Origin of the sequence: Brenneria alni, from assembly GCF_003666245.1 — a bacterium.
Taxonomy (GTDB): domain Bacteria; phylum Pseudomonadota; class Gammaproteobacteria; order Enterobacterales; family Enterobacteriaceae; genus Brenneria; species Brenneria alni.
In genome coordinates this window covers 173014-230684 of the sequence record NZ_MJLZ01000001.1, presented here as the reverse complement: position 1 = coordinate 230684, position 57671 = coordinate 173014, and the positions used below count along the sequence as shown (strand labels likewise).

The 57671-nt window shown below is 51.9% G+C and carries 47 protein-coding genes (2 of these 47 only partly in view); 28 read left to right on the top strand and 19 right to left on the bottom strand.

Going from position 1 to position 57671, the window contains the following annotated elements; all coding sequences use genetic code 11:
• Together BIY29_RS00960 and BIY29_RS00955 are read right to left on the bottom strand one after the other, a co-directional pair.
• Positions 1–1838 carry the 5' portion of a TonB-dependent siderophore receptor gene (locus BIY29_RS00960; RefSeq protein WP_121572909.1) on the bottom strand. 388 nt of this gene lie to the left of the window's left edge, so 1838 of the gene's 2226 nt are visible here — the first part of the coding sequence; it begins with the start codon at positions 1836–1838; the stop codon falls past the left edge of the window.
• A gap of 134 nt (positions 1839–1972) precedes the next feature.
• Positions 1973–2422 carry a hypothetical protein gene (locus tag BIY29_RS00955; protein ID WP_121572907.1) on the bottom strand — a complete coding sequence of 150 codons (450 nt, stop codon included), beginning with the start codon at positions 2420–2422 and terminating at the stop codon, positions 1973–1975.
• A gap of 119 nt (positions 2423–2541) precedes the next feature.
• On the opposite strand from BIY29_RS00955, the gene BIY29_RS00950 reads away from it, so the two are divergent.
• Positions 2542–3348 carry an AraC family transcriptional regulator gene (locus tag BIY29_RS00950; protein ID WP_121572905.1) on the top strand — a complete coding sequence of 269 codons (807 nt, stop codon included), beginning with the start codon at positions 2542–2544 and terminating at the stop codon, positions 3346–3348.
• A 136-nt stretch (positions 3349–3484) separates the two neighbouring features.
• Here BIY29_RS00950 and BIY29_RS00945 read toward each other — a convergent pair whose 3' ends face one another.
• Both BIY29_RS00945 and BIY29_RS20145 read right to left on the bottom strand, forming a co-directional pair.
• Positions 3485–3670 (bottom strand): hypothetical protein, encoded by a 186-nt coding sequence (locus tag BIY29_RS00945; RefSeq protein WP_276310273.1) that lies wholly within the window; start codon positions 3668–3670, stop codon positions 3485–3487.
• A 275-nt stretch (positions 3671–3945) separates the two neighbouring features.
• Positions 3946–4122, bottom strand: a complete 177-nt coding sequence (locus BIY29_RS20145; protein ID WP_170158868.1) for a hypothetical protein — start codon at positions 4120–4122, stop codon at positions 3946–3948.
• 95 nt (positions 4123–4217) lie between these two features.
• Between BIY29_RS20145 and xopAD the strand changes: the two genes are divergently transcribed.
• The 3 genes from xopAD to ahpF all read left to right on the top strand — a co-directional run bounded on the left by xopAD (position 4218) and on the right by ahpF (position 14630).
• A complete protein-coding gene (xopAD, locus tag BIY29_RS00940) occupies positions 4218–12185 on the top strand; it encodes a XopAD/skwp family type III secretion system effector (RefSeq protein WP_121572904.1) in 7968 nt (2655 codons plus the stop codon).
• Between the two features lie 240 nt (positions 12186–12425).
• Positions 12426–12989: an alkyl hydroperoxide reductase subunit C gene (gene ahpC / locus BIY29_RS00935; protein ID WP_121572902.1), complete on the top strand. Its 564-nt coding sequence runs from the start codon at positions 12426–12428 to the stop codon at positions 12987–12989.
• A 72-nt stretch (positions 12990–13061) separates the two neighbouring features.
• Positions 13062–14630, top strand: a complete 1569-nt coding sequence (ahpF, locus tag BIY29_RS00930) for an alkyl hydroperoxide reductase subunit F (RefSeq protein WP_121572900.1) — start codon at positions 13062–13064, stop codon at positions 14628–14630.
• A gap of 503 nt (positions 14631–15133) precedes the next feature.
• Here the strand turns inward: ahpF and queG are convergent.
• A complete protein-coding gene (queG, locus tag BIY29_RS00925; RefSeq protein ID WP_121572898.1) occupies positions 15134–16273 on the bottom strand; it encodes a tRNA epoxyqueuosine(34) reductase QueG in 1140 nt (379 codons plus the stop codon).
• Between the two features lie 144 nt (positions 16274–16417).
• Between queG and nnr the strand changes: the two genes are divergently transcribed.
• From nnr to BIY29_RS00870, 11 genes are all read left to right on the top strand, one after another.
• Positions 16418–17944 (top strand): bifunctional ADP-dependent NAD(P)H-hydrate dehydratase/NAD(P)H-hydrate epimerase, encoded by a 1527-nt coding sequence (nnr, locus tag BIY29_RS00920; protein WP_121572896.1) that lies wholly within the window; start codon positions 16418–16420, stop codon positions 17942–17944.
• A complete protein-coding gene (gene tsaE, locus BIY29_RS00915) occupies positions 17941–18423 on the top strand; it encodes a tRNA (adenosine(37)-N6)-threonylcarbamoyltransferase complex ATPase subunit type 1 TsaE (protein WP_121572894.1) in 483 nt (160 codons plus the stop codon). Before nnr ends, tsaE begins: the two co-directional genes overlap by 4 nt.
• Positions 18420–20084, top strand: coding sequence for an N-acetylmuramoyl-L-alanine amidase AmiB (gene amiB / locus BIY29_RS00910; protein WP_121572893.1), 1665 nt, complete (start codon positions 18420–18422; stop codon positions 20082–20084). Before tsaE ends, amiB begins: the two co-directional genes overlap by 4 nt.
• A gap of 42 nt (positions 20085–20126) precedes the next feature.
• Positions 20127–22088, top strand: coding sequence for a DNA mismatch repair endonuclease MutL (gene mutL, locus BIY29_RS00905; protein ID WP_121572891.1), 1962 nt, complete (start codon positions 20127–20129; stop codon positions 22086–22088).
• Positions 22081–23031 carry a tRNA (adenosine(37)-N6)-dimethylallyltransferase MiaA gene (gene miaA, locus BIY29_RS00900; protein ID WP_121572889.1) on the top strand — a complete coding sequence of 317 codons (951 nt, stop codon included), beginning with the start codon at positions 22081–22083 and terminating at the stop codon, positions 23029–23031. The genes mutL and miaA overlap by 8 nt, the downstream gene beginning before the upstream one ends.
• Positions 23032–23134: 103 nt before the next feature.
• Positions 23135–23431: an RNA chaperone Hfq gene (gene hfq / locus BIY29_RS00895; RefSeq protein WP_048637380.1), complete on the top strand. Its 297-nt coding sequence runs from the start codon at positions 23135–23137 to the stop codon at positions 23429–23431.
• 92 nt (positions 23432–23523) lie between these two features.
• A complete protein-coding gene (hflX, locus tag BIY29_RS00890) occupies positions 23524–24804 on the top strand; it encodes a ribosome rescue GTPase HflX (RefSeq protein ID WP_121572887.1) in 1281 nt (426 codons plus the stop codon).
• 91 nt (positions 24805–24895) lie between these two features.
• Positions 24896–26155, top strand: coding sequence for an FtsH protease activity modulator HflK (hflK, locus tag BIY29_RS00885; protein WP_121572885.1), 1260 nt, complete (start codon positions 24896–24898; stop codon positions 26153–26155).
• Between the two features lie 3 nt (positions 26156–26158).
• Entirely contained in the window at positions 26159–27148 is a 990-nt protein-coding gene (gene hflC / locus BIY29_RS00880) for a protease modulator HflC (RefSeq protein WP_121572883.1), read from the top strand.
• Positions 27149–27432: 284 nt separating this feature from the next.
• Positions 27433–27633, top strand: a complete 201-nt coding sequence (locus tag BIY29_RS00875; RefSeq protein WP_121572882.1) for a DUF2065 domain-containing protein — start codon at positions 27433–27435, stop codon at positions 27631–27633.
• A gap of 99 nt (positions 27634–27732) precedes the next feature.
• Positions 27733–29031, top strand: coding sequence for an adenylosuccinate synthase (locus tag BIY29_RS00870; protein ID WP_121572880.1), 1299 nt, complete (start codon positions 27733–27735; stop codon positions 29029–29031).
• A 59-nt stretch (positions 29032–29090) separates the two neighbouring features.
• On the opposite strand, the gene mpl is transcribed toward BIY29_RS00870, so the two are convergent.
• Positions 29091–30476 carry a UDP-N-acetylmuramate:L-alanyl-gamma-D-glutamyl-meso-diaminopimelate ligase gene (mpl, locus tag BIY29_RS00865; protein ID WP_121572878.1) on the bottom strand — a complete coding sequence of 462 codons (1386 nt, stop codon included), beginning with the start codon at positions 30474–30476 and terminating at the stop codon, positions 29091–29093.
• A 169-nt stretch (positions 30477–30645) separates the two neighbouring features.
• Between mpl and fbp the strand changes: the two genes are divergently transcribed.
• Positions 30646–31650, top strand: coding sequence for a class 1 fructose-bisphosphatase (gene fbp, locus BIY29_RS00860; protein WP_121572876.1), 1005 nt, complete (start codon positions 30646–30648; stop codon positions 31648–31650).
• Between the two features lie 103 nt (positions 31651–31753).
• On the opposite strand, the gene ruvX is transcribed toward fbp, so the two are convergent.
• The 7 genes from ruvX to metK all read right to left on the bottom strand — a co-directional run bounded on the left by ruvX (position 31754) and on the right by metK (position 37250).
• Positions 31754–32176, bottom strand: coding sequence for a Holliday junction resolvase RuvX (gene ruvX / locus BIY29_RS00855; RefSeq protein WP_121572874.1), 423 nt, complete (start codon positions 32174–32176; stop codon positions 31754–31756).
• Positions 32176–32739 (bottom strand): YqgE/AlgH family protein, encoded by a 564-nt coding sequence (locus BIY29_RS00850; RefSeq protein WP_121572872.1) that lies wholly within the window; start codon positions 32737–32739, stop codon positions 32176–32178. Before BIY29_RS00850 ends, ruvX begins: the two co-directional genes overlap by 1 nt.
• 104 nt (positions 32740–32843) lie before the next feature.
• On the bottom strand, positions 32844–33803 hold the full coding sequence (gene gshB, locus BIY29_RS00845) for a glutathione synthase (protein ID WP_121572870.1): 960 nt from the start codon (positions 33801–33803) through the stop codon (positions 32844–32846).
• Positions 33804–33814: 11 nt separating this feature from the next.
• Complete coding sequence (gene rsmE, locus BIY29_RS00840) at positions 33815–34549, bottom strand: 16S rRNA (uracil(1498)-N(3))-methyltransferase (protein WP_121572868.1); 735 nt, start codon at positions 34547–34549, stop codon at positions 33815–33817.
• A 121-nt stretch (positions 34550–34670) separates the two neighbouring features.
• The gene (gene endA / locus BIY29_RS00835) at positions 34671–35369 is read right to left on the bottom strand and encodes a deoxyribonuclease I (protein WP_121572866.1); all 699 of its coding nucleotides are present in this window, start codon (positions 35367–35369) and stop codon (positions 34671–34673) included.
• A gap of 98 nt (positions 35370–35467) precedes the next feature.
• Positions 35468–35980, bottom strand: a complete 513-nt coding sequence (locus BIY29_RS00830) for a SprT family zinc-dependent metalloprotease (protein ID WP_121572864.1) — start codon at positions 35978–35980, stop codon at positions 35468–35470.
• A 118-nt stretch (positions 35981–36098) separates the two neighbouring features.
• The gene (gene metK, locus BIY29_RS00825) at positions 36099–37250 is read right to left on the bottom strand and encodes a methionine adenosyltransferase (RefSeq protein WP_121572986.1); all 1152 of its coding nucleotides are present in this window, start codon (positions 37248–37250) and stop codon (positions 36099–36101) included.
• 591 nt (positions 37251–37841) lie between these two features.
• Between metK and BIY29_RS20140 the strand changes: the two genes are divergently transcribed.
• Together BIY29_RS20140 and speA are read left to right on the top strand one after the other, a co-directional pair.
• Positions 37842–38012, top strand: a complete 171-nt coding sequence (locus tag BIY29_RS20140) for a hypothetical protein (protein WP_170158867.1) — start codon at positions 37842–37844, stop codon at positions 38010–38012.
• Positions 38005–39984 (top strand): biosynthetic arginine decarboxylase, encoded by a 1980-nt coding sequence (gene speA / locus BIY29_RS00815; RefSeq protein WP_121572860.1) that lies wholly within the window; start codon positions 38005–38007, stop codon positions 39982–39984. The genes BIY29_RS20140 and speA overlap by 8 nt, the downstream gene beginning before the upstream one ends.
• Positions 39985–40041: 57 nt before the next feature.
• Here the strand turns inward: speA and BIY29_RS00810 are convergent, their stop codons facing one another.
• Positions 40042–40587 (bottom strand): helix-turn-helix transcriptional regulator, encoded by a 546-nt coding sequence (locus BIY29_RS00810; RefSeq protein WP_121572858.1) that lies wholly within the window; start codon positions 40585–40587, stop codon positions 40042–40044.
• 604 nt (positions 40588–41191) lie between these two features.
• Complete coding sequence (loiP, locus tag BIY29_RS00800; protein WP_121572854.1) at positions 41192–41944, bottom strand: metalloprotease LoiP; 753 nt, start codon at positions 41942–41944, stop codon at positions 41192–41194.
• 356 nt (positions 41945–42300) lie between these two features.
• Here loiP and tkt point away from each other — a divergent pair, with 356 nt between their 5' ends.
• On the top strand, positions 42301–44295 hold the full coding sequence (gene tkt / locus BIY29_RS00790; RefSeq protein WP_121572850.1) for a transketolase: 1995 nt from the start codon (positions 42301–42303) through the stop codon (positions 44293–44295).
• A 59-nt stretch (positions 44296–44354) separates the two neighbouring features.
• On the opposite strand, the gene BIY29_RS20135 is transcribed toward tkt, so the two are convergent.
• Entirely contained in the window at positions 44355–44495 is a 141-nt protein-coding gene (locus BIY29_RS20135) for a hypothetical protein (RefSeq protein WP_170158866.1), read from the bottom strand.
• Between the two features lie 291 nt (positions 44496–44786).
• On the opposite strand from BIY29_RS20135, the gene epd reads away from it, so the two are divergent.
• The 7 genes from epd (at position 44787) to BIY29_RS00755 (ending at position 51680) form a co-directional block, all read left to right on the top strand.
• Positions 44787–45803 (top strand): erythrose-4-phosphate dehydrogenase, encoded by a 1017-nt coding sequence (gene epd, locus BIY29_RS00785; RefSeq protein ID WP_121572847.1) that lies wholly within the window; start codon positions 44787–44789, stop codon positions 45801–45803.
• 72 nt (positions 45804–45875) lie between these two features.
• Positions 45876–47039 (top strand): phosphoglycerate kinase, encoded by a 1164-nt coding sequence (pgk, locus tag BIY29_RS00780; protein ID WP_121572845.1) that lies wholly within the window; start codon positions 45876–45878, stop codon positions 47037–47039.
• Positions 47040–47161: 122 nt separating this feature from the next.
• Positions 47162–48238 carry a class II fructose-bisphosphate aldolase gene (gene fbaA, locus BIY29_RS00775; RefSeq protein ID WP_121572843.1) on the top strand — a complete coding sequence of 359 codons (1077 nt, stop codon included), beginning with the start codon at positions 47162–47164 and terminating at the stop codon, positions 48236–48238.
• A 131-nt stretch (positions 48239–48369) separates the two neighbouring features.
• Entirely contained in the window at positions 48370–49224 is an 855-nt protein-coding gene (mscS, locus tag BIY29_RS00770; protein WP_121572841.1) for a small-conductance mechanosensitive channel MscS, read from the top strand.
• 180 nt (positions 49225–49404) lie between these two features.
• Positions 49405–50058: a hypothetical protein gene (locus tag BIY29_RS00765; RefSeq protein ID WP_147437130.1), complete on the top strand. Its 654-nt coding sequence runs from the start codon at positions 49405–49407 to the stop codon at positions 50056–50058.
• Between the two features lie 116 nt (positions 50059–50174).
• Positions 50175–50789, top strand: a complete 615-nt coding sequence (gene argO, locus BIY29_RS00760) for an arginine exporter ArgO (RefSeq protein ID WP_121572837.1) — start codon at positions 50175–50177, stop codon at positions 50787–50789.
• A 165-nt stretch (positions 50790–50954) separates the two neighbouring features.
• Positions 50955–51680 carry an oxidative stress defense protein gene (locus BIY29_RS00755; protein ID WP_121572835.1) on the top strand — a complete coding sequence of 242 codons (726 nt, stop codon included), beginning with the start codon at positions 50955–50957 and terminating at the stop codon, positions 51678–51680.
• Between the two features lie 11 nt (positions 51681–51691).
• On the opposite strand, the gene BIY29_RS00750 is transcribed toward BIY29_RS00755, so the two are convergent.
• Entirely contained in the window at positions 51692–52585 is an 894-nt protein-coding gene (locus BIY29_RS00750; RefSeq protein ID WP_121572833.1) for a LysR family transcriptional regulator ArgP, read from the bottom strand.
• A 221-nt stretch (positions 52586–52806) separates the two neighbouring features.
• Between BIY29_RS00750 and rpiA the strand changes: the two genes are divergently transcribed.
• Positions 52807–53463, top strand: coding sequence for a ribose-5-phosphate isomerase RpiA (gene rpiA / locus BIY29_RS00745; RefSeq protein ID WP_121572831.1), 657 nt, complete (start codon positions 52807–52809; stop codon positions 53461–53463).
• 297 nt (positions 53464–53760) lie between these two features.
• On the top strand, positions 53761–54993 hold the full coding sequence (gene serA / locus BIY29_RS00740; protein ID WP_121572830.1) for a phosphoglycerate dehydrogenase: 1233 nt from the start codon (positions 53761–53763) through the stop codon (positions 54991–54993).
• Between the two features lie 42 nt (positions 54994–55035).
• On the opposite strand, the gene BIY29_RS00735 is transcribed toward serA, so the two are convergent.
• Positions 55036–56037 (bottom strand): zinc-binding alcohol dehydrogenase family protein, encoded by a 1002-nt coding sequence (locus BIY29_RS00735; protein ID WP_121572828.1) that lies wholly within the window; start codon positions 56035–56037, stop codon positions 55036–55038.
• A gap of 147 nt (positions 56038–56184) precedes the next feature.
• Positions 56185–57671 carry the 3' portion of an energy-dependent translational throttle protein EttA gene (gene ettA, locus BIY29_RS00730; RefSeq protein ID WP_121572826.1) on the bottom strand. Its footprint extends 181 nt past the window's final position, so the window shows 1487 of its 1668 coding nt (coding positions 182–1668); its start codon lies off the right edge, out of view; its stop codon occupies positions 56185–56187.

The following is a 57671-nucleotide window of genomic DNA, read 5'->3' as shown; positions in this document are numbered from 1 at the left end:
CTGATCAGGTTCAGGCCGGTAATCGGATTAAGTTGAGCTTCCAGTTCAATCCCTTTCGATTGAATTTCCCCAACCTGAACCTGCCGGGTCGGCGGGGCGCCAGGTGAGGTGTCACGCGCCAGCACGTTCTGCTGGGTGAGGTCAAACACCGATAGTGTAGCCATGCCGGGGAAGTTGGTCGGTTGGTATTTCAGACCCGCCTCCCACTGTTTTCCTGTTGTCGGCTTAAACGGGGGGCCATAAGCATTGGCGGTGGTGGTCGGGTCAAACGAGGTCGCATAGCTGATATAAGGTGCAAAACCGCTGTCAAAGTTGTAGATGACGGCGGAACGCCAGGTAAATTTCCCTAAATCCTGTTTGGTATCAACTGCGGTTATCTTATTTCGGTTGTTGATATCGGCCCAGTCATACCGGCCACTCAGCAAAATACCCAGTTTATCGATTTTCAAATGGTCCTGAGCGTACAGGCCCAGAATATTCTGGGTTCTTTCCGCCAGTGTGGATGCGTCCGGCCTGACGATGGATAAAGAGTAGTCAGGATTCACCAGATCAAGCGAGGGGGCGGCGGTCGCGGGCGGCAGCAGGCTCAGTCCCATATCTTGCTGCCATTTGTCCCATTGGTAGTCAAAGCCGACCATAACGTCATGTGAGATGATGCCGGTATTAAGCTGACCTTGCAGATTGGTGTCCAGGTTGGCTGCGTTCAGCTTCTGATCTGACCAAAGCGCATTACGGAATAGGGTGCGATCGTCAGGCAGCAGGCTCCAGGTGTGGACGTAGCTTTCGTTCATCTTCATATAGAGATAACGAAAATTCTGGTTGATTTTCCAGCTATCAGATAACCAGTGTTCCAGATTGTAGCCCAGCGTTGCCTGGGTGCGGTCATATTCGTCGAATAAGGGAGAACCATCGTAGAAATCGCTGGGTATTGCGCCATAAGTATTCGGTTTAATCGTTCCGCGAGCCGGGAGGTTACCAAAAAATCCTCCGTCGGGAAGACGTTCATACGATGCCAGAAACGTCAATGAGGTACTTTCATTTGGCGCCCATGTCAGAGACGGCGCAATGGAAAAACGTTTTTCTTTGGTGTACTTGACCGAGGTGTCGGAATCGAGCGCAAGGCCGTGCAACCGGTACAGCAGCGTACCGTCATCCGATATTGGCCCGCCGACGTCGAAAGCATATTGCTGTCGATTATGGGAGCCGAACAGGGCTTCCACTTCGGCAAAACGTGTGGCCGTCGGTCGCTTACTGGTGGCGTTCACAATCCCTGAAAGCGGCGCCTGGCCGTATAAAGCCGATGCGGGGCCTTTAAGTACCTCGACGCGTTCAAGACTGTGGGGATTAATTTGGTAAGCAAGATATGATGTTCCTCGCGGCAGGCGCAGGCCATCCAGAAACTGGTTGGCATTGTTCAGTGAACCGATGCCGCGAATATAAATGGCATCGGCCCGCGAGATATCCCCGCGTACATCCCCCTGGATACCGGCAGAATAGCGAAATGCCTGCCAGAGTTGCTGGACTCCCTGCGCTTCCATCTGATCCGCAGTCACCACACTGATAGCCTGAGGCGTTTCAATCAATGGCGTATCCGTCTTCGTTCCGGCGGCGCTCCGTGTCACGATGTATCCGTCCACTGGCATCGTCGCCGTTTCCGCCTTGCCGACGACGGTGATAGTGTCAGATCCCGATTTTTTGGCGCTGTCAGCATTCGCGGGATTGCCCTGGGAGGCGTTGATCGCGGCGGATGGCTGCTGCGCCTGTACAGTGTGAACGGCACAGGCTGCGTAAATCGTGGTCGATGTCCACAGCGCCAAACCTATACTGCTAATTCTCATAACAGACTCCTTACTCCGGTTGCACCGGGATGGTTGAAAATGTGACGTTTACGGGGGCTGTTGCACAATCCATGAGCGTATTGCTACGGAAACGGCTACTGTCGCGCTGTCCCGAATTTATAATCAGTCTGGTGTTAGTCATTACGGGAACGACCCATAGCCGGTTTTTCATCTTTCCGGGCGACATTGGCCAGCAAACTCATGGCCAATATGCGTGCATCGTCAACCGTTGCGGTAAACAGAAGCGGATAACCCCAGAACTTGCCAAAAAGCGCAGCTATGGCCTGGCCTGCGTAACGTTTCATCGGGCTGGGTTCGATGATGATCAGCGCGAGGATGTGTTTTAACTCTTGTTTGTGTTGCTTCATCCAACGCGATGCTGGTTTAAGGTTCGCCTTGTCGTGCCTACGAGCCTCCAGATCTTTCCTGGGGGCATGTGAAAGCATGACAAACGGCTCGTCACGTGAAATCAGGCGCTCAAGTCGTTGGAAGTAGTCGTCAAGGGATTGCATATCTCCAGATTGACCACTTGCGTCAAAATCAACCCATACCAGCGGAAAGGTTGTGGCGTCGAGTATCGGCATGGCATTCCCTACGTGAAGTAAATGAAAATGAGTCTCATTCTATGGGTGCCTGGTATTGACCGCATTAATCCATTCAGACAGAATATTGTTCATTTCGGACAATTCCGGGTAGAAAACTGATGAAAGCCCTGGGCTTTAATTTTGATGGCGAGAGGCCAACCGACCTTGATGACATTCCCCGAACCGTGGTTACCAGTCGCTTTGTTTGGGGAGGGCAGCGTTGGGAAGCGCCAAAAAGTCAGCATCGTAAATCCGTGCTTATCTATGTTGCGCAGGGTGTGTTGCATTGCGAGGTTGGCAGGGATGTTTGGATTGTGCCCCCTCAACGCGCCCTGTGGCTTCCGCGAGGCGTTATGCATAGCGCCTATGCTTTCGGCAAACTGGAAAGTTATGTCGTGTGGGTGGATGGGGATGGGCAGACCCATCTTCCGGCGACGAGTTGTATCACCTCGGTATCGCACTTGTTACGTGAACTGTTGCTGAAAGCGGCGACATTTCCGGTACTCTATGCCGCAGGCGGGCCGGAAGAACGGCTTTTATCGGTCATCATCGATGAACTCGTTATACCACCCTGGGAGAACTTGTGTCTGCCGATACCGAAAGATCCCCGCTTGCGGCGTCTTGTCGATAGGATCATTACCAATCCATCCGATAAAAGATCAGCCGCAGAATGGTCGGCCTGTATTGGTCTGGGAGAGCGAACGATGAGCCGCCTCTTCTTACAGGATATCGGCATGAGCTTTGGCCGCTGGAAACGGCAACTGCACATCACCCTGGCGCTGCAACGTCTGGCCAGCGGGGATTCTGTTCAAACCGTCGCGTTCGACCTCGGATATGAAAGTTCAAGCAGTTTTATCACCATGTTCAGAAAGACCTTTGGCAAGTCGCCGGGTCGATATTTGTCTGAATGGAAATCCAGAGGCTAACAGCGCCGCCATCCTGCAACTCGAATTATTTAGCAACTGTCTTGAACGACATTTGTCATGAGGCAACCCGGTGATAAGCCTCATCCCATGTTTTTCCCGTTCTGAGCAAGGCGCTATCTTTGCTGATATGCGTGGGTTAAGGTTTGTAAGACATGATGACATCCGGGTTGAGTTTATTGCCATAATTTTTCACGTTGGTGTGAACCTCGGGGCGAGATTTTTTACCATTGTCGTCGATTATTAACGATCGCACGCCGTGGAGTTCCGCAAGCCCTGGAATGCCTTCATAGGTTGTCGCATGTGCGGAACCGACGAAGGCCACCTTGAAAATGCCATTAACGATATATGAGATCGCACTGTGTAGTGCGTCTTTCTGAATAAATCGCCGTCAAATCACAGGTTTTTGTTCAAATGTTTCTGCTGGGAACTATTCCCGCTGATAATTCCACACACAATGGCATAGTACGCGCCATATGCAACCACCGATGCGGGCATTATTCCTGAACGAAGCAGCCTGGGGGGGCAACAAATCGATGTATGGCTGAATGATGATATTCTGAAACAACGCCACTACAGTCGAGGCCAGTTTCTCATTCTTTAGCTCACCATAATGCCCATACAAAGATAGTTAAACAGATCCACTGAGAGGTTGCCTGTCAGACAGGCCTTCCCCGCCGCTTTGTTGACGAAGATACCGACTGCACGAAGTGGTTCTTGACGACGTTCTACCATCTGTTTCCCGACGCCCCTTACCAAAACGTGGAGTATTTTCATGGCTGCCGCCATTTTGACCTGTATGAGATTGAAAGCGCTATGCGAAATCTATTGGGCAGTATCGTCAATGTATAAAACACTATCTTTTAAACCTTATGAAAATTAATTCAGTACCTGTCATTAATCCGATCGTCGATGTCGAGAAGCCGCGTGACGGCGAACCAGAACCGCACCGTTCCGTGAGAGCGACCGCAGATGAGGGAAGTCATGCCCGGTCTCGGATATCCGGACGGGAACGCATTACTGAGCATCGCAGAGCGTCCCGGGCAAAACCTTATACCACAGCAAGTCATCGCGCTGGGGCGCTTTACCGCCCTACTTTACGTGAGGAAAACATTCAGCGTTCGCGAGGCCGACATTTCAGCACGTCGCAAACCTACGGCAAACGTGATCGGATGCACAGCGAACGGGATGCCGAACCCGGCCCGTCAAAACGCACGCGCCACGATGCACGCGATGATGTTTCTTCGGTAAGACGCCGCGACCACGATGAATACGCAGACGTACAGCCGTGCGTCGGACAATCTCGCGGCGAAACGTCCCGGCATCAAGGGGAACAGGCGGAGGAGCGGACTACACTGCCCGGCGCGGAAGAACGGGCGGCTTTTCGCCGGGAATTCGCCGCCGCACGCGAACTGAGAAGAGATGAGGTTGCCCTGTTACAGCGGATAAAGAAATTCATTCGCTACAACGACCTGGGAGGCGCTATCGCGCTTCTTGATCGTTCGGCAGCGGATTTTCTACGTAATTCAAATATGTTTACGTGCTATGTCGATGCTTTGTCGAACCTTTTAAAGGATCACCGGCCATTTCTGGAAGACAACGGCAAGTCAACGCTGGTGCTGCAACGTTGGCGGGAGTCGGCGATGGCATTTTCTTCGATGCATGAAAGCATTGACGATATCAGCGACAGCGATAATTATGTCGCCCGGATAAGCCACCTGTGCAATCGCTGGGGGCAGACGCAACCGATACAGGCAGCTGGCTGTGCGACGATCGCAGGCGCCATCGCCGACCTCCGCGCATCGGACGGAACAGCGGCGTTGCAGAGATGGATCGGCAAGGGCACCTTGAGTTTAGAACGCGATCTCGGCCTGCTGATCAACGCGTTCAGCAAATGGCCTGATGACCGCCTCTGCATGAGCGGGCTGCGAGCGCTGGCGGATATGATCGTCCTGAACAAGGACCAGCTTTACGTTTATACCACGAAAACCCTGGCCATCATCGCCAACGGCCTGAGCAAGACGCCCGATGGCGACGCCAACCTACAGGCGATGGAGCAGGTGTCCGCTGCGCTGCATCGCCGCAAAAATCAGTTGGACGATCACCGCCAGCTCAAGCCCCAGGATCTGTCGAATATTATCGGCGGCATGAGCAAATTTCCTGATAGCGAGGCGTGTCGACAGGCCGTTTTCGACATCGCCGCCGCGCTGCCAGCGTGGAAAAAGGAATTAGGCAACCCCAGGCAATTCAACCTTCAGGCGATATCTAATATCGTCAGCGCCCTGGGCAAGTTCCCTGATAAAGAACGCTGCCGTAATGCGGCAGCCTGTGTGGCGTCTGCGCTATCTATGCGGCGACAGGAGTTTACCGTCGGCGTTTTCGTACATCAGGATCTGATGTGCATTATCAACGGCCTGAGCAAATTTTCCGACGACAGGTCCTGCCGCCAGGCTGTTATTCTTATGGCGGATATTCTGCAGGAGAGCCGACATGGGCGGAATAGCCTCGTCGAAAAAGGCCAGGTCAATGAATTGGCAAGCATCATCAACGGGTTGAGCAAATTTCCCGACAGCAACACCTGCCAGCGGGCGATAGTGCTTATAGCGGACGCACTGACGGCGCGCCGACGGGAACTAGGCGATTCGTCACGGGTCTTTCCGCAACATCTGGCGAATATCGTCAACGGTTTGGGGCACTTTCCCGACAATGAGCCTTGCCGGGAAGCGATAACCGTTTTGGTTGACGCGCTGTCGAGTCGCAGACGGGAATTGAACGATCCGCAGCAGTTTATCCCGCAACATCTGTCGAGTATTGCCAACGGTCTGGGAAAATTCGCTGATTGTGATGCCGTCCGGCGGGGAATTGACGTCCTGGCCGACGCGTTGTTGCAGCGGAGACTGGAACTGTACCACCCGCGCCAGTTTACCCCGCGCGCCCTGGCGAATACCCTCAACGGCTTGAGTAAGTTCTCCGATAATCAGGCGTGCCGACGTGTTGCTGCCGATATAGCCGACGCACTGATCAAACGGCGGCGCGAGCTCGATAACCCCGAACAATTTAAATTGAATGAGTTGTGCGCAACCATCAACAGTCTGAGTAAGTTCCCTGAAATAGACGTCTGCCAGACGGCGGCGACCGACATGGCTGCCATACTGCTGGCGCGTCGGAAGGCGTCGAATGACCTGGAGCAACTTGACTCCTGCGGTCTGGCGAATATCGTCAACGGTCTGGGCCATTTTCCCGACAATGACGTCTGCCGGGAGGCGGTCAGCCATATCGCTGGCGAGCTGTTGCAGCGCAAACGGGAATTGGGCGATCCACAGCGGTTCATCCCGCAACATCTGGCGAATATCGTCCACGGTCTGAGCCGGTTCCCTGACGACAAATCCTGCCGGACGGCGATCGGCGATGTGGCCGACGCGCTGTCGCAACGGAAACGGGAATTGCGCGATCTGCGGCAATTCGCCCCGCAGGAACTGGCGAATATCGTCAACGGACTGAGCCGGTTTCCCGACGACAAGTCCTGTCAGCGGGCGATCGTCCATATCGCTGCTGCGTTGTCCGAAAACAGCCGTTCTTTCGGCAGATTCGGATACCAGCATTTGTCGATGCTGATCAACGGGTTGAGCAAGTTTTCTGACTACGACGCCTGCCATGAGGCGGTTGCCGGCATGGCCGACGCGCTGGCGGAAAAAAAAGAAGAACTGAGCGATCCGCGGCGACTCGATCCGTTGAGCCTGTCGACAATCGTCAACGGGTTGAGTAAATTTCCTCTGGACGAGAGCTGCCGCCGGACGGTGAGCCTGATGGCCGAAGCGTTGCTGGCGCGAAAGGAGGAACTGGGGGATCCGCAGCAGTTCAACGCCCGGCACTTGTCGAATGTGACTAAAGGTCTAAACCAGTTCCTTGACGACGTCACCTGCCAGCAGGCGATTGGCGAAGTGGCCAGCGCGCTCACCTTGAGACGCCAGGAACTCGCTGACCCCGGCAAATTCAAGGCCCATGAACTGGCTAATATCGTCAACGCACTCAGCAGAAATAATACCGATAAAGCGTGTCAGGAGGCGGCCATCGACATCATCAGGCTGCTGGGCAGCGGCGGACGTCCGTTCAGGGATTTTACCATGATCGGGTTGGCTGCGGTAGCGAACGGCATGGCGCGGTTTGCGTTGGCGTTGAACGATATACTGAGCAAGGAAGAGAGCCAGCAGTATCCGCAGATACAGCTTATCCATGCGCGCCTGCGGGAACTGACGGCGCATCTGGACTCGTGCCGCGACCGCCTCGCACAGGCCGAAACACGGCAGATAGCCATGTTGTTTAAGGCCCTGGCCAGCCTTCAGCTCAAGGATTGTCTACGTCTCATCGCCCGCCAGGGGCTGGAGCGGATAAAGGTCATCCACTCACAAACCCGGTTTAGGGAAAATGATTTGGAATCTCTGGGCAACCTGATGGCCGGGCTGCGGCCGCTGTTATGCTCCTCCGATCTGAAAAAATTCAGCAAAGAAACCCTGCGTCTGCTCGAACGGATACAGCCGGATATCGCACGCAAGATGCAGTGCTATATCGATGCCAACCTGACTAAGTCTGCGGCGGGTGCGTCTGCACCGGAAAGCGAACCGTCTGACGAGACGTTCGATACGCGCCGTCCGGGGCTGACCTTTTTCCTGTTGCTCAAGACCTACCATGTGGTGGCGGGGATGTGGAAGCATCGCAACGTGTTAGACGCCAACGAATGGAGATCCGACTATGTGAGCGGCGAGGGGCTGTGGGCGCGGCACAAGGAGTTGAAGGCCTGGCTCGGACAGACGATGGAGCAGGTGAAGGGGGTTATCGAAAGCGACCTTGATGAAAGCTCCTGGAATCTGATCGCGCAGATTGAAGCGGGTGAGCGGATCAACGATACCCTCGACCTGAAACTGCGCAAGGATTATGCCATGATAACGCTGGCCCACCAGCCCACGCCGCTCGACGTACTGGCCGTGCGCCGGGAATTGCGCGGCCTGACGGCTGTACGCGATGTTCTCGGCAGCCAGGTCGGCGCAGCGAAACTGCAGGTCATCGATCTGAATGGTCGACAAATCAAGGCCGACAGCTCTGCCGGAGGCGATGACGTGGCCGCGATGAATTACAGCTTCTTCACGCGGTTGACGGACGGCAAGTTGCCGCTGTTGGAAGTGCAACTGCCCGGAAAACTTAGCGCGTTCATGTTGTCGCGTATCATCAGGCACGACGGCGATCTGTTGCGTATGGATATGTTCGGGGGTAGCCATATCAAGCCGAGCAGAAAGGGCGTGCATGACCTGCTGTCCGCCAGCGACAACGGGGTGAGGCGTTACGGGCGGCTCCCCGCTCTGCGAGTGTCAGATACGTTTACGGAAGCGCCGCTGATGCGCGATGTTATCCGCAAGCTCAACCCGCAGCGGGAGGACTGGTTCCGTATGCAGCGGGCGCTGGTGGAAGTGGTGCCGCGCAACTCTGTGGTTGAAGGGCCAATCCGGCTGTCGCTGTTGCCGGACCGGTCGTCTGGGGCGCCGCTGGTATTTCCGCTGCGGACGCCCGACAACCAGCCGATCATGCTCGAACCCAACGACGGATGCGGCTTCATTCGCGCTTCGCTGGCCTGCAAGATCCCGGTTATCCGCGAGGCCTTCGAAGCCTGGCACGCCGCGCCGGAGACGCGCACCCGGCAGCAACAGGTGCTGACGGCTACGCCGCGTATGTCGGTGCTGCCGCCCCAGGCGACGCATCACTTCCCGCGTGACGCCGAGGCTATCGAAGAGGCCCGGCTCCATCTGTTGCGGTCATTGCGGGAAGATCCGACACTGTGTCCAGACCCCGTATCCGGCGCTCTGCCCGAGATCAAGCCGCAAAAACTTTATGATTTACTGGTCAGCGCCAATATCTCCGGCATCCAGGGTATAGCTGTCCCCTCCGCCGACAATAGGCTCCATTTACCGAATGAAAGCAGCCAGCAGCTCCCCATCGGCGACGGCCCGCTGTTGCTGGGAAAACCGCCTTATGACAAGGCTAACCTGATGGAGATAGGGGCCGGGCGCGTCGGCACTGTGGATAACGGCGATGCGACGGCCCGCTTTCTGCGCAACACTTTCGCATTTCAATACAGCTATACCGCCTGGGACGAAAGCGGCACGTCCGCCGATGGCGATGACGCGCCGATGCTGCACGGTAAAGGCGTGACCATCATCGTGCCGGATGAACTCTGGCCGCGTGACAACCAAGGAGAATGGGTATGGTCCACCGAAGACATGAAGGTGCATTCGAGCTGGACGGAAGGACGCCGCCGTGACCGGCTTCCGCCGCTGATGGATACGGTGGGCAGTCTGCGCGTCAAGGATGTTTTTCCGCCGGGTTCGCTTATCGCCGTACCGATTAACGAGCTCAGGAAGCGTGACGCCGACTGCGACGGCGATAAGGTCTATGTCTTTACCGGCCTGCCGAAGATGGCGCAGGTGATAACGCAACATTTGACGAAGGTCGAGCAGCGCATCGGCAAACTCGGCTCTTTTAAGCCGCCCAAAACAGCCAACAGCGCGTCTGACGCCGTTCATGGCTACAATGCTGGACGCGCTGCGGAAATATTATCTGCGGTGCGGGGAAACGATCTGCTCGGACGAATGAGCGTTATGCAATTTCAGTTTTACGCCCAACCTCCGGCGCTGCACGAACAACTGGCTACGCGTGCGCTCTTCGGTACATACGAAGGCACCGAGAGGGAATTGCGGCGCGGTTTACAGCAATGGCTGAACGGACAAAAAAAAACCGTAGCGCAGGAAGAAGATCAACGCTATATGCGTCTGTCACTGGGGCAGCAGGCGGCGCAGCGTGACGACGGCAGTAAAACCCTGCGGCAGACGCAGGATGACTTGCTTCATCGCGCTCGTGCGGGGGTGAAATACGCTCGTCACCCCCTGGCGCGCCAGGTGGCGCAATTACTGCTGGAGCAACTGGAGGCGGGAATAAAAGCGCAGCGTACGGGCGTCCTGACGCAATCGGACAGCGCGTCGACGCCTTTGCCGACCGGGGTAGCGCAACAATTTCCGCAGTTGGCGCAGGCTTGGGAGTCGGCTGGCAACCCGCGGGAGCGTCTGACGGCGCTGATCGAAAATTACCCCAGGGCCATGCTGCCTCATACCGGTGCTACCTTGTCTGCCGGACAGATGGATGACGCCGCCGACCTGCCGAACGGGCAGCCCGGCTACGTGCCGGGAGCTCCGCTGGAAAGCCTAAGTAATCTGCTCACGCTGGGCGCCAAGGTCGGCACTGACGCGCCGAAAGCGGTCACACAGACAGATTTGTTCCTCAAGGTTGCCGACCGCCTGGAGCGCGTACTATACAACGAACCCAACCGCATCCGCATCGTGCCCTATACCAAGGGCAGCATCGTACACGAGCTGCGTGAAGGCGACATCAACGCGGAAGCGAACCTGCAGCGACTGCGCGAAAATCCCACGATGACCGCAGGCATCATGGAGATGGCGCTGGAGACGCTGATCCAGGAAGGGAGGATCACCGGAGTACCTGCACAGCAGGACGGCCCGGCGCAGACCCAGGCGCAACTGGCGCATTTCGCACGTCTTCTGCATCAGCAAGCCATAGCAGATGAACCTCGCATGACGGCGATTATCAAAAAAGCTATTCAAGGCGTTGGTGAACTGCGCGGCCATGAACATCGCATCAAGTCGGAGGGATCGCTGCGCGAGAAGCTGGAGAAACTAATGCTGTACGACCAGTTGGCGGTGAAGAAAGCCGTGGCCGCGGTAAATGATGCGCTACGCTACAGCGTCATTCTGGAGCAGGACGAATTCGCGCAGGGCTATGCGCGGATTATGGACGCGCTGGATCGGCAAGGATTGCTTAAGACCCTGGTTCACAATGGGTTTACTTCATCGCAGAAGACCTATAAAGGCATCAACGTCAAACTCATGGAGCAAGGAGCAGATGGCCGGGTGGTTCGCCTGGAGGTGCAATTCCATACCGGGCAGAGCTTCGAACTTAAGGAGCATCACCACAACGACTATAAGGACTTGTTCGCCATGAGACGGGCAGGGGCAAGCGTTGAGGAACTGACCGCCAGAATAATGCCGCTCAAACAGGCGTTCAGGCAGGTGCCGACGCCCGTCGGCTGCGAGCATATTGAAGACTGGGAGTTTGAACCGATGCTGCGCGTCGTCAAGTCTGCTGCCGCTGGCGTCAGCAGTCCTGCTGCTCCGATGCGGAAACTCATGAATGATGCCAGCCGGATTGAGCGTCAAATCAATCCGATTCTGGAAGACCTGCAACTGAACATCGTGAAGGAGCACAGCGTAGCGAAGAAAGCGAAATCGCTCAGGGAAAAAATTCACCGGCTCAGTGTCCTGAATCATCTCACCGAGGAACAGGCAGCCGCCCGCGTCAGGGATGCCATACGCTGGGTTGTGCTGCTGCCCAATGACACCTTCGGCCATGATGCCGAGCGTGCGTTGCGGGGAATCGAAGCGCACGGCATGAAAATCATGCGCATCAACAATGCTTTTATGACGATGGGCAGAAGTTACGCCGGGCTCAATGTTAACCTGCGCACGCCGGAAGGCATGGATTTCGAATTGCAGTTCCATACGAAAGAGAGCCTGAGAAACAAGAACGTTACGCACGATCTGTACCGTCGGTGGCAGAATGACGAAGTGGCGCTGCGGCTTACCGACGATCTGCAGCGGCGCGAACAACTGCAGCGTGCCAATGACGTCCTGTTTGAGGAACTGAAACACGCTGCTGCCGCAGTTCCGACGCCGACCGGCGTGGAAATGCTGCCGTCATTTAATCACTATCAGGAGTTGTAAGCCGGAAGCCGCCAAAATTTTGTCATCTCCGCCAGGTACTCAATTTTTTGCTCGCTGGGGCTGTCAGTCCCACGAATGATTAGCCAGCCTGCCAATGAGGGGGAGTGACCGGGTAGTTTGTCACTCCACGCCTATCGCTAAGTAAGGTATTACTTATCGATTCGATAACGACAACGAATTGGTGATGACGATCACGTTTCTGTAACTTACTCCCATGTAAACACACATGAGGATATAGTGATGTCAGTAATTAATACCCAGGTTAAACCATTTAAAAACCAAGCTTTCAAAGACGGCAAGTTTATCGAAGTGACTGAGAAGGATATTGAAGGCAAGTGGAGCGTATTCTTCTTCTATCCGGCTGACTTTACTTTCGTTTGCCCGACTGAACTGGGCGATGTCGCTGATTACTACGACGAATTCCAGCAGCGCGGTGTGGAAATCTACTCGGTTTCTACCGACACCCACTTTACGCACAAAGCCTGGCACAGCAGCTCTGAAACTATTGCCAAAATCAAATACACCATGATCGGTGACCCGACTGGTCAGTTGAGCCGTAACTTTGAAAACCTGCGTGAAGCAGAAGGCCTGGCCGACCGTGGTACGTTCATCGTTGACCCACAGGGTATTATCCAGGCTGTGGAAATCACCGCCGAAGGCATTGGCCGCGATGCGTCAGACCTGCTGCGCAAAGTGAAAGCGGCTCAGTACGTTGCGTCTCACCCCGGCGAAGTTTGCCCAGCCAAATGGAAAGAAGGTGAAGCGACGTTGGCCCCATCTCTGGATCTGGTCGGTAAAATCTAAGCCTGAAACCGCTGAGATAGTGATGTTTTTATCGGGTGCCTGGCACCCGATTTTTTGCACTGAGGATAACCAATGCTCGACAATACAATGAAAGTCCAGTTGAAAGCCTATCTGGAAAAATTAACCAAGCCTGTTGAGTTAATTGCGACTCTGGATGATTCAGCGAAATCCTCTGAAGTAAGAGAATTACTGTCGGAGATCGCCGCATTATCCGAACAGGTCAGTTTTACCGAACACAATGACCTGGCAGTGCGTAAACCCTCGTTTCTGATTACCAATCCAGGATCGCAGAGCGGCCCGCGTTTTGCCGGCGCCCCGATGGGGCATGAGTTCACCTCGCTGATCCTGGCACTGTTGCAGGTTGGTGGGCATCCGTCAAAGGAAGCGCAAGAATTACTCGACCAAATCCGCACTCTTGACGGTAAGTTCCATTTTGAAACCTATTACTCATTATCCTGCCACAACTGCCCGGATGTGGTGCAAGCGCTGAATTTAATGGCGGTGCTGAATCCAAACATTACCCATACCGCGATTGACGGCGGCGTGTTTCAGGATGAAATCCAGAGTCGCAACGTCATGGGCGTGCCGACGGTGTTCCTCAACGGCGAGCATTTCAGCCAGGGCCGCATGAGCCTGGTTGAGATCGTGACCAAAATTGATACTGGCGCGGGCGCTAAACAGGTTGAAAAACTGAATCAACGCCCGGTGTATGATGTGCTGATCGTCGGCAGCGGCCCGGCAGGGGCGGCGGCGGCGGTCTATTCCGCCCGTAAAGGCATTCGTACCGGTCTGATCGGTGAACGTTTTGGTGGCCAGATATTAGATACCGTAGACATCGAAAACTATATTTCCGTGCCGAAAACGGAAGGGGCGAGGCTGGCAACCGCGCTGAAGAGCCATGTTGATGACTACGATGTTGATCTGATCGACGCACAGAGCGTTGAAGCGTTGATCCCAGGCAGTGAACCGGGTGCGCCGCATCAGGTGGTAACCGTTTCCGGTGCGATATTGACATCCCGCAGTGTGATTATTGCGACCGGCGCCCGTTGGAGAAACATGAGCGTACCGGGTGAAGATCAGTACCGTACCCGCGGCGTGACTTACTGCCCGCACTGCGACGGTCCGCTATTTAAAGGCAAGCACGTGGCGGTGATTGGCGGTGGTAACTCCGGCGTGGAGGCGGCCATCGATCTGGCCGGGGTAGTGAAGCATGTTACGCTGCTGGAATTCGCACCGGAACTGAAAGCCGACTCCGTATTGCAGGATAAGCTGCGTAGCTTGCCGAATGTCGACATCATTCTCAACGCGCAGACCACGGAAGTGAAGGGCGACGGCCAGAAAGTCACCGGTCTGGTCTATAAAGATCGCGTCAGCGATACGCAGCACGAACTGCCGCTGGAAGGGATCTTCGTCCAGATCGGTCTGTTGCCTAATACCAACTGGCTGGAAGGTACGGTCGCTCGCAACCGGATCGGCGAAATTGAAATTGATGCCAAGTGCGAAACCAGCGTTAAAGGCGTATTTGCTGCTGGAGACTGCACCACGGTGCCGTACAAGCAGATCATTATCGCCGCCGGTGAAGGGGCAAAAGCTTCTTTGAGCGCATTTGATTATCTGATCAGAACTCAGCCCGCCGCGTGATATTGATTACGCTGGCGGTAAATTGCCGGTGTGGTTGATGACAAAACCCCCCATTCAGTCTGGCTGAATGGGGGGTTTTGTCTTTTCCCGTTGAGAAAAAATGTGGGGCGGGGCTTGCCACCAGACAATAACAAATCCATAATACCGCCCACTCTTAACATGGAGGCAGGAAAACTATTTTAGAATATGTGTGCTTGTTTGCTTCCTGGTATATTCTATTCATGGTTATCTTTTCAATCTTGTTATTATCTCTTCTTTATTAATCTACATAAAAAATTATAACTTTTTAAACAGACTTATCCACAGTCTGCCTGTGAATTTTTTACCCGCGCCCTTATCCTGTTGACAAAACTTGATTTTTTATTTTGTTGATATTTATAGATAAAAATTAATTATAAAACGTTAACGTTATCACTTGTACTTTTTGTGACGGTTGATTGTCAAAGATTTTTTATATTTATACACAGGCCATACGGCAAATTGATGACGTTGAGTTCAATGGCTCATGCGTCACGCGGCAACCCTTTCTCTATTGCTCGGATAAGCCTCTTTTTCTGCGGGGGTTGAACCTCGATCTCCTGTGATGAACGGCGTATCCGTTGTTGCTTAATGGCCCAGTGGATATGTTCGTCCAGAAGATCGCTTTCGCCCAGCCGGGTTTGCAGCGCCAGCACAATCTGATCCTGATAAGGAGCATTGCCCAGGGCCACTGCGATATTACGCAGCCAGCGTAAATGACCGATACGGCGAATGGCTGAACCTTCCGTAATCCGCAGGAACTTCTCTTCACTCCAGTTGAATAGATCGAGTAATTCAGGGGTATGCAGCGCCGCCCGTGGGCTGAAATCCGTTTCGTCGGTCAACTGTGAGAAACGATTCCACGGGCAAATTAACTGGCAGTCATCACACCCGTATATGCGGTTTCCCATCAGAGGGCGCAACGTTTCAGGGATCGGCCCTTCAAGTTCTATCGTCAGATAGGAAATACAACGTCGGGCGTCGACCGTATAAGGTTCAATAATCGCCCCTGTCGGGCAGGCTGTCATGCAGGCTACGCAGCGGCCACATTGTTCTTCCTGAGGCTGATCGACAGGCAACGGCAAATCAATCAGCAATTCACCGAGAAAGAACCATGAGCCTGATTCTCTGTTTAATAGAAGTGAGTGTTTACCAACCCATCCAAGACCAGCTTTGGCTGCCAGAGGGCGTTCCATAATCGGGGCGGAGTCGACGAAAGGGCGAAAGCTCAGTGCGCCGCAGTAGTCCTGAATCTGGTCGCCGAGCTTTTTCAGACGCTGGCGCAGCAGCTTGTGATAATCTCGCCCCAGTGCATAACGGCTGACATACCCCAACTGAGGGTTCTTCAACGTGCTGGCAAAGGCTGCTTTGGCCGGCAGATAATTCATACGCACGCTGATAACGCGCAGCGTGCCGGGCAACAGCTCATGCGGACGTGCCCGCAACATACCGTGACGCGCCATCCATGCCATTTCACCGTGATATTGCTTATCCAGCCAGGCCTGTAGTTTAGGTTCTTCGCTGGATAAATCCGTGTCACAGATACCTACCTGCTGGAAGCCCAGTGATTGCCCCCATTGCTTGATAAGTTGTGCTAATTCACTGAGATCGTAGGGGTATGCCATGACAAGCCGCAAAAGGAATAAAGACCGGTTTATTTTACCACATTCCGCTTACAGGCCGAATTTCGGGTAAATCGCGTGAACTCTGGCAGTTGCCCCTATAGCTTGCTAAGTTGGAGTCATGTAACAACGCCATAAGGGGGAGCGATGACCGACGACCAAAAGAGCGGAGCAGGCGCTTTACCACATTCGGTATTTCGCGCCGCATGGATTCGCAGCGAAGAAGCAAGAGCAGCCAGCGAATCGGGAATATCATTGAACATATTAATGCAGCGGGCGGGAGAGGCAACCTTTCAGGTTGCGCGCCGATATTACCCTTCTGCCCGCCATTGGCTGATACTTGCAGGACATGGCAACAACGGCGGTGACGGCTATGTGGTGGCCGGTCAGGCACGGGCCGCAGGCATCACCCCATGTGTGATTGCCTGCACGGGAAACCGGCCTTTACCTGATGAAGCTGAGGCCGCTCGCCAGGCCTGGCTGGAACAAGGGGGCACGATTCTGGATGCTGATGCTCCGTGGCCTGATGACGTTGATCTAATTATTGATGGATTACTGGGAACCGGCTTGTCCAGCTCGCCGCGTCCGCCCTATGATGATTTGATTATTCAGGCAAACGCGCATCCGGCCCCCGTCGTTTCTATTGATATTCCTTCGGGATTAGATGCTGAAACGGGGCTGTGTGCGGGTAATGCCATTAATGCCGCACACACGGTGACATTCATTGCCCTGAAACCGGGGCTGTTAACGGGAAATGCTCGCGATTGCGTAGGGCAACTGCACTATAGTGCGCTGGGGTTGGCGGTATGGTTAACCGGACAAATCGCCCCGATTCGGCGGTTATCTGCAAAATTGCTTACTGAATGGTTAAAACCACGACGGCAGAGGGCTCATAAAGGTGAGAACGGCAGATTACTGATTGTAGGCGGCAATTATGGTACGGGCGGTGCGGTATTTATGGCCGGAGAAGCCGCCATGCGCAGCGGGGCTGGTTTAGTGCGAGTGCTCACTCATAAACAATACCTGGCGGCATTGCTGACTGCGCGTCCTGAACTGATGGTGCAGGAACTGACGGCGGACACGCTGAGGCAGGGGTTGGAATGGGCTGATGTCGTGGTGATTGGCCCCGGTCTGGGACAGGATGAATGGGGGAAAAGCGCGCTTCGTCTGGCAGAAAATTGTAACAAACCCATGTTATGGGATGCTGATGCGCTTAACCTGCTGGCAATCAATCCGCATAAACGGCAGAATCGCGTGCTGACACCACATCCTGGCGAAGCAGCCCGTTTATTGAATTGCCGTGTGTCTGATATTGAAAGTGATCGCTTACTTGCAGCGCAAAAACTGGTAAAACGCTATGGCGGCGTCGTCGTATTGAAAGGCGCGGGTACGGTGATCGCCAGTGAGCCGGGCCAATTGGCCATTGCTGATGTGGGAAACCCCGGTATGGCGACGGGCGGCATGGGCGATGTGCTGTCCGGCATTATTGGCGGTTTGCTGGCGCAAAATCTATCGCTGTATGATGCGGCCTGTGCGGGGTGTGTGGCGCACGGTGCGGCGGCTGACTGGCTGGCCGCACAGCGAGGAACCCGAGGTATGCTGGCAACCGATCTGATGCCTGTGTTATCTCAATATGTCAATCCTGAACGGATACCCTTAGACAAGACAGAATGAAAAAAATTGCGTTACCTCTGCCGGATGAGGCAGCAACCATCGCGTTAGGCGCTGCGCTGGCTAAAGCCTGTGAAAGTGCCTGTGTCGTGCATTTATATGGCGATCTTGGGGCGGGAAAAACCACGTTCAGCCGTGGTTTTGTGCAGGCGTTGGGTCATCAGGGAAATGTAAAAAGCCCAACGTATACGTTAGTCGAACCTTATGCTTTATCACCCCTGGCGGTATACCATTTCGATCTTTACCGCCTTGCCGATCCTGAAGAGCTGGAGTTTATGGGTATTCGTGATTACCTGGTTCAAGATGCCATCTGTTTGATTGAATGGCCTCAGCAGGGCGCTGGCGTGTTACCTTCAGCCGATCTGGAACTGCATTTGCATTATCAGGAGGCGGGCAGGCAAGCCGAGTTGTCGGCACTCTCTTCGCTGGGAGAGAACATTCTGCAACGACTGGCCGGTCAGTTGGGGATAAAAACACCATGATGAGTCGTGTTATCAAACTGTTGGCGTGTGCATGGCTGATGCTTGCCGGTTCTGGTTGGGCCGCCAATCTGTCTGATATTCAAGTGGATAATGCCTCCGGTCAGGCAACGGTGAGTCTGAGCTTTAGCGGTCAGCCCACCTACGCGTTTTTTCCGCTGAGTAATCCTTCCAGAGTGGTTATTGATATCCGTCAGACGGTGCTGATTCAGGGGTTGCCGCTGGAGTTCAGCGGACAAAATCTGATTAAGCGTATTCGCACCAGTAACGCTCAGGATGCGCAAAGCATACGTTTGGTGCTTGATCTGACACAGCCCGCCAGAACGCGAGCCGTAACGCAGCAAAGCGGTTCAGGGTATAAAGTGGTTTTTACCGTGGCAAGCGATAAGCTCAGGTCGGCCAAAACCGCGTCAGCCGTGCCGCGTGAATCACGTCCGGTGAAGAAGTCTGAACCCGCTAAAAGTCCGTTCAACAACCAGCCGACGGTGGTGATTAATAGTAATGCGTCAGCCAGAACGCCCGCACGTGTCGTCAGCAGTGACAATGAGCGGGTTGTAGTGGCTATTGATGCCGGACATGGTGGACAGGACCCCGGCGCCATTGGTCTGAATGGATTACGTGAAAAGAATGTCACCATTGCTATTGCGCGTAAGCTGCAAACCTTACTGAACCGCGATCCTGCCTTCAAACCGGTACTCACGCGTGACGGTGATTATTTTGTTTCGGTGATGGGACGCTCGGACGTCGCACGTAAGCAGGGCGCCAATATTCTGGTATCCATTCATGCCGATGCCGCGCCGAATCGTAGCGCTACCGGGGCTTCGGTATGGGTTTTGTCAAACCGCCGGGCGAACAGCGAAATGGCGACCTGGCTGGAACAGCATGAGAAGCAGTCTGAGTTGCTGGGGGGGGCCGGAGATTTGCTGGCAAATAACAGTGCCGATCCTTATTTGAGTCAGGCGGTGCTGGATCTGCAATTTGGACATTCGCAGCGCGTCGGTTATGACGTCGCGACCACCGTATTGCGTGAGCTTCAACGTGTCGGCGGGTTACATAAACGCCGCCCTGAACACGCCAGTCTAGGCGTGTTGCGCTCACCGGATATTCCTTCGCTACTGGTTGAAACCGGATTTATCAGTAATGTAGCGGAAGAACGCCTGTTGGCAAGCAATGACTTTCAGCAAAAAATTGCCAATGCGATTTATCAGGGGCTACGAAGTTACTTCCAGACGCACCCTTTGCAATCCGTCCCAAAGCAGGAAAGCCGATCGGCTTTGCCGACGGTCAATAAATCTTCTGCCAGGACAACGGCACCAGCGGGTAACAGCAGTATCCGCCATACGGTCGTTCGTGGCGAAACGCTGTCGGCCATTGCGACGCGTTATGGCGTCAGTATGTCGGCGATCCGTGATATCAATAAGCTGAACAAAGATATCGTTTGGGTCGGGCAGCGCTTGAACATTCCTGCGACGGGGGCCAAACAAACGGTATCTGTCGTCAACACTAAAAAAACGGCGCCTGTAAGGCACAAGGTGGTACAGGGTGATAGCCTGAGTGCGATTGCCTCCCGTTATGGGGTCAGCATAAAAGAGATTCAGCAAGCAAATAATATGGACTCAGGAACTGTGCGGCTCGGCCAGACGTTGATTATTCCTTCAGCCTGAAATGACCCTATTTTCACTGTGACCAAATAAGAGGGAAATGCCATGCCGATTCAGGTTCTGCCACAGCAACTGGCTAATCAGATCGCCGCCGGAGAAGTGGTGGAGCGGCCTGCTTCTGTCGTTAAAGAACTGGTGGAAAACAGTCTGGATGCTGGCGCGACCCGTATCGATATTGAGATAGAGCGCGGCGGCGCCAGGTTGATTCGTATCCGTGACAACGGCGCGGGCATAGGAAAGGATGAGTTGACGCTGGCGCTGGCGCGTCATGCGACCAGTAAAATTTCGACGCTCGACGATCTGGAAGCGATTGTCAGCCTGGGGTTCCGCGGCGAAGCGTTGGCCAGTATCAGTTCTGTCTCCCGTCTGACGCTGACGTCGCGTACTGCCCAGCAGTCTGAAGCATGGCAGGCCTATGCCGAAGGACGCGATATGTCGGTTACGGTCAAGCCAGCCGCACACCCTGTCGGCACCACGCTGGAAGTGCTGGATCTGTTTTACAATACGCCAGCCCGGCGTAAATTCATGCGTACCGAGAAAACCGAATTCACCCATATCGATGAAGTGGTACGGCGGATCGCTCTGGCGCGTTTTGACATCGCTATTACGTTGCACCACAACGGTAAGTTGATCCGGCAATACCGGCCTGCGGCGGATGCGTCTCAGCATGAACGCCGGTTGGGCAGTATCTGCGGCAGTGCTTTTTTACAGCAGGCACTGGCGGTGTCATGGCGACATGATGACTTAACCATTCATGGCTGGGTAGCCGATCCCACGGGGGCGAAACACCTGCCCGATATGCAGTACTGCTATGTTAACCAACGCATGATGCGCGACCGGTTAATCAACCATGCTATTCGCCAGGCCTATCAGGATCGGCTTAAAGACGATCAGCAACCCGCTTATATCCTCTATCTGGAGATCGACCCGCATCAGGTTGATGTGAATGTACATCCCGCCAAGCATGAAGTTCGCTTTCATCAGGCGCGACTGGTGCATGATTTTATTTATCAGGCGGTGATGACGGTATTGCAGCAGGTGTCTGCGCCAGGGCTATTGATGCCGGAGCCGGGAAGCGAGCAACCCATGCCGTGGCAGCAGGAAAACCGTACCGCTGCCGGTGAAAACCATTTTGCCCAGCCAATATCTCCGTCCGCTAAAGCTGCAGGTCAACGTTTCGGCAACGCCCATGAGATGCAATATCTGGCTTATCCCTCTGGGGAGGCATATCAGAAAAAGCAAGGTGAGTTGTACAAACGGCTGTTGCAACCGGTTGAGTCAAAAGGGGAAGTCTCCCTGCGAAGCGCGACGGAAACGGTTGATATCCCTCCGCTTTCTGTGGCGTCTACCCCGGCAGAGTCAGCGATTGCCCAACGGAGGATGTCGGCTGAGGCGCCGGTTGCGAAACCTGAAAAATCGCCTGTCACCACGGAATTGCCACTTGAGAGCAATACGACCGGATTTGGCCGCGTTTTAACCGTCTATCCGCCTTGCTATGCCTTACTGGAATATCATAAGGGGCTGGCATTGCTTTCATTATCGGTTGCGGAGCGTTACCTGAAACAAGTGCAGTTGACGCCTTCTGAAAACGGATTACGACCACAGCCGTTATTGATTCCTCAACGACTGACGCTAAATAAATCCGAACTTATTGTGCTGACAGAACACCTAGTCTTATTGACGACCTTTGGTATCGACATTCTGGTTGAATCACAACGTGCAACGTTACGTGCGGTCCCTTTACCATTACGCCAACAAAATTTACAAAACTTGATCTCTGAACTGTTAGGCTATCTGGCCGATGGTGAAACGACAGAGCCGGAAGTTCTGGCTGCATGGATGGCAACCCGGTTGAATAGCGAACAGGAAAGCTGGAGCCATGCTCAGGCCATACAATTATTGACGGATGTAGAGCGGCTTTGCCCCCAATTGGTAAAGGCTCCTCCAGCGGAACTTTTATATACGATGGATATCAATACAGCCATCAAGGCGCTGAAGCATGAGTGATTTTGAAAAAGCGCCGTATCCGCCCGCTATTTTTATTATGGGGCCGACTGCGTCCGGCAAAACAGCGCTGGCAATGGCATTACGTCAATACCTGCCTGTAGAGTTGATTAGTGTTGATTCAGCCCTTATTTATAAAGGCATGGATATTGGTACTGCCAAACCAAGTGCGGAAGAATTGGCTCAGGCGCCTCACCGCTTGATTGATATCCTCGACCCGGCGGAAGCCTATTCCGCGGCTGATTTCCGACGGGATGCGTTGCAGGAAATGGCTCAAATCAGTGCCGCCGGGCGGATCCCCCTGTTGGTGGGGGGGACGATGCTTTATTTTAAAGCGCTGCTTGAAGGTTTATCTCCACTGCCTTCTGCCGATGCCGCTGTTCGGCAACGCATAGAAGAGCAGGCGAAGAACATTGGCTGGGAGGCTATGCATCATCAGTTAGGTGAGATAGATCCGGTTGCCGCGTCTCGGATTCATCCAAATGATCCGCAGAGACTCTCACGAGCACTGGAAGTTTTTTTCGTTTCAGGTAACACTTTAACTGAACTGACAAAAACGACGGGAGAGGCGCTGCCTTATAGAGTTCATCAGTTTGCTATTGCTCCGGCGACACGTGAATTGCTGCATCAGCGTATTGAACTGCGTTTCCACCAGATGTTAGCGGCAGGTTTTGAGGCGGAGGCCCGGGTTCTTTTTACCCGACATGATTTGCATAGGGATTTGCCTTCTATTCGTTGTGTTGGCTATCGTCAGATGTGGTCATATTTATCCGGTGATATTGGTTATGATGAAATGGTTTATCGGGGAGTTTGCGCGACACGCCAGCTTGCTAAACGACAAATGACCTGGTTGCGTGGTTGGGACAATGTCTGTTGGCTGGACAGTGAAAAATCGCAAGAAGCGTTAGGCAAGGTAATACAGGTTGTTAGTGCATCGGATGAGTGATTGTGTACAATTGGCTAGGTCTCAGCGCACGAGTTTTTACATCGTTATTTTAGAGCCATAAGGTTCTTTGTTACAAACAACAAACAAATAAGGAAAATATAGAATGGCTAAGGGGCAATCTTTGCAAGATCCGTTCCTGAACGCATTGCGTCGCGAACGCGTTCCGGTTTCGATTTATTTGGTGAATGGTATTAAGCTGCAAGGTCAGATTGAGTCTTTCGATCAGTTTGTCATTTTGTTAAAAAATACGGTTAGTCAGATGGTGTACAAACACGCCATTTCTACGGTGGTTCCATCCCGTCCGGTGTCTCATCACAGTAATAATCCAGGCACCAGCAATTACCACGGTAGTAATCCGGCTGGTCAGCAACAGCCGCAGGAAAGTGATGACGCTGAATAACGCGTATTGTCAATTCACCATGACGGGGGGAAAGAATGCATGGTTCGCATCCCCCGCTATGGTGTTTTTTGTTTGTTTGAGAGGTTATCCGCTTGTTTGACCGTTATGAAGCTGGTGAACGGGCCATACTTGTTCATATTTACTTCTCACAAGATAAAGATACGGAAGACCTGCTGGAGTTTGAGTCCCTGGTTTCTTCTGCAGGAATTGAGTCATTGCAGGTTATTACCGGCAGTCGTAAGGTGCCTCACCCCAAATATTTTGTTGGCGAAGGCAAAGCCGAAGAAATTGCTCAGGCAGTAAAAGATACAAACGCTTTTGTGGTGCTGTTTGATCATGCTTTGACACCTGCTCAGGAACGTAACCTGGAACGGTTATGCGAGTGTCGGGTGATTGACCGTACAGGGTTGATTCTGGATATTTTTGCCCAGCGTGCACGTACCCACGAAGGTAAATTACAGGTAGAGCTGGCGCAGTTGCGTCACCTTGCCACCCGGTTAGTTCGTGGCTGGACGCACCTTGAGCGACAAAAAGGGGGCATCGGTTTGCGTGGCCCGGGGGAAACCCAGCTTGAAACTGACCGCCGTTTGCTGCGCAATCGCATCAGCCAGATTTTGTCCCGTCTCGAACGGGTGGAGAAACAGCGCGAACAAGGGCGCAGGGCACGAGTCCGTGCTGATGTGCCCACGGTTTCGCTGGTGGGTTATACCAACGCCGGTAAATCCACGCTGTTTAATAAGATAACATCGGCTGGCGTGTATGTTGCCGATCAATTATTTGCCACGCTGGATCCCACATTGCGCCGTATTGAGGTGGATGATGTCGGTGATACGGTGTTGGCGGATACCGTAGGTTTTATCCGGCAGTTACCGCACGATTTGGTGGCTGCGTTTAAGGCTACATTACAGGAAACGCGTCAGGCATCTCTGTTGTTGCATGTTGTGGACGCCGCCGATCCTCGTCTTGACGAGAATATTGCCGCGGTAGATACGGTGTTGGCAGAAATTGAAGCTGATGAAATTCCTGTGCTGTTAGTAATGAATAAGATTGATATGCTGGAAGATTTTGTACCGCGTATCGATCGCAACGAAGAAAATTTACCGGTCAGAATCTGGCTTTCAGCACAAACCGGTGAAGGTATTTCGTTGCTATTTCAAGCGTTGACTGAGCGGCTGTCCGGGGAAATTGCGCAATATTCATTGAGCCTTCCCCCTCAGGCCGGACGTTTGCGCAGCCGTTTTTACCAGCTTCAGGCGATAGAAAAAGAGTGGATTGAAGAGGACGGTCATATCGGTTTGGTGGTTCGTATGCCGATTGCTGACTGGTGCCGCCTCTGTAAACAAGAACAGGAACTGACGGGCTATATTGTCTGACTGGCAGAAACTGTCTGAACGGCGAAATAGCCTGACGGACTCTGGGATATTGAACCTGAAGAACATCTATCATAAAGAATGGAGCTAAAACATGGCGTGGAATCAGCCCGGTAATAACGGACAGGACCGCGACCCGTGGGGGAGCAGCAATAATAATAGCGGCAACTCTGGCGGAAATAATAATAAAGGTGGCCGAGATCAAGGGCCACCGGATCTGGACGATATCTTCCGTAAACTGAGTAAAAAACTCAGCGATCTGGGAGGGGGAAAAGGCGCTGGCTCCAGCAACGGCGGGACTTCTGGGGGTTCTGGCCTTGGGGATCGCGTTGTCGGCATTGTCGCGGTTGCGGCTGTCGTCATCTGGGCAGCCAGTGGTTTTTATACCATCAAAGAAGCAGAGCGTGGTGTGGTAACGCGCTTTGGTAAATTCAGCCATCAGGTTGAACCCGGTCTTAACTGGAAGCCAACATTTATTGATTCTGTCAGAGCCGTTAACGTGGAATCCGTACGTGAACTGGCAACGTCTGGCGTGATGCTGACGTCGGACGAGAACGTGGTTCGCGTTGAAATGAACGTTCAGTACCGTGTGACGGAACCTGAACGTTATCTGTTTAGCGTGACGAATGCGGATGATAGCCTGCGTCAGGCGACAGACAGCGCTTTGCGTGGCGTGATCGGTAAATACACGATGGATAAGATCCTGACTGAAGGTCGAACAGTCGTGCGTACTGACACTCAGCGTGTGCTTGAAGAAACGGTACGTCCTTACAATATGGGGATAACCCTGCTGGACGTTAACTTCCAGACTGCTCGTCCGCCGGAAGAAGTCAAGGCCGCGTTTGACGACGCCATTGCCGCCCGTGAAAACGAGCAGCAATACATTCGTGAAGCAGAAGCCTATGCGAATGAGGTTCAGCCGCGCGCCAATGGTCAGGCCCAGCGTATTCTGGAAGAGTCGCGTGCTTATAAAACCCGCACCGTTCTGGAAGCTCAGGGTGAAGTGGCCCGTTTTGCCAAAGTGTTGCCAGAATATATCGCCGCCCCTGAAATTACTCGTGAGCGTTTGTATATCGAAACGATGGAGCGTGTTCTGAGCCATACCCGTAAGGTGTTGGTTAATGACAAAGGCGGGAACCTGATGGTGTTGCCGCTGGATCAGATGCTGCGCGGACAAGGCAGCGGCGATAATACGCCAGGCAACAGCAGTAGCGCCAATCCGTTGCGTTTGCCTGCAACGGGTAACAGCGGGGCGAGCACCAGCCAGACACGAAGCAGCAACAACGGAAATATCATGGATCAGCGCAGAGCAAATGCGCAACGTGATGACCTCACTCGAGTAGGGAGAGAATAATTAATGCGTAAGCCCTTACTATTTATCCTGATCCTGGTACTGGTGGTGGTCTATGCGTCACTGTTTGTGGTGCAGGAAGGCCAGCGTGGCATCGTGATGCGTTTCGGTAAAGTATTGCGTGATGATGAAAACAAGCCGCTGATTTATGTACCGGGGTTACAGTTTAAGATCCCGTTTATTGATTCGGTGAAGATGCTGGATGCTCGTATTCAGACGATGGAAAATCAGGCTGATCGCTTTATTACCAAAGAGCAGAAAGACCTGATCATTGATTCCTATATCAAATGGCGAATCAGCGATTTCAGCCGTTATTATCTGGCGACCGGCGGCGGTGATGTTTCTCAGGCGGAAGTGCTGTTGAAACGTAAATTCAGCGACCGTCTGCGTTCAGAGATTGGCCGTCTGGATCTAAAAGGCATCGTTACCGATTCGCGTGGTCAGTTGATGACCGATGTGCGTGACGCATTGAATACCGGGACGGGCGAAACAACCGAAGCGGATAACGCCATTGCTTCAGCAGCGGCCCGTGTTGCAGAGGAAACGACCGGCACCCAACCGCACGTTAACCCGAACAGTATGGCTGCGCTGGGCATCGAAGTAATTGATGTGCGGATTAAACAGATTAACCTGCCGACAGAAGTGTCTGATGCCATTTACCAACGTATGCGTGCAGAACGTGAAGCGGTAGCACGTCGCCATCGTTCACAAGGTCAGGAAGAAGCCGAGAAGTTAAAAGCGGCTGCCGATTATGAAGTCACCCGCACACTGGCGGAAGCCGAGCGTCAGGGGCGAATTACCCGCGGTGAAGGCGATGCGGAAGCGGCGAAGTTGTTTGCCAACGCATTCAGCGAAGATCCTGATTTCTACTCTTTCATTCGTAGCTTGCGTGCGTATGAAAGCAGCTTCAGTTCTAATCAGGATATAATGGTGCTGAGTCCGGACAGTGATTTCTTCCGCTATATGAAATCGCCGGATACGACGCTCCGTCGTTAAGTCTCTTTTCGCGTAAAACCAACTAAAGCCCGTGTATACGGGCTCAGACCATTGACAAAGTTCCTTATTAGGGAGAGCGTGCTGAGGGGTCGTAGCGGCGTAAGCCGCCGGAGCGCCCCTCGGTACGCTAGGCCCGTGTATCTCAGGCATACAGGCTACTTTGTCAGCAACCTCAGCCCGTGTATACGGGCTTTTTTATGGCGGGCTATCCTGCCCGCCACCCTCCGGGCCGTCGCAGGCGACGTTTAAAATCGCTCCCGGCGATTTTTTTATGGAGTTTTGTTATGAATACAACCGTGTGGATGGCTCTGGGACTGGTGCTGATTATCGAAGGGCTTGGCCCCTTGCTGTTTCCCCGTATCTGGCGGCGAATGATTTTGGCAATGGCGCAGTTGCCTGATAACACATTACGGCGTTTTGGCGGTGGAATAGTGGTTGCTGGATGTGTTGTCTACTATATGTTGCGTAGCCGCATGGGCAGTTAAAATTCATCTGAAAAATGTGCGCAAACGTGTGCTAAAAGTACTGAAAACGAGCAAGTGAGATGTTAGAATCCTTTTTTAAGCAACCTGGTGATTCTTGAGATGGGTAAGAACGTCGTCGTACTGGGCACCCAATGGGGTGACGAAGGTAAAGGCAAGGTCGTCGACCTGCTGACTGAACGGGCTAAATATGTTGTGCGCTACCAAGGTGGTCACAATGCTGGCCATACTCTGGTTATCAACGGTGAAAAAACCGTTCTTCATTTAATTCCCTCGGGTATTCTGCGTGAAAATGTCGTCAGCATCATCGGCAACGGTGTTGTGTTGGCGCCTGATGCGCTGATGAAAGAAATAACCGATCTTGAAGCGCGTGGCGTTCCGGTACGCGAGCGCTTGCTGCTTTCTGAGGCTTGTCCGTTAATTCTCCCTTATCATGTCGCGTTGGATAACGCACGGGAGAAAGCGCGTGGCGCTAAGGCAATTGGCACGACGGGGCGCGGTATTGGTCCGGCTTACGAAGATAAAGTTGCCCGCCGCGGTCTGCGTGTTGGCGATCTGTTCGATAAGCAAACTTTTGCCGTTAAGTTGAAAGAGATCGTTGAATACCATAATTTCCAACTGGTTAACTATTATAAAGTCGACGCGGTTGACTACCAGAAAGTGCTGGATGAAGTATTGGCGATCGCTGACATCCTTACCGGCATGGTGGTTGATGTTTCCGACCTGCTGTATAAAGCCCATCTGCGTGGCGAGTTTGTTATGTTTGAAGGTGCGCAGGGTACGCTGCTGGATATTGATCACGGTACCTATCCGTATGTGACCTCTTCAAATACCACGGCAGGCGGTGTTGCTACCGGTTCCGGCCTGGGCCCACGTTACGTTGATTACGTCCTGGGTATTGTAAAGGCTTATTCTACTCGCGTTGGTGCCGGCCCATTCCCGACCGAACTGTTTGATGATGTTGGCGAGTATCTTTCCCAGAAAGGGAATGAGTTCGGTGCGACTACCGGTCGTCGTCGTCGTACTGGCTGGCTGGATGCGGTTGCGGTTCGCCGTGCGGTACAGATCAACTCCCTGTCAGGTTTCTGCATGACCAAACTGGATGTGCTGGATGGTCTGAAAGAAGTCAAAATCTGTGTTGGATACCGTATGCCTGATGGCCGTGAAGTGGATACCACTCCGCTGGCGGCAGAGGGCTGGGAAGGTATTGAAGCGATTTATGAAACGTTACCCGGCTGGTCCGAAAGCACTTTTGGCGTGCAAGAGCGCAGCAAATTGCCGCAGGCGGCGCTGAACTACATTAAACGGGTGGAAGAAGTGACCGGCGTTCCGGTTGATATTATTTCCACCGGCCCGGATCGTAACGAAACGATTATTCTGCGCGATCCGTTTGACGCTTAATCTGCCGATCGATATGCATAAGAAAAAAAGGACGGATTTCCCGTCCTTTTTGCTGGTTGCTATTTTTCTGCGGCGATTTCTGCTAACGCTTTATTCTTCAATGCATCCAACAACTTATTATGGATGTCACTGAACCCCCCGTTACTCATTACCAGAATGTGATCGCCTGGCTGGGCCGTTTTCATAATCATGTCCACCAGCATGTCGATATCGGCGCTCCAGTGTGCTGGCTGCATGCAGGATTCAGCCACTTCGGCGACCTGCCAGGGAATATGCTGGGGCTGGAATAAAAAGACCTCATCGGCGCGACCCAGTGATGGGGCGAGTTCGTTTTTACACATTCCCATCTTCATAGTATTGGATCGGGGTTCAAGCACCGCCAGAATGCGGGCTGTCCCGCCGACTTTGCCACGCAGGGCGGCCAATGTCGCCAGTATCGCGGTAGGATGGTGAGCAAAATCATCATATACAGTAACGCCGTGTGCGCTACCACGTAATTCAAGGCGGCGGCGGGCATTAATAAACCCGCCCAGCGCACGGCAGGCATCAACAGGAAGCACGCCGACGTGATGTGCTGCGGCAATGGCCATCAGTCCGTTATGCATGTTGTGTTCGCCAACCAAACCCCAGTGCACTTCACCGACCTGTTCACCATTCAGATAAACCTGATACTCGCTGGCATCGGTGGATACTTTCTTCGCTCTCCAGACGCCCTCTTCACCGACCAGTTCCTGCTCACTCCAGCATCCCATCGCCATAACCTGTTTCAAGTGAACATCGTTGGTCGGCAGGATGATTTTCCCACTGCCGGGCACCAGACGCACAAGATGGTGGAACTGTTTCTGGATGGCTTTCAGATCGTCGAAAATATCGGCATGGTCAAACTCCAGGTTATTCAGAACCAGGGTGCGGGGGCGGTAATGAACGAATTTAGACCGTTTGTCAAAGAAGGCGCAATCATATTCATCGGCCTCGATCACCATAAACGGGCTATCGCCTAAACGTGCCGAGACGGTAAAGTTTCCCGGTACGCCTCCAATCACAAAACCCGGCTGATAACCGCAATCTTCCAGAATCCAGGTGACCATTCCCGCCGTGGTGGTCTTGCCGTGGGTCCCGGCAACTGCAATCACCCAGCGATCGCGCAGGACATAATCATGTAGCCACTGTGGCCCGGACACATAAGGCAGTCCTTGTTCCAGCATGGCTTCTACACAAGGGTTGCCACGCGTCATCGCATTGCCCACAATCAGCAGATCGGGCGCCGGTTCGAGCTGAGTAGGATCGTATCCCTGAATCAGCGTGATCCCCTGTTCTTCCAGTAAGGTACTCATGGGAGGATAAACGTTCGCATCTGAACCTGTTACCTGATGCCCTAACGAGCGGGCCAGCAGCGCCAGACCGCCCATAAAAGTGCCGCAGATACCTAAAATATGAATACGCATACAGTTTCCATCTATAACAGTGAGTCTGTGCACATTCTACCGCTATGAATCCGTCATAAGAAATGGATTTGACTAGGAACTCACTTTCCCTTTGGGCTACACTGCATACGCAAACTTTGGCGGTATATCTATGAGACCGCCTTTTATCCGCAGACTCTGGAATAGTGTTATGAAAACGTTAGGCGAATTTATCGTCGAAAAACAGCACGATTTCTCTCATGCCACTGGTGAGCTTACCGCGCTGCTGTCAGCGATTAAACTGGGTGCCAAAATCATTCACCGCGATATTAACAAAGCGGGCCTGGTTGATATCTTGGGTACCAGCGGTATTTCCAATATTCAGGGTGAAGTACAGATGAAGCTCGATCTGTACGCCAATGAGAAATTGAAAGCGGCTTTAAAAGCGCGTGGTGAAGTTGCCGGTATTGCTTCTGAAGAAGAGGATGATATTGTCATTTTCGAAGGCGATCGGGCTGAAAACGCTAAATATGTGGTTTTGATGGATCCGCTGGATGGATCTTCTAACATTGATGTTAACGTATCCGTTGGCACCATATTCTCTATTTACCGCCGTATCACCCCTCTGGGACAGTCGGTTACGGAAGAGGATTTCCTGCAACCGGGTAATAAACAGGTTGCCGCAGGCTACATTGTTTATGGTTCTTCCACCATGCTGGTGTACACCACCGGTCACGGCGTACATGCGTTTACCTACGACCCGTCTCTTGGTGTGTTCTGCCTGTCACATGAAAAAGTTTGCTTCCCGGAAAAAGGGAATATGTACTCCATCAACGAAGGCAACTACATCAAGTTTCCCCAGGGAGTGAAGAAATACATTAAATACTGTCAGGAGCAGGACGAAGCGACGTTGCGTCCTTATACCTCACGCTATATCGGCTCTCTGGTGGCGGATTTTCACCGTAACCTGCTGAAAGGCGGCATTTATCTCTATCCAAGCACGGCGAGTTACCCGAAAGGCAAACTTCGTCTGTTGTACGAATGCAACCCGATGGCGTTTCTGGCGGAACAGGCGGGGGGTAAAGCCAGCGATGGTAAAAACCGGATTCTGGACATTACGCCGGAGAGGCTGCACCAGCGTTCGCCTTTCTTTGTGGGGACGGAATCGATGGTTAATGACGTGGAACGTTTTATCCGTGACTTCCCGGATGAATAACTAACAGGCTCCTTCCTCGTCTTAATCCGGGATACCGGAGAAATAAAGGTAACCCGGCAGTGTGCCCTGATTATGGGGCACACGGATGCTAAATGTTCTTCCCTTACTGATTTTGCCCTTCAAACCAGCTTTCCAAAATAATAACTGCTGATACGGCATCAACGCTGCCCTTATCCAACGCCCGGAAGCCGCCGCGTTCAAATAGATCGGCACGCGCTTCCACCGTGCTCAGTCGTTCGTCATGAAGGACAATCTGAACACCGAAACGGCCATGCAGGCGATTGGCGAATTTTCGTGCTCGTGCAGTGAGCGGCTGTTCTGTGCCGTCCATATTGAGCGGCAGGCCCACCACCACCAGCGCCGGTTGCCATTCTGACAACAGCTTTTCTATTTTTTGCCAGTCGGGTATGCCGTCCTGTGCTTTAAACGACGTCAGCGGACGGGCCGTACGCGTTATCTCCTGGCCGATAGCAACGCCAATGCTTTTGGTTCCGAAATCAAAGGCAAGAATGGTTCGGCTTGACATCAGGCGTGCCCTGCTTCTGCGGCGATATTATAAATATCAACCCCCATTTTTTTTGCGGCGGCACGCCAGCGTTCCGCAATCGGCGTGTGAAACAAGATCTCTTTATCCGCCGGTGTGGTCAGCCAGGCGTTGTCCAGCAGTTCGTTTTCGAGCTGGCCTTTATCCCAGGCGGAATAGCCCAGTGCAACCAGCGTGTTTTTGGGTTGATCCGCGGTTCCCAATGTCTCCAGCACATCTTTCGAGGTGGTGATCATGGTGTCCCCTGAAATACCGATGCTTGAACCAAAACCAGAGCAAGGCGTATGCAGGATAAATCCGCGATCGTCAGCCAACGGCCCGCCTGCAAAAACAGGCTTATCCAGGCGGATCGACGGATCACGTGGTGTTGGGTCTATCTTCAGCTTTTTTAGCACATTTTCCACAGTAAACTGTTCCATCGGTTTGTTGATGATCAACCCCATGGCGCCGTCTTTATTATGTTCGCAGATATAGACCACCGAACGCCTAAATACCGGATCCTGTAGTGCTGGCATAGCAATGAGAAAGTGATGCTGTAGATTCATTATGTGTTTTTATCAATCTCTGTCGGCGTTTGATAATCGGCCCGCCAACAAAAGACGAGCCGGGCGTTCAGGCATTCTGGCTGAAGATATCGCCGGTGAATGCATCAGTTGTTGCGCGCAGCCAGACGTTTTTCAATCGCATTCATCAGCATTCCGGTGATAGAGACATCCGGGTACGCCGCTTCGATTTCACGTACGCAGGTTGGGCTGGTGACATTGATTTCCGTCAGACGATCGCCAATGATATCCAAACCAACAAAAATCAGTCCTTTCTGCTTCAGCGTTGGGGCAACATCACGGGCGATCCGCCAGTCGCTTTCGCTCAACGGACGGGCCTCTCCACGTCCGCCAGCGGCCAGGTTACCGCGTGTTTCACCGCTTTTGGGGATACGGGCCAGGCAGTAAGGTACGGGTTCTCCGTCGATGACCAGCACGCGCTTATCACCCTCTTTAATCGCTGGTAGATAGTTCTGTGCCATACAGTAGCGGTTGCCATGTTCGGTCAACGTTTCAATGATGACCGAGACATTGGCGTCATCTTGTTTCAAACGGAAAATAGAGGCGCCGCCCATACCATCCAGCGGCTTCAGAATGACGTCGCCGTGTTTCTGGTGGAATTGACGCAGCTTATCCGCACTACGGGTCACCAGCGTATCCGGCGTCAGATGCGCGAACCAGGCGGTGAACAGCTTTTCGTTGCAGTCGCGCAGGCTCTGCGGTTTATTGACTATTAGTGTCCCTTTCTCTTCCGCACGTTCCAAAATATAGGTGGCGTAAATAAACTCCGTATCGAACGGCGGATCTTTACGCATCAGAATCACATCCAGCTCTTCCAGCGCGATATCCTGCTCGCCGGAGAAGTCATACCAGCCATCATAATCGTACTGCACGTTCAGGCGACGGGTGGTGGCGCGGGCTGCGCCCGCATGAAGATAGAGGTCGTTCATCTCCATGTAATGCAGTTCCCAGCCACGACGCTGTGCTTCCAGTAGCATGGCGAAGCTGGTGTCTTTCTTGATATTGATGGCGTCAATGGGGTCCATCACGATACCGAGTTTGATCATTATTTTCTCCTTTACCCCAGATCGCCGAAACGTACCTGTAAGGCGGTAATTGCGGTGAGCGCTGTGGTTTCTGTGCGCAAGACACGTGGCCCCAGCAGGATGTCGGTAAATCCATGTTCTGAGGTCATCGAAATTTCATTGGAGGAAAGACCTCCCTCCGGGCCGATCAGTAGCCGAACCTGGCTTACCGGCAGCGGCAAGGTATTAATACTTTGCGTTGCCCGTGGATGCAGGTTGAGTTTTAACGCCGTATCCTGCTCGGCACACCACTCTTCCAGCGTTGTGGCGGGGCGCACTTCCGGCAGGCGGTTGCGACCGCATTGCTCACAAGCGGCAATAGCAATTTTCCGCCACTGGCAGACCTTTTTTTCCAGACGTTCAGCATCGAGCTTAATACCGCAGCGTTCAGAAAGCAGGGGAGTAATAATGTTAACGCCCAGTTCAATGGATTTCTGAATGGTGAATTCCATTTTTTCGCCACGAGACATCACTTGCCCCAGATGCAGGTGTAACGGCGACTCCTTGTTTTCCAACTTACCTTCTGTGACGCGGACGCGCACACTTTTTTTACCTGCCAGCACGATTTCAGCATCAAAGATGTGATTACTGCCGTCGAATAATTGTAGCGGCTGCCCACTGTTCATTCGCAGAACACGCCCAACGTGGCTGGCGGCATCTTCGCTCAGTTCAACTTCACCACCCTTGAGCGGCAGCGGTTCGGGATGAAAAATGCGGGGTATTCGCATACTGATGTTCTGACCTTAATCATGTATTAATCTGAATCGGACTGGTTGGTGTCCAATAGCGGTAAGCCTCCGCCTGACCAACGGTGGTTTTACGGGCGAATAGCTATAGTAGGTAGACAGGCTATTGCTGGCAAGCCTGTTGAACGTAAGGGTTGTGATTCCCTTGTTTCGCGGCAATGCGCTGGTCGCGGAGACACTCCCATTGCGTGACCGGGAATTGTTTATTCCAGACTTCAAACAGTTGGGTTTGCTGGCTGGACAAACGCAGCTGATAGCGATCCCGCATATAAAAATAGGTGCGGGCGATGACGCCTCGGGCGCGGGCTGGCGGTTCCGCCAGTCTGTTTTTAAAATCGATTTTCATATCGCACTGACCGTACCGCGCTGCTCCACCATTCCATTGACCATACATGAAATTACCGCGATCGCCGTTTACTTCGCCGATGGCGGGTTGCAGATTATGTAAATCGGTTTCCATTTCACGGTATACCGGGTCTCTGCTGCAATTTTTTCTTCCGCCATTTTGCCAGCACTGACGTTGATGACCAAACTGCCAGGCGGGAACGACATGTTCCCATTCAATGCGGTGGGCGCGCAGCTCGTTTTTTCTTACCTGATAACCACAGGAGGCGAGATCCGGAATACCTTTTTTCCCTTGCCATTTGATTTCACAACCGCAGTAAAATGAACCCGGTGCGCCCTGATTGACCTTTACCGCCGCCGCCTTTGCCTGAGTGAAATTATTAATGTTTTGACCAAAGGCAGTGGCGGAAATCAGACTAAGCCCAATAGCGACGATGACGAGTGTTTTGCGTAGCATATTCCAAAATAATCCACAGGCAATAAAGCAGGCAGACTACCGGATGTGACTTCGGCAGGCAAATGCAAAAAATAGTTTTTTATACTGATAATTTTCTTTTAAATAGAATTTGTTACGATGAAACGTAATGTTATGCCGCAATGTCGACAGCGATATTCTGTTTCGCCACGCTGTACACGATTGTGACGTCGCACCGTCAACTCATGCCGCTGGCAGTCGCATCGGTAGGGAAAGGTTTTACCCTGGACTGATTTTATGGCAAAGCGATGAGTCCGTCTGGCGGGAGTCTGTAACACATGTTCCATCATCCAGCGCCATTCTTTGCCGTGCGGCGCGACTTTTCCAAAGCGGGCAAATACCAGCAGATGCGCCAACTCATGTGGCACCACTTCATCAACAAAGGTCTGCTTATTTTCCTGTAACAACACTGGGTTCAGGCGGATCTCCCAGTGTTGCAGCCAGGCGCTGCCTGCGGTGGAACCGCGTTGCTGGTAGTTAACGGCAGGTTCAGGGTAATGCGTGTTCAGGGCAAGATTAGCCAACTGTAGTTTGTCACGCAGGCAACACATCACAGCCTGGTGGTGTGCGATGGGAATTCTTGGAATGTTCATGCGAGGCAGCATAAAACGGGTGACGCAGTAGTGCAAGAGGTTGACAAAGGGCCAATGCGCGGATAAACAAAAAAACGGCGAACTATTGTTCGCCGTTCAGACTGTTCAGAAAACGTTATTACAAGCCTGCAGCTTCACGCAACTGTGCGGCTTTATCGGTTTTTTCCCACGGGAAGTGTTCACGACCAAAGTGACCGTAAGCGGCGGTTTCCTGATAGATCGGATGCAGAAGATCCAGCATCTGGATTAAACCGTATGGACGCAGATCGAAGAATTCACGTACCAGCAGAGTAAGCTGCTCAGTTGAAATTTTCTCTGTGCCGAAGTTTTCTATCATGATGGACGTCGGTTCAGCTACGCCGATAGCGTAAGACACCTGAATTTCACAACGATCGGCCAGACCGGCGGCAACAATGTTTTTAGCTACATAGCGTGCGGCATAAGCGGCGGAGCGGTCCACTTTTGATGGATCCTTACCCGAGAAAGCTCCCCCACCGTGCCGGGCAGCGCCACCGTAGGTATCCACAATAATTTTACGGCCGGTCAGACCGCAGTCACCCATTGGGCCGCCGATGACGAAACGCCCGGTCGGGTTGATGAAGAATTTTGTGCTGGCAGTGAGCCATTCAGCCGGAAGAACGGGTTTGATGATCTCTTCCATTACTGCTTCATGCAGATCTTTCTGTGCAATATCTTCGGAATGCTGAGTTGATAGAACAACCGCGTCGATACCGGCAATTTTACCGTCGTCATACAAGAACGTGACCTGGCTTTTTGCATCCGGGCGCAGCCACGGCAGCGTACCATTTTTACGCACTTCAGACTGACGTTGAACCAGACGATGGGCGTAGGTGATCGGTGCAGGCATCAGCACATCCGTCTCGTTGGTCGCGTAACCAAACATCAGGCCCTGATCGCCCGCGCCTTGTTCCAGCGGATTGCTGCGATCGACGCCTTGATTAATATCAGGAGACTGTTTGCCAATGGCGCTCAGTACCGCGCAGGAATGGGCGTCAAACCCCATTTCGGAATTAACGTAGCCAATATCGCGTATGGTGCGGCGCGTAATTTCTTCAATATCTACCCAGGCGCTGGTCGTGATTTCACCACCGACTAACACCATGCCGGTTTTTACGTAAGTTTCGCAAGCGACACGAGCCCTGGGATCTTGCTCCAGAATGGCGTCAAGGACTGCATCAGAAATCTGGTCAGCAATTTTGTCAGGATGTCCTTCAGAGACGGACTCGGACGTAAAAAGGTGTTTAGCCATGAGTTTCTTTACCTTCAAATCAAAGCCGTTAAGCAGTGTATCAGTTAATCGGTATAGATGGATTAACATCTGGATGGCTATTCTAGGTCACATTTTAGCCCCATTGCCAGCAGTTTTTAGTTTTAACTGCCCATATCGTTTTTAATCATCGGCGATTTTTTATTCTGTAATAGGCGGCTGGGATATTTTCATTTTGCTTTTCCAGTGTCATATCTGTATAAACGGCGAGCGGTTTGTTACCCGTTATACCCTGCATCTTGCAATCTAGAGGGTATATGTCGTCGTGGACTGTTTCATTGATAGCTGACCGCATACCTTGCGGCGCGCGTGGAGGTGATAGGATTAATGATCCGTTGTTTACTGAGTGTGTTGCGTTCGCAACGCTTTTCTTTTGACGCTATAGCGTCAGCCGCTCAACCCTTCTTTTTGTTTGCCCGAAGTTGCCTGTCTTTGAATTCGACACAGGACTCCAGGGCTGGTTAACCCCTGACTCTATTCCCTGGGCCAGACGCGTAGACGCTCCTCTGGCAATAATTTTCCTGTGATTTTCACAACGAGTTTTCACTGACCCGTACCACGGAGTCTGACAACGTGTTTTACACTAATAAGAGTAATAAAACGGCGGCATACTGTATTCAGCCGGGTGTTTTACTGACGATGTTTTCACTGTCGGCGCTGAATGTTACAGATAGGTTTATGCAGGCTGTTTATTCAGGTATTGATGCGATCAGCAGTATAAAAGAAGAGGTTCGTTATGTCTGACGGCATGATTCATCACGGCTCGTCAGCGACGGGTAAACATGAAAATTTGCGCTCTATGCAAGAGGTTGCCATGAATGACCGCAATGCCAGCGAAATGCTTCGTACTTATAATATTGCCTGGTGGGGTAATAATTACTACGACGTCAATGAGTTAGGGCATATCAGTGTCTGCCCGGATCCCGATGTGCCGGAAGCCCGCGTCGATCTGGCCATGCTGGTTAAGGATTTGCAGGAAGAAAACCATCAACGTTTGCCGGCACTGTTTTGCTTTCCGCAAATCCTCCAGCATCGTCTGCGCTCCATTAATGCGGCGTTTAAACAGGCACGCGAATCGTTTGGCTACCAAGGTGGTTACTTTCTGGTTTATCCCATCAAAGTTAACCAGCATCGCCGCGTCATTGAATCGCTGGTGACTTCCGGTGAGCCAATGGGGCTGGAGGCGGGTTCAAAGGCGGAGTTAATGGCGGTGTTGGGCCATGCCGGTATGACGCGTACTGTGATCGTATGTAACGGTTATAAAGACCGTGAGTACATCCGCCTGGCGTTGATCGGTGAAAAACTGGGGCACAAAGTTTATCTGGTCATTGAAAAAATGTCCGAAATTAAGCTGGTGCTGGAAGAGGCCGAGCGCCTGAACGTGGTGCCTCGTCTTGGTGTTCGTGCGCGCCTGGCCTCTCAGGGATCGGGCAAATGGCAGTCCAGCGGCGGCGAAAAATCCAAATTCGGTCTGGCGGCGGTTCAGGTGCTGCAATTGGTTGAAATGCTGCGTGCAGCCGGACGGCTGGATAGTCTACAGCTTCTGCATTTCCATCTCGGTTCCCAGTTGGCGAATATTCGTGATATTGCCACGGGAGTACGTGAGTCCGCTCGTTTCTACGTTGAATTGCACAAACTGGGTGTCAATATTCAGTGTTTCGACGTAGGGGGTGGCCTTGGGGTGGATTATGAAGGAACCCGTTCTCAGTCGGACTGCTCGGTGAACTATGGCCTGAATGAATATGCCAATAATGTGATTTGGGGGATTGGTGATGCCTGTAATGAATATGGCCTACCGCACCCAACGGTTATCACGGAGTCAGGTCGTGCGGTGACGGCACATCACACCGTACTGGTTTCCAATATCATCGGGGTAGAACGTAATGAATTCAGCGAACCTTCTGCGCCTGAAGAAGATGCCCCGCGTGCGTTAGAAAGCCTGTGGTCAACCTGGCAGGAAATTAAGCAGCCTGGCAAACGTCGTTCACTGCGTGAATGGTTGCATGATAGCCAGATGGATTTGCATGATGTGCATACCCAATATACGCACGGTATGCTGGACTTAACCCAGCGAGCGCAGGCAGAGCAACTGTATCTGAGTATCTGCCGGGAAATCCAGATGCAGTTGGATCCCAGTAATCGTGCCCATCGGCCGATTATTGATGAGCTACAGGAGCGCATGGCCGACAAGCTGTACGTGAATTTTTCGCTTTTCCAGTCTATGCCGGATGCGTGGGGAATCGATCAGTTGTTCCCGGTCATGCCGCTGGAAGGGCTGGATAAACCACCTGAGCGCCGTGCTGTATTGTTGGATATTACCTGTGATTCGGATGGCACCATCGATCATTATGTTGATGGTGATGGTATCGCAGCCACGATGCCAATGCCGCCGTATGATCCTGATAACCCGCCTTTATTGGGGTTTTTCATGGTCGGCGCTTACCAGGAAATTCTGGGGAATATGCATAACCTGTTTGGTGATACGGCGACGGTTGACGTGTTCGTTTTTCAGGATGGCTCCGTTGAGATTGAAGAATCTGACGAAGGGAATACCGTCGCGGATATGCTGGAATATGTTCAGCTCGATCCTGAAGTGTTGATGGCTCGTTTCCGCGATCAGGTAAAAGCCACCGAACTGGATGTGGAACTTCAGGCGCAGTTTCTGGAAGAGTTTGAAACCGGTCTTTATGGTTATACTTATTTAGAAGACGAATAACGTTTATCAGCAGGGGATGGGTGGTTATACGCATCCCCTTGTTTGATATTTTTCACCTCACGCCAACGACCCCACCTCACCGATATCTTTTGTTGATTCAGACGAACAAGGCGGCTTTCCGGCAATGCTCTCTCTGAAGAGAATTTTTGCAATGATCAGTAGCGAGTTCTTATCCTGAACACCATATTTATTCAGTAATCTTGATTTACTGTTCAATACTGATTTTTTATTTAGCCCAATGATTTCTGAGATTGATTCTGCGGTATAGCCCAAAATCCAATAATGAAAAACGGCATACTCTGATTTGGATAATCTGACTGGATTGAATAAATGCCGAGTATGGGGCGGTATGACGTCCAGCAATTTATAAAAAGCATCTATCGGTGATGATTTAGAAATAAGAATCGTTTTTTCATCGATACACACTGGAGGATGATAGGGTGAGTTATTGATGATAATGAATGATGCGGCCATCTCGTAAAAAGACGTCCTTACCGACTCATAATATTCTTCAAACCCTTCGCTGCTGCCATCAATGATAAAAATACACTTTTTTCTTCCTTGCGGCAGCGTAAACCTATTAGCAGGTTTTACAGATAGCATAGGCGTGCTGGATAAGACTTCTCGTAAGCCTACGATTGTAAAATGACATTTGCTGAAAATTCTGACGTCCATGATTTTTAACACATAAAAGTTTATTTAAAAAAAGAACATAAACCAATAATGATTGTTAATGTTGCCCGTGTTGTTCAATCGTTAAAAAATGTTAATTTAAGGTGTTTTTTAAATCTCTATAAAATGGATATCTTGGAAAAGCGTCGGAATGGCAAAACATTTAATCTGTATCGTTATGATTATATTAGTAAATTTTTTATCATGTGTTTCATAGTATGATTGATTTGTAAAATCATTGCTATCTTTAAATAGATCGATACAACCTATTAAAAGCATCATCTTACAGAGATTAATTATCATTTAAACCTATCGTTTTTATTTTTTGATTGGCTTAACCTATCAAAAAACATGTAGACCACCCTATTATTGTGGTGCTGCATTAAGTTGATAAGCGTATTTACATGATGCATTACCTGATATTAGTTCAGTAGCGAGAAACCAGCGACAGGCTTTCATTAAGGCGCCCGAAGATATCAGACGCCGGATGGATGAATTGCTTTCAGCGGCTAATGGTAATTAAACCCGGAAAATATTACTTTTCAGAAGCAATACGTTCACGAATATGTTTAGCTCGTTCTTCTGATGATGGATGGGAATCAAACATGCTGCTTTGACGCCCGGCATCCAGCTTGGCCAATTTCTCAAAGCTGGTTGCCAGCCCTTCAGGCTTGATTCCACGTTTCTTCAAGAGATCAAACGAATAATCATCGGCCTGCTTCTCTTGTACCTGCGAAAATTGTGCATTGACCAGTTTTTCACCCAGATCGGCAAGTTGAGATTGCGATAAAGTGGCCGCGACACCGCCAGCGGAAGCGATAGCGGTACGTGTTGCTGTCGCTGCGTAAGCAATCTGCATTGCTTTACGAGTGTGTCCGAGTGAAACGTGACCCATTTCATGGCCCAGAACCCCCTCGATCTCATTATCTGTCATGATATCCATCAGGCCGCTGTAAACCCGGATACAGCCATTAGCCATCGCCCAGGCGTTCACATCTTCTGTCAGATAGACTTTATAGTTGGCTGGCGTGCCGTCGATGTTGTGGCCTAACGCATCGGCAATTTTATCCAGCCGCTTGGTGTATTCGCTGCTGGCGGGCGCAACTTTCCCTTCTTTATCCATTTGCTCACAGGATTGTGTGCTGAGAGTTTTCACCTGTTCGTCACTCAGGGTGGCAGCCTGAAAAGCCTGGGCGCCGGACTGCATCAATGTGCTGGTGTCAAGGTTTTGGCAACCACTTAATAATGTGGTGATACACAGTGCCAGCAAAGAAGTGCGGATTGTCATAATATCATCTTCCTACGATAGTGATGCAGTATATTGGGTTGTATATATTAAAGAAAAAGCGAACGGAATGATAACTGAAAAGCATCATTCATAGGAGGGAATTGTGATTTATGTCCAGCGTTAACCATAAGATAAAGCATAATAAATGGCAGTGTGGTCAACGGTTGGATCGCCAGAAAAATAGTGGCCGATTTGTTAGTCATCAAATCCTTTTTTTTGCATACAGTTCCATGTGCATTCACCTTGATTTTGATGTACATTTGTAATCATATTTTCTTTGCCTTTCTTATATAACACATTGATTAATATATCGTATGTCTGACAAGACATCTGTTCAATCCGATCTGGAGTAAAGCATGTCCTCTCGTAAAGAACTTGCCAATGCTATCCGTGCGCTGAGTATGGATGGTGTACAAAAAGCGAAATCCGGTCATCCGGGCGCCCCGATGGGCATGGCGGATATCGCCGAAGTCCTGTGGCGCGATTACCTTAACCATAACCCTGTTAACCCACACTGGGCTAACCGCGACCGCTTTGTGCTGTCCAACGGTCATGCCTCAATGCTGATTTACAGCCTGCTGCACCTGACTGGCTATGATCTGTCCATAGAAGAGTTGAAAAACTTCCGTCAGTTGCATTCCAAAACCCCCGGCCACCCGGAATACGGTTACACCGCTGGCGTGGAAACCACTACGGGGCCGCTGGGCCAGGGCATTGCCAACGCAGTCGGCTTGGCGATTGCCGAGCGCACGCTGGCTGCACAGTTTAACCGCCCCGGCCATGAGATTGTTGACCATCATACCTATACTTTCCTGGGTGATGGCTGCATGATGGAAGGGATTTCCCACGAGGTCTGCTCGCTGGCGGGCACCATGAAACTTGGTAAGTTGACCGCGTTTTATGATGACAACGGCATCTCTATTGACGGCCACGTTGAGGGCTGGTTTACCGATGATACGGCCGCTCGTTTTGAAGCCTATGGCTGGCATGTGATACGCGGTGTGGACGGTCACGATGCGGAGGCCATCAAGCGCGCCATCAGCGAAGCCCGGCTGGTTACCGACAAACCGTCACTGCTGATGTGCAAAACGGTAATCGGTTTCGGTTCACCGAACAAGGCCGGTACTCACGACTCACACGGTGCGCCGCTGGGCGACAGCGAAGTCGCGGCGTCCCGCGAGCAACTGGGTTGGAAATACCCTCCGTTTGAAATTCCACCAGAGATTTACGCCGAGTGGGATGCGAAAGCCGCCGGCCAGCGTAAAGAAGCCGCCTGGGATGCGTCATTTGCTGCTTATGCCAGCGCTTACCCGGATCTGGCCGCGGAATTTAAGCGCCGTACTGACGGTACTTTGCCGGATAATTGGCAGGCTGACGCCCAGAAATTCATTGAGCAGTTGCAAGCTAATCCGGCAAAAATTGCCAGCCGTAAGGCTTCGCAGAATACGCTGGAAGCCTACGGTAAACTCCTGCCTGAGTTTTTGGGCGGTTCCGCCGACCTGGCTCCAAGCAACCTGACCATCTGGTCTGGCTCCAAATCGCTGGATAAAGATCATGCCGGCAACTATATCCACTACGGTGTGCGCGAGTTCGGTATGACGGCGATTGCTAACGGCATTGCGTTGCACGGTGGTTTCGTGCCCTATACCGCTACGTTCCTGATGTTTGTGGAATATGCACGTAATGCCGTGCGTATGGCGGCGCTGATGAAAATCCGCAGCATTTACGTTTATACCCATGACTCCATTGGTCTGGGTGAAGACGGCCCGACTCACCAGCCGGTTGAACAGTTAGCCAGTCTGCGTGTGACGCCCAATATGAGTACCTGGCGTCCGGCAGATCAGGTGGAAACGGCAGTGGCGTGGAAATATGCCATTGAGCGGCAGGATGGTCCAACGGCGCTGATCCTGTCGCGTCAGAATCTGGCTCAACAAGAGCGTACCGCGCAGCAATTGGCTGATGTGGCGAAAGGCGCGTATGTGCTGAAAGACAGCGCTGGTCAGCCGGATGTGATCCTGATTGCCACCGGTTCTGAAGTAGAACTGGCGGTGGGGGCATACGACAAGCTGACGGCGGAAGGGCACAAGGTTCGCGTGGTATCGATGCCGTCCACCGACGCATTCGACAAGCAGGATGCAGCCTACCGTGAAGCGGTGCTGCCGAAAGCGGTATCGGCACGTGTGGCGATTGAAGCGAGTATCGCGGACTACTGGTACAAGTATGTCGGTCTGAACGGTGACATCGTCGGTATGCACAGCTTCGGTGAATCCGCCCCGGCAGAGCTGCTGTTTGAGGAATTCGGCTTCACGGTCGATAACGTGGTGGCAAAGGCCAAGGCGTTGTTAAAGTAAGTTCCGAGCCCGTGCGATTTTCTGCACAAGTGAAATAGTCATCAAGGCCGCCTGGGTTATCAGGCGGCATTTTTATGCCGGGCGTCCTGCCCGGCCCCCTTCGGGCCGCCGCAAGCGGCGTTTAAAATCACTCCCGATGATTTTTTATGCCGGGCGTCCTGCCCGGCCCCCTTCGGGCCGTTGCTGCGCAACGTCGGCATTTTATGACATACGTCACTCTTCTGGCGCTTGTCGAGTGAGAATATTTCTTTTACCGCTTAATTCGTTTATGCTAGCTGAAGCGTTTCAGTTGTGATGTCGGCTGCATTTCTTTAACTGTTGCCAAATCGTCTTTTCGGATGGAAAGCAAGGGCGTATCAGAAGCCGTTTATTCCTTACAGTGTACTGGCTTTGCCCAAAGTAATTGACGTTGCGGCCAATAACGCTGCACCTTCAAACAAGAAGAATATATCCTATGAGAATGACATGTTAATCATTACACAGGGAATTGCATGACAATCCGTATTGCGATAAACGGTTTTGGCCGCATAGGCCGCAGTATCTTACGTGCATTGTATGAATCGGGCCGCCGGGCTGAGATCGCGGTGGTGGCAATTAATGAGCTGGCTAGTGCAGAAGGGATCGCTCACCTGCTTAAGTATGATTCCAGCCATGGTCGTTTCTCCTGGGATGTTCGTCAGGAAGGCGATCAACTGTACGTTGGAGATGATTGCATCCGGTTGTTGCATCAGGCCGATATCCAACAGTTGCCGTGGCGTGAACTCAGCGTTGACGTGGTGCTGGATTGCAGTGGGGTATACGGCAGCCGTGAAGATGGCGAAGCGCATCTTACTGCGGGTGCGAAGAAAGTGCTTTTTTCGCATCCGGGAACGGCTGATTTGGATGCCACCGTCGTATTTGGCGTTAACCATCAATGTTTAAAAACCGAGCACCGCATCGTATCGAACGCTTCCTGCACAACCAATTGCATTATTCCAATCATTAAGCTGCTGGATGACGCGTTTAGTATTGAAAATGGAACGGTGACGACGATCCACTCGTCGATGAATGATCAACCGGTGATTGATGCCTACCATCATGATCTGCGACGCACTCGTGCCGCCAGTCAGTCTATCATTCCGGTGGACACCAAGCTGGCAGTAGGAATAACCCGGATTTTCCCGCAGTTTCTTGATCGTTTTGAGGCGATATCCGTTCGGGTTCCGACCATTAATGTCACGGCAATTGACTTAAGTGTGAGTGTGAAAAAAGCAGTAAATGTGAATGAAATTAACGCGCTTTTGCAAAAATCAGCGCATGAAGCATTTCGTGGTATAGTTGACTACACCGAATTGCCGTTAGTTTCGGCTGATTTTAACCATGATCCGCACAGTGCTATTGTTGATGGTACGCAGACGCGGGTTAGCGGGCAGCATCTGATCAAAACATTGGTCTGGTGCGATAACGAATGGGGTTTCGCCAACCGAATGTTGGATACCACACGGGCGATGGCGGCCTGCGGTTTCTAGTACGACGGTATTGGTCAGTGGCCAATGTCTCGCTCAAGCAACTTTATAAGAGAATCAACAAGAGGATTCACCATGTCTGTAATTAAGATGACCGATCTGGATCTGGCTGGCAAACGTGTACTGATCCGTGCGGATCTGAATGTGCCGGTAAAAGAAGGTAAAGTGACGTCTGATGCGCGTATCCGCGCTTCTCTGCCGACTATCGAGATTGCCCTGAAACAGGGGGCTCGCGTGATGGTGACTTCCCATCTGGGGCGTCCGACCGAAGGAGAATACAACGAAGAGTTTTCTCTGCTGCCGGTTGTTAATTACCTGAAAGATAAATTGTCTGCTCCGGTACGTCTGGCAAAAGATTATCTGGATGGCATAGACGTTGCCGAAGGTGAGTTGGTTGTTCTGGAAAACGTACGCTTCAACAAAGGCGAGAAGAAAGACGACGAAGTTCTGTCCAAAAAATATGCTGCGTTGTGTGATGTGTTTGTTATGGATGCATTCGGCACCGCGCACCGCGCTCAGGCATCGACACACGGTGTGGGTAAATTTGCACCTATCGCTTGTGCGGGCCCTCTGCTGTCCGGTGAATTGGAAGCGTTAGGTAAAGCGTTGGGCAACCCGGCTCGTCCGATGGTGGCCATTGTTGGCGGTTCAAAAGTTTCAACCAAGCTGACAGTGCTTGACTCTCTGTCCAAAATTGCAGACCAACTGATTGTTGGCGGTGGCATCGCGAATACCTTTGTTGCAGCGCAAGGCCATAATGTGGGTAAATCGCTGTACGAGGCGGATCTGATCCCTGAAGCGAAGAAACTGCTGGAAACCTGCGATATCCCCGTTCCGACTGATGTTCGCGTGGCGACGGAATTCTCTGAAACTGCTGCGGCAACCCTGAAATCTGTCACTGCGATTAAAGACGATGAGCAGATTCTGGATCTGGGCGATGTTTCCGCCGAACGTCTGGCGGAAATTCTGAAAAGCGCCAAGACTATTCTGTGGAATGGCCCTGTTGGCGTATTTGAATTCCCGAATTTCCGTAAAGGTACGGAGATTGTTGCCAGAGCCATTGCAGAAAGTGAGGCATTCTCCATCGCTGGCGGTGGCGACACATTGGCAGCGATAGACCTGTTTGGTATTGCCGACAAAATTTCCTATATTTCTACTGGCGGGGGCGCTTTCCTGGAGTTCGTTGAAGGGAAAAAACTGCCTGCGGTCGTTATGCTGGAAGAGCGCGGCAAACAGTAATGATTCAAGCAGAGCGCATCGTCTCTGCTTTGTGGTTGTCCCGGCGGTTTGTGTCAGGACAACCCCTAACTGAATGATTGATTTTTTAACCCCCCCACGGCCAACGAAACAGGACACGTAATATGTCTAAAATTTTTGATTTCGTAAAACCTGGTGTCATCACTGGTGATGACGTTCAGAAAGTTTTCGCAGTAGCAAAAGAAAACAAATTCGCCCTGCCAGCAGTAAACTGTGTCGGTACCGACTCAATTAATGCCGTGCTGGAAGCCGCAGCCAAAGTACGTGCGCCGGTGATTGTTCAATTCTCTAACGGCGGTGCTGCATTTATCGCGGGTAAAGGTTTGAAAGCAGAAGGTCAGCAAGCGGCTATTCTGGGTGCGATTTCTGGTGCGCATCATGTTCATCAGATGGCGGAATATTACGGTGTACCGGTTATTCTGCATACTGACCACTGCGCCAAAAAATTGCTGCCCTGGCTGGACGGGCTGCTGGATGCAGGTGAAAAACATTTTGCCGCGACGGGTAAACCGCTGTTCTCTTCCCACATGATCGATTTGTCGGAAGAGTCACTGGAAGAAAACATTGAAATCTGTAGCAAATACCTGACTCGCATGGCGAAACTGGATATGACGCTGGAGATCGAACTTGGCTGTACCGGTGGTGAAGAAGATGGCGTGGACAATAGCCATCTGGATAACTCCGCGCTGTACACTCAGCCAGAAGACGTGGCTTATGCCTACGAAAAACTGAATGCCATCAGCCCGCGAATCACCATTGCTGCTTCTTTCGGCAACGTTCACGGTGTTTACAAGCCGGGTAACGTACAGCTGACACCCAAAATCCTGCGTAACTCTCAGGATTACGTCTCTGAAAAATACAATCTGCCGCACAACAGCCTGGATTTTGTGTTCCACGGCGGTTCCGGTTCTTCCGCGGCGGAAATTGAAGAGGCAGTGGGTTACGGCGTGGTTAAGATGAACATTGATACCGACACCCAATGGGCTACCTGGGAAGGAATTCTGCACTACTACCAGAAAAACGAAGGGTATCTGCAAGGCCAGTTGGGCAACCCGGAAGGCGCCGATAAGCCGAACAAGAAATACTACGATCCGCGTGCATGGTTGCGTGCCGCACAAAACACTATGGTCGCACGTTTAGAGCAAGCCTTTAAAGAACTGAACGCGGTAGACGTTCTTTAACTAAGATTCTTAAAGGTTTATCGCTAAGGCTCCTGCGGGGGCCTTAATTTTATACAGATTTCGCCGCAGATTGCGGTTTTTGGTGTGAAAGTGATGCTCTCTCACAGAGCGCAAGAAACAGGAGTCATTAAATGGAAGAACTGAATGTTGGTGTAGAAAAGGCGACAGGCTGGCTGGTTACCCATCAGGATATATTATTACAGTATGCGGTTAACATCGTTGCCGCGTTGGTTATCCTCACTGTTGGTCTGATTGTGGCCCGCGTGTTGTCAGGGGCGCTGAATAAAGTGATGGTGAGACGTTCTATCGACTCAACGGTAGCGGATTTCCTCGCGGCACTGGTGCGCTATGGCATTATTGCGTTTACGCTGATTGCGGTACTGAGCCGGGTTGGCGTACAAACAGCATCGGTTATCGCCGTGTTGGGTGCTGCGGGTCTGGCCGTCGGTCTGGCATTGCAGGGCTCATTGTCCAACCTTGCCGCTGGCGTATTGCTGGTGATGTTCCGTCCTTTTCGCACCGGCGAGTGGGTGGATCTGGGCGGTGTGGCCGGATCGGTGACACAGGTTCAGATTTTCTCCACCACGCTGCGCACGGCTGACGGTAAAATCATCGTAGTGCCGAATGGCAAGATCATTGCTGGCAATATCATCAATAGCTCACGTGAGCCTGATCGCCGTACCGAAATTGTTGTCGGCGTGGCATACGATGCGGATATCGATGTGGTTAAAAAGCTGCTGGGTGATATTGTGGCGGCGGATAAACGTATTCAGCATGAAAAGGGCGTGACCATTCGTCTGAATGAGATGGCTGCGTCATCCCTGAATTTTGTGGTGTGGGTCTGGACAACTAACGGCGATGCCCAGGCGGTTTACTGGGATCTGCTGGAAAGCTTTAAACGGGTGCTGGACGAAAATCGTATCGGTATTCCTTACCCGCAGATGGATATTCATCTACATCATGTTGATCCGCAGGTAAAAAACTGATTTATCATCTTATTCATCCGGGGAACATATTCCCGGATAATGTATTGCGCTAAAATATCCGCTCTATGCGTAAAAAAGGGAATCTTTTAGGGCAAGTGACCGCCTGAAAGGTGAAAAATGTTCTCTGGTTATGTTATACATTACCCCTCCCATTATCTCCGTTTGCCTGATATCTACAAAATGAAGCTAGATCACAAGCTGTATCTGCACACAGTTGCTATTTTTCTTTTTGCACTCTTTTTGCCTTACATCGGACACAATATTCTTACTTCCAGTCAGGAAATAGTGGAGTTCATCGAACTGTTCCAGTCTCTTTGGCTGTTATTCGGCGCGTTATTTACCTGGTTTTATATCAAGACGCTACAGGACGACAGAGATAAGCAAATTTTCTGGTTATGGAGCGTCATTTGGTGGCTATTACTCTTTGGCCGTGGAATCAATTGGGGACGGAACTATCTGCCGGATGTGCCGAAGTCCTATTTTCGCTTGGTATCTGTTGTATTGATAGGGATTACTGTGCTGATGCTTATCCTCCCTGCTGTCAGGCGTGAAATTATCCGTCGTTTTCGAACAGAAGCCTTTCCAGTTTGGGATGGAGTATTGATGGTGGTCTATTTTCTGATTTCCGACACCATAGAACATCATCGTCTGTTATCGTTTCTGTTTGTGTATGATGTGCGATATAGGAATTTGATGGAAGAGCTATACGAACTGCCGTTTATGTTCTCACTGTTTTTCATTGTGTTCTATCTACAGCAAAAAGAGCGGCAGGTTTCTGCGCTATATTATTCCCGCTCATCATGCAAGCATTCCTACCCACAACGCCGGATCTGAATACTCCGCTTTTTTATTAGATTTTCTAATATAGAATTAGAATTTTAAATTTCTGTTAATGACGGATTGTCTTTAAACTGCCGCTATCTCAACAATGGGACTTTCAGGGGGCGGTGATGTTGGCGGTTTATCTACAGGGGTTTATTCTAGGCGCGGCAATGATACTGCCCTTAGGCCCCCAGAACGCATTTGTGATGAATCAGGGGATTCGCCGACAGTACCACCTGATGATTGCGCTGCTGTGTTCGCTCAGTGATGTGGCGCTGATTTGTGCGGGGATCTTTGGCGGCAGCGCAGTACTCAGCCAATCTCCATTACTTATGGGGCTGGTCACCTGGAGTGGCGTTGCTTTTCTGCTGTGGTACGGCTGGGGCGCTTTTAAGACGGCATTCAGTAAGGATTTGGCTCTGATGGGGGCCGAGGTGATGCAGCAGAGCCGCTGGCGCATTATTGTTACCATGTTGGCCGTCACCTGGCTCAATCCGCATGTTTATCTGGATACGTTTGTCGTGTTGGGCAGTCTGGGCAGTCAGTTTGCCGATCGGGCCCGTGGATGGTTTGCGCTAGGTACGATCACGGCATCATTCCTGTGGTTTTTTTCTCTGGCGCTGCTGGCCGCCTGGCTGGCGCCGTGGCTGAATACGCCACGCGCACAGCGTGTTATTAATCTGTTTGTCGGCGTGGTGATGTGGGCGATTGCCTTACAACTGGCACAGCATGGCTGGCAATAAATTACGCAGGTTTACACCCGGTTTCAGAAATTCACCTATATTTTGTTGTGTCAGCAATACGTTATGTTACCCGGCATATCGAATTTACCGCCAGTGCGGGGAACAGGACGGTGGTAAGCCGTTCTGGTTTCCGTCTCAGCGACAAAACATCAATTAGGAGACATTGTGAAGCTAAAAGTATTGGTATTAGCCGTTATGGTCGGTTTAAGTACCTTACCGATGAGCGGACAGGCGGCGGAATTACCGAATGGCCCGCATATCGTGACGTCGGGCACCGCCAGTGTCGATGCCACGCCTGATATAGCGCGTTTAGCGATTGAGGTCAGTGTGTCATCTAAAGATGCCGCAGATGCGAAAAAGCAGGTTGATGCACGGGTGGCCCAGTATTTTGATTTTCTGGGCAAAAATGGGATTGAGAAAAAAGACATCAATGCGGCTAACTTACGTACTCAGCCGGAATATGATTATCTGAAAACCGGTGGCTCAGTGCTGAAAGGGTATCGTGCAGTACGCCAGGTCGAAGTGACGCTCCGTCAGTTGGATAAGTTGAACGAACTGCTTGATGGCGCGCTGAAGTCAGGTCTGAATGAGATTCGTACCGTCGATCTGGGAGTGGCCAATCCAGAGACTTACCGTGATGAAGCCCGTAAAAAGGCCATTGAACAGGCAACCAGTCAGGCGCAATCGCTGGCGCAGGGATTTAATGCCACGCTCGGGCAGATCTACAGTATTCGTTACCATGTAGCCAACTATCAGCCAATGCCGGTGGCCCGGATGTTTAAAACGGCGGATGTGGCAGTACAAAGTGAAGCTGCGCAAACTTATGAGCAGCAAACCATTCACTTTGACGATCAGGTGGACGTGGTGTTTGAACTTCAGCGCAATCCCTGAGTAAGCGGCGTTTAAGATTGCCGCAGTACCTGATGTCCGTGCGTCAGCAGGGCATCAGTGACTTTCCTCATCATCCTGCTTTCCGGGGCGAAGCGATGCCAGTAGAGCATCCGGCGCTGCAACAGCCCTGGCGTCAGATCAATCAGCTCGTTATCGGCCAACTCTTTTTCGATTTGCAGATGTGGGATCATGCAACAGGTCGTGCCTTGTCGGGCTAACTGCACGAATGCTTCTGAAGAGTTCACAATATGGCACGGCACGCTGCCGGGGGATAAATCGAAGTTTTGCTGTAAAAATGCCTGATGCATATCATCGAGATGATCGAAAGCAACCGCAGGTGCACGTAACAGCGCAGACCGCGTCACGCCGTTGGGAAAATAGCGGGCAGCGAAGGCGGGAGAGGCAACAAACAGATAGTCCAGCGCGCCCAGTTTATCCACCAGACAGCTTGGCAACGGCTGGGGTTGAATACTCACCGCACCCACCACTTCACCGCGGCGTAATCTTTCTTGTGTGCGTGTTTCGTCTTCCACCTGTAAATTCAGACGAATAGGCGAATCCGCCAGCACCGGTTGCAAGGCGGGCAGCAGCCAGGTCGCCAGACTGTCGGCGTTGACTGCCAGCGACAGCAGCAGTGGGATGTCGCTGCTGGTTTCATCACCCAGCCACTCTTCTTCCAGCAGTTCAACCTGATGCAGCAGCGCCAGTAATTTCTGCCCTTGTTCTGTGGGGCGGGGAGGGATCGTCCTGACTAATAACGGCTGACCGAACAGGTTTTCGAGTTGCTTAATACGTTGAGAGACGGCTGATTGAGTAATACATAATTTCTGGGCGGCGCGCTCAAAACCCCGCTCACGGATGACGGCATCCAGAGCCTGAAGCGTTCGATAGTCCGGGCGTTTCATGAAAGTAAAAATTCCTCTGAACGAAGTCTATTTTTTCACTATGCCACATTTTGCTGTTTTACCATGCAGAAATCTTATTTCCTGATTTATTGTTTATGAAATTAGTTTGCTGCCTATGAAATAATGCGTGGCTTACGGGGGAATTCACGCCATTTTCCGGCAGGTATATTCTATAATACGCGCACGTTTTCGTACTTTCGTATCTACAGGCCTGACAGACTATGACACAAGATGAACTGAAAAAAGCAGTTGGCTGGGCGGCACTTGATTATGTTCGCCCTGATACCATTGTTGGGGTAGGGACAGGTTCGACAGCCGCACATTTTATTGATGCGCTGGGTTCGATCAAACATCAGATTAAAGGTGCGGTATCCAGTTCCGATGCCTCAACGGCAAAACTCAAAAGTCTGGGGATTGCGGTTTTTGACTGTAATGAGGTGGATTCCCTGGATGTGTATGTCGACGGCGCGGATGAGATAAACGGACACATGCAAATGATAAAAGGCGGCGGCGCGGCGCTGACGCGTGAGAAAATCATTGCCGCCATTGCCCGTCAGTTTATCTGTATTGTTGATGCGTCAAAACAGGTTGATGTGTTGGGTAAATTTCCTCTGCCGGTAGAGGTGATCCCCATGGCCAGAGCTTATGTTGCCCGTGAGCTGGCAAAAATGGGAGGACAACCGGAATATCGTCAGGGTGTGATAACAGATAACGGGAATGTTATTCTGGATGTCCACAATCTGAATATTATGGATGCGATAGCCGTTGAAAATCATATTAACAGTATCGCTGGTGTGGTGACCGTCGGGTTGTTTGCCAACCGTGGTGCTGATGTGGCGCTGATCGGTACGTCCGAAGGAGTGAAAACGGTTAAGTAGACTCACCGTTGCTCTGAGCGCGGCTTGGTTGCCGCGCCTGGGAATTTTTTGTATAAAAAAGTGTTGGCTGTTAACGGCGCATTTTTGGTACTTAATATCACTTTTTCTTATTTTATTTATCGCCGATATGGCGATGCATCTGTTTAGCAATATTTTTCGCCAAAAATTTTGAGAGCACCTCTAACGTGTCATTCAAGCCAGGCAATCGTTTGTATTGCCGACGGCGTAATTTTTGTTATGTTGGCAGAGGCGGTTTAGCAAACTGTCGCATCTGAAGTCTGAAAATAAGGTCGGGAAATGGCAAAGGTATCATTAGAAAAAGATAAGATTAAATTTCTGTTGGTTGAAGGGGTGCATCAGAGCGCATTGGAAAATCTGCGTGCCGCCGGTTACACCAATATTGAATATCACAAAGGCGCACTGGACCCGGAAGCGCTGAAAGCATCCATCAGGGATGCGCATTTCGTTGGTATTCGTTCGCGTACACATCTGACAGAAGACGTTTTTGCCGCCGCGGAAAAACTGATTGCGGTCGGCTGTTTTTGTATCGGTACGAATCAGGTTGAGTTGCCGTCGGCGACTAAACGCGGTATTCCGGTATTCAACGCACCTTTTTCCAATACTCGTTCCGTAGCAGAAATGGTGCTTGGTGAAATGTTGTTACTGCTGCGCGGTATTCCTGCTGCGAATGCGAAAGCACACCGTGGTATCTGGCACAAACTGGCTGTCGGTTCTTTTGAGGCGCGCGGTAAGAAGCTGGGTATTATTGGTTATGGTCATATTGGTATACAACTGGGCATTCTGGCGGAAGGTCTGGGTATGCACGTTTACTTCTATGATATCGAAAGTAAGCTGCCATTGGGGAATGCCCAACAGGTTCGCCATCTTTCCGATCTGTTGAACATGAGCGATGTGGTCAGCCTGCATGTGCCTGAGACAGAAAGCACCCAGAATATGATGGGGGTTGAAGAACTGGCGCTGATGAAGCCGGGTTCTATTCTGATCAACGCTTCACGCGGAACGGTGGTGGATATTCCTGCGCTGTCTGATGCGTTGGCCAGCAAACATATTGTGGGCGCCGCGATTGACGTTTTTCCACAGGAACCGGCATCCAACAGCGATCCATTTCTGTCGCCGTTATGTGAGTTTGATAACGTTCTGCTGACGCCGCATATCGGTGGTTCAACACAGGAAGCTCAGGAAAACATCGGTGATGAAGTTGCTGGGAAACTGGCTAAATACTCAGACAATGGTTCTACGCTGTCTGCGGTTAACTTCCCGGAAGTTTCACTGCCCGTTCATGGTGAACGCGCCAGCCGTCTGTTGCATATTCATGAAAATCGCCCTGGCGTGTTGACGCAGATTAACCACATTTTTGCTGAACAAGGCATCAATATCGCGGCGCAGTATTTGCAAACCACCGCTGAGATTGGCTACGTGGTTATTGATGTTGAAACCGACGGCGCACACACCGCGCTACAACTGATGAAATCCATTCCCGGCACTATCCGTGCCCGCCTGTTGTACTGATCTACGGTTAACCAGCCCTGCTCAGGGGCTGGTATCGTCTTGTCAAAAAGCGATGACCACCTTGCCGCGCATGTGTCCTTCCAGCACTTGATGATGAGCTTGCTGTAGCGTCTCGACACTCAATCCTTGTAAGGTTTCACTTGCCGTTCCCTGTAATTTCCCTGCATCGACCAACTGGGCGACTTCATGCAGAATGTCTCCCTGCTGACTGATATCGGAGGTGGTGAACATGCTGCGGGTAAACATAAACTCCCAATGCAGAGCTGCGCTTTTGAGTTTCAGGGCATTTTGATCGAGCGGGTGCTGGTTTTCCACAATAGTACAAATGTGTCCCAGAGGGGCAATCAGTTCACTGATGGCCGCCCAATGACCATCGGTATCATTCAGGCAGAAAATGTAATCCACCTGTTTGATGTCTTCTTTTTCCAGCGCGTCGACCAGATTACGATAATCGACCACCAGATGCGCCCCGCGCTGGCGGCACCATTCCGCAGAATCAGGCCGTGATGCCGTGGCAATGATTTTTACCTGACTGCGCAAGGCGGCAAGTGAAATTGCCAGCGAACCTACACCACCGGCTCCACCGATGATCAGCAGTGTTTTATCGTCATCCGCTTGCTGTATTTTCAGATGTTCAAATAAACCTTCCCAGGCGGTAAGGGCAGTGAGTGGTAACGCTGCTGCCGCGGGCCAGTCTAATGATGTTGGTTTATGTGCCACGATACGTGCATCGATCAACTGATGCGTACTGTTGCTGCCGGGGCGGGTAATATCACCGGCATACCATACTTCATCACCCACTCTGAAATTGTTGACGGAGCTGCCTGCTTTCAGTACTACGCCGCTGGCGTCCCAGCCGAGGATGCGGGGCTGATGTAAACCATTTTTTAGCAGGCCGGCATGTACCTTGGTATCCACCGGATTAACCGATACGGCTTTCACCCCGACAAGAAGATCGTATGCGCCCGGCTCAGGTATATCTGGGGTGATGGCAATAAAGTTCGCAGGGTGTTGGGGGTCAACAGCTATCGCATGAACGCTCATGGTGTGTTCCTCTGTTTGTTTAGTGCTATGTGCCTTTCTCCTACTACAGTGTAGAACGGCGTTATATTGAGGGAATAAGATTGCCGGATTTAGTGTCTGCCGGGGAAGAGGGCGCGGAAACGGCCCGCAAGCGCGGGCCATATGGCATTACTTGGACATCTTTTTGTATTTGATACGGTGTGGTTCGAGGGCTTCAGCACCGAGAGTGCGTTTTTTGTACTCTTCATACTCGGTGAAGTTACCTTCAAAGAACGCCACTTTACCTTCATCCTGATAATCCAGAATGTGGGTGGCGATACGATCCAGGAACCAGCGGTCGTGCGAGATAACCATGGCGCAGCCGGGGAACTCCAACAGGGCGTTTTCCAGTGCGCGCAGGGTTTCGATATCCAGGTCGTTGGTTGGTTCGTCAAGCAGCAGAACGTTGCCGCCAACCTGTAACAGTTTAGCCAGATGCAGACGACCGCGCTCCCCGCCGGACAACTCGCCCACGCGTTTGCCCTGATCGACGCCTTTGAAGTTGAAACGGCCCACATAGGCGCGGCTTGGCATCTCGGTGTTGCCGACACGCATGATATCCTGCCCGCCGGAAACTTCTTCCCACACGGTTTTACTGTTGTCCATCGCGTCGCGGAACTGATCGACCGACGCCAGCTTCACCGTTTCACCCAACTCAATGCTGCCGCTATCCGGCTGTTCCTGACCTGACATCATACGGAACAGCGTCGATTTACCCGCGCCATTCGGGCCGATGATCCCGACAATCGCCCCTTTTGGTACGGCGAAGGACAATCCGTCGATTAACTGACGATCGCCGTAGGATTTGCTCAGGTTGGTGACTTCAACCACCTTATCGCCAAGACGTGGGCCTGGTGGAATGAACAGTTCGTTGGTTTCGTTACGTTTCTGGTATTCCGTGCTATTAAGTTCTTCAAAACGAGCCAGACGCGCCTTGCCTTTAGACTGGCGGCCTTTGGCTCCCTGACGAACCCACTCCAGCTCTTTCTCGATGGATTTACGGCGAGCCGCTTCGGAAGACGCTTCTTGTGCCAGGCGCTGATCTTTCTGCTCCAGCCAGGACGAGTAGTTACCTTCCCACGGTATTCCCTCGCCACGGTCCAGCTCCAGGATCCAACCTGCAACATTATCGAGGAAGTAACGGTCGTGGGTGATGGCAACCACGGTGCCCTCAAAGTCGTGCAGGAAACGTTCCAGCCAGGCGACGGATTCGGCATCCAGGTGGTTGGTTGGTTCGTCGAGCAACAGCATGTCCGGTTTTTCCAGCAGCAGACGGCACAACGCGACGCGGCGACGCTCACCACCGGACAGGTTGGCGATTTTGGCGCCCCACTCCGGCAAACGCAGGGCATCCGCCGCACGCTCCAACTGGTTGTTCAGATTATGGCCGTCGTGGGCCTGGATGATCTCTTCCAGTTTACCCTGCTCGGCGGCCAGCTTGTCGAAATCGGCATCCGGGTCAGCATACAGCGCATACACTTCATCAAGACGTTTCAGCGCCGTGACCACTTCGGCTACGGCTTCTTCGACCGATTCGCGCACGCTGTGCTCCGGGTTGAGCTTTGGCTCTTGCGGCAGATAGCCGATTTTAATACCGGGTTGCGGGCGCGCTTCCC

What these genes read in the sequence shown, in the direction of transcription:
- fbaA (WP_121572843.1), top strand. Translation starts at nt 47,162, where the DNA reads ATGTCTAAAATTTTTGATTTCGTAAAACCTGGTGTCATCACTGGTGAT.
- miaA (WP_121572889.1), top strand. Translation starts at nt 22,081, where the DNA reads ATGAGTGATTTTGAAAAAGCGCCGTATCCGCCCGCTATTTTTATTATG.
- BIY29_RS00850 (WP_121572872.1), bottom strand. Translation starts at nt 32,739, where the DNA reads ATGAATCTACAGCATCACTTTCTCATTGCTATGCCAGCACTACAGGAT.
- loiP (WP_121572854.1), bottom strand. Translation starts at nt 41,944, where the DNA reads ATGACAATCCGCACTTCTTTGCTGGCACTGTGTATCACCACATTATTA.
- ahpF (WP_121572900.1), top strand. Translation starts at nt 13,062, where the DNA reads ATGCTCGACAATACAATGAAAGTCCAGTTGAAAGCCTATCTGGAAAAA.
- BIY29_RS00810 (WP_121572858.1), bottom strand. Translation starts at nt 40,587, where the DNA reads ATGCTATCTGTAAAACCTGCTAATAGGTTTACGCTGCCGCAAGGAAGA.
- BIY29_RS20135 (WP_170158866.1), bottom strand. Translation starts at nt 44,495, where the DNA reads ATGCCGACGTTGCGCAGCAACGGCCCGAAGGGGGCCGGGCAGGACGCC.
- serA (WP_121572830.1), top strand. Translation starts at nt 53,761, where the DNA reads ATGGCAAAGGTATCATTAGAAAAAGATAAGATTAAATTTCTGTTGGTT.
- metK (WP_121572986.1), bottom strand. Translation starts at nt 37,250, where the DNA reads ATGGCTAAACACCTTTTTACGTCCGAGTCCGTCTCTGAAGGACATCCT.
- mscS (WP_121572841.1), top strand. Translation starts at nt 48,370, where the DNA reads ATGGAAGAACTGAATGTTGGTGTAGAAAAGGCGACAGGCTGGCTGGTT.
- rpiA (WP_121572831.1), top strand. Translation starts at nt 52,807, where the DNA reads ATGACACAAGATGAACTGAAAAAAGCAGTTGGCTGGGCGGCACTTGAT.
- hflK (WP_121572885.1), top strand. Translation starts at nt 24,896, where the DNA reads ATGGCGTGGAATCAGCCCGGTAATAACGGACAGGACCGCGACCCGTGG.
- queG (WP_121572898.1), bottom strand. Translation starts at nt 16,273, where the DNA reads ATGGCATACCCCTACGATCTCAGTGAATTAGCACAACTTATCAAGCAA.
- ahpC (WP_121572902.1), top strand. Translation starts at nt 12,426, where the DNA reads ATGTCAGTAATTAATACCCAGGTTAAACCATTTAAAAACCAAGCTTTC.
- speA (WP_121572860.1), top strand. Translation starts at nt 38,005, where the DNA reads ATGTCTGACGGCATGATTCATCACGGCTCGTCAGCGACGGGTAAACAT.
- tkt (WP_121572850.1), top strand. Translation starts at nt 42,301, where the DNA reads ATGTCCTCTCGTAAAGAACTTGCCAATGCTATCCGTGCGCTGAGTATG.
- BIY29_RS20145 (WP_170158868.1), bottom strand. Translation starts at nt 4,122, where the DNA reads ATGAAAATACTCCACGTTTTGGTAAGGGGCGTCGGGAAACAGATGGTA.
- BIY29_RS00750 (WP_121572833.1), bottom strand. Translation starts at nt 52,585, where the DNA reads ATGAAACGCCCGGACTATCGAACGCTTCAGGCTCTGGATGCCGTCATC.
- BIY29_RS00735 (WP_121572828.1), bottom strand. Translation starts at nt 56,037, where the DNA reads ATGAGCGTTCATGCGATAGCTGTTGACCCCCAACACCCTGCGAACTTT.
- mpl (WP_121572878.1), bottom strand. Translation starts at nt 30,476, where the DNA reads ATGCGTATTCATATTTTAGGTATCTGCGGCACTTTTATGGGCGGTCTG.
- endA (WP_121572866.1), bottom strand. Translation starts at nt 35,369, where the DNA reads ATGCTACGCAAAACACTCGTCATCGTCGCTATTGGGCTTAGTCTGATT.
- tsaE (WP_121572894.1), top strand. Translation starts at nt 17,941, where the DNA reads ATGAAAAAAATTGCGTTACCTCTGCCGGATGAGGCAGCAACCATCGCG.
- mutL (WP_121572891.1), top strand. Translation starts at nt 20,127, where the DNA reads ATGCCGATTCAGGTTCTGCCACAGCAACTGGCTAATCAGATCGCCGCC.
- ruvX (WP_121572874.1), bottom strand. Translation starts at nt 32,176, where the DNA reads ATGTCAAGCCGAACCATTCTTGCCTTTGATTTCGGAACCAAAAGCATT.
- xopAD (WP_121572904.1), top strand. Translation starts at nt 4,218, where the DNA reads ATGAAAATTAATTCAGTACCTGTCATTAATCCGATCGTCGATGTCGAG.
- BIY29_RS00830 (WP_121572864.1), bottom strand. Translation starts at nt 35,980, where the DNA reads ATGAACATTCCAAGAATTCCCATCGCACACCACCAGGCTGTGATGTGT.
- nnr (WP_121572896.1), top strand. Translation starts at nt 16,418, where the DNA reads ATGACCGACGACCAAAAGAGCGGAGCAGGCGCTTTACCACATTCGGTA.
- epd (WP_121572847.1), top strand. Translation starts at nt 44,787, where the DNA reads ATGACAATCCGTATTGCGATAAACGGTTTTGGCCGCATAGGCCGCAGT.
- BIY29_RS00765 (WP_147437130.1), top strand. Translation starts at nt 49,405, where the DNA reads ATGAAGCTAGATCACAAGCTGTATCTGCACACAGTTGCTATTTTTCTT.
- hfq (WP_048637380.1), top strand. Translation starts at nt 23,135, where the DNA reads ATGGCTAAGGGGCAATCTTTGCAAGATCCGTTCCTGAACGCATTGCGT.
- argO (WP_121572837.1), top strand. Translation starts at nt 50,175, where the DNA reads ATGTTGGCGGTTTATCTACAGGGGTTTATTCTAGGCGCGGCAATGATA.
- BIY29_RS00875 (WP_121572882.1), top strand. Translation starts at nt 27,433, where the DNA reads ATGAATACAACCGTGTGGATGGCTCTGGGACTGGTGCTGATTATCGAA.
- BIY29_RS00870 (WP_121572880.1), top strand. Translation starts at nt 27,733, where the DNA reads ATGGGTAAGAACGTCGTCGTACTGGGCACCCAATGGGGTGACGAAGGT.
- BIY29_RS00950 (WP_121572905.1), top strand. Translation starts at nt 2,542, where the DNA reads ATGAAAGCCCTGGGCTTTAATTTTGATGGCGAGAGGCCAACCGACCTT.
- BIY29_RS00955 (WP_121572907.1), bottom strand. Translation starts at nt 2,422, where the DNA reads ATGCCGATACTCGACGCCACAACCTTTCCGCTGGTATGGGTTGATTTT.
- gshB (WP_121572870.1), bottom strand. Translation starts at nt 33,803, where the DNA reads ATGATCAAACTCGGTATCGTGATGGACCCCATTGACGCCATCAATATC.
- fbp (WP_121572876.1), top strand. Translation starts at nt 30,646, where the DNA reads ATGAAAACGTTAGGCGAATTTATCGTCGAAAAACAGCACGATTTCTCT.
- amiB (WP_121572893.1), top strand. Translation starts at nt 18,420, where the DNA reads ATGATGAGTCGTGTTATCAAACTGTTGGCGTGTGCATGGCTGATGCTT.
- rsmE (WP_121572868.1), bottom strand. Translation starts at nt 34,549, where the DNA reads ATGCGAATACCCCGCATTTTTCATCCCGAACCGCTGCCGCTCAAGGGT.
- hflC (WP_121572883.1), top strand. Translation starts at nt 26,159, where the DNA reads ATGCGTAAGCCCTTACTATTTATCCTGATCCTGGTACTGGTGGTGGTC.
- pgk (WP_121572845.1), top strand. Translation starts at nt 45,876, where the DNA reads ATGTCTGTAATTAAGATGACCGATCTGGATCTGGCTGGCAAACGTGTA.